The 56,793-nt window shown below is 70.4% G+C and carries 54 protein-coding genes (2 of these 54 only partly in view); 32 read left to right on the top strand and 22 right to left on the bottom strand.

Features of this window, described 5'->3' with window-relative positions; translation table 11 throughout:
• From lysA to thrC, 3 genes are all read left to right on the top strand, one after another.
• Positions 1-924: the 3' portion of a diaminopimelate decarboxylase gene (gene lysA, locus AFR_RS37680; protein WP_023562087.1), read on the top strand. 462 nt of this gene lie to the left of the window's left edge; 924 of the gene's 1,386 nt are visible here — the last part of the coding sequence; its start codon lies beyond the left edge, outside the window; it ends in the stop codon at positions 922-924.
• The gene (locus AFR_RS37675; RefSeq protein ID WP_023562086.1) at positions 921-2,228 is read left to right on the top strand and encodes a homoserine dehydrogenase; all 1,308 of its coding nucleotides are present in this window, start codon (positions 921-923) and stop codon (positions 2,226-2,228) included. Before lysA ends, AFR_RS37675 begins: the two co-directional genes overlap by 4 nt.
• A gap of 78 nt (positions 2,229-2,306) precedes the next feature.
• The gene (gene thrC, locus AFR_RS37670) at positions 2,307-3,356 is read left to right on the top strand and encodes a threonine synthase (RefSeq protein ID WP_023562085.1); all 1,050 of its coding nucleotides are present in this window, start codon (positions 2,307-2,309) and stop codon (positions 3,354-3,356) included.
• 430 nt (positions 3,357-3,786) lie between these two features.
• Here thrC and AFR_RS37665 read toward each other — a convergent pair whose 3' ends face one another.
• Entirely contained in the window at positions 3,787-4,269 is a 483-nt protein-coding gene (locus tag AFR_RS37665) for a MarR family winged helix-turn-helix transcriptional regulator (protein WP_023562084.1), read from the bottom strand.
• Positions 4,270-4,407: 138 nt separating this feature from the next.
• On the opposite strand from AFR_RS37665, the gene AFR_RS37660 reads away from it, so the two are divergent.
• Entirely contained in the window at positions 4,408-7,743 is a 3,336-nt protein-coding gene (locus AFR_RS37660) for an efflux RND transporter permease subunit (protein ID WP_023562083.1), read from the top strand.
• Between the two features lie 74 nt (positions 7,744-7,817).
• Positions 7,818-9,161, top strand: coding sequence for an MFS transporter (locus tag AFR_RS37655; protein WP_023562082.1), 1,344 nt, complete (start codon positions 7,818-7,820; stop codon positions 9,159-9,161).
• A 210-nt stretch (positions 9,162-9,371) separates the two neighbouring features.
• Here AFR_RS37655 and AFR_RS46500 read toward each other — a convergent pair whose 3' ends face one another.
• A complete protein-coding gene (locus AFR_RS46500; protein ID WP_148308187.1) occupies positions 9,372-10,427 on the bottom strand; it encodes a hypothetical protein in 1,056 nt (351 codons plus the stop codon).
• A 73-nt stretch (positions 10,428-10,500) separates the two neighbouring features.
• Between AFR_RS46500 and thrB the strand changes: the two genes are divergently transcribed.
• The 3 genes from thrB to AFR_RS37635 all read left to right on the top strand — a co-directional run bounded on the left by thrB (position 10,501) and on the right by AFR_RS37635 (position 15,247).
• Positions 10,501-11,436 carry a homoserine kinase gene (gene thrB, locus AFR_RS37645; protein WP_023562080.1) on the top strand — a complete coding sequence of 312 codons (936 nt, stop codon included), beginning with the start codon at positions 10,501-10,503 and terminating at the stop codon, positions 11,434-11,436.
• Positions 11,437-11,747: 311 nt separating this feature from the next.
• Positions 11,748-13,949 (top strand): transcription termination factor Rho, encoded by a 2,202-nt coding sequence (rho, locus tag AFR_RS37640; RefSeq protein WP_023562079.1) that lies wholly within the window; start codon positions 11,748-11,750, stop codon positions 13,947-13,949.
• A gap of 134 nt (positions 13,950-14,083) precedes the next feature.
• On the top strand, positions 14,084-15,247 hold the full coding sequence (locus AFR_RS37635) for a nitric oxide synthase oxygenase (RefSeq protein ID WP_023562078.1): 1,164 nt from the start codon (positions 14,084-14,086) through the stop codon (positions 15,245-15,247).
• Here AFR_RS37635 and AFR_RS37630 read toward each other — a convergent pair.
• The 3 genes from AFR_RS37630 to AFR_RS37620 are packed head-to-tail and all read right to left on the bottom strand — an operon-like array spanning position 15,244 to position 17,843.
• Positions 15,244-15,876 (bottom strand): RNA ligase family protein, encoded by a 633-nt coding sequence (locus AFR_RS37630; protein ID WP_023562077.1) that lies wholly within the window; start codon positions 15,874-15,876, stop codon positions 15,244-15,246. The genes AFR_RS37635 and AFR_RS37630 overlap by 4 nt on opposite strands.
• Positions 15,876-16,772, bottom strand: coding sequence for a phosphatase domain-containing protein (locus AFR_RS37625; protein WP_023562076.1), 897 nt, complete (start codon positions 16,770-16,772; stop codon positions 15,876-15,878). Before AFR_RS37625 ends, AFR_RS37630 begins: the two co-directional genes overlap by 1 nt.
• 3 nt (positions 16,773-16,775) lie before the next feature.
• Positions 16,776-17,843: an RNA ligase gene (locus AFR_RS37620; RefSeq protein ID WP_023562075.1), complete on the bottom strand. Its 1,068-nt coding sequence runs from the start codon at positions 17,841-17,843 to the stop codon at positions 16,776-16,778.
• 219 nt (positions 17,844-18,062) lie between these two features.
• Between AFR_RS37620 and rpmE the strand changes: the two genes are divergently transcribed.
• Both rpmE and prfA read left to right on the top strand, forming a co-directional pair.
• Positions 18,063-18,287, top strand: a complete 225-nt coding sequence (rpmE, locus tag AFR_RS37615) for a 50S ribosomal protein L31 (RefSeq protein ID WP_023562074.1) — start codon at positions 18,063-18,065, stop codon at positions 18,285-18,287.
• 85 nt (positions 18,288-18,372) lie between these two features.
• Positions 18,373-19,464 (top strand): peptide chain release factor 1, encoded by a 1,092-nt coding sequence (gene prfA, locus AFR_RS37610; RefSeq protein WP_023562073.1) that lies wholly within the window; start codon positions 18,373-18,375, stop codon positions 19,462-19,464.
• On the opposite strand, the gene AFR_RS37605 is transcribed toward prfA, so the two are convergent.
• Both AFR_RS37605 and AFR_RS37600 read right to left on the bottom strand, forming a co-directional pair.
• A complete protein-coding gene (locus AFR_RS37605; protein WP_023562072.1) occupies positions 19,448-20,797 on the bottom strand; it encodes an outer membrane protein assembly factor BamB family protein in 1,350 nt (449 codons plus the stop codon). The two genes, prfA and AFR_RS37605, sit on opposite strands and share 17 nt — an antisense overlap.
• Before the next feature lie 29 nt (positions 20,798-20,826).
• Positions 20,827-22,332 carry a GGDEF domain-containing protein gene (locus AFR_RS37600; RefSeq protein ID WP_023562071.1) on the bottom strand — a complete coding sequence of 502 codons (1,506 nt, stop codon included), beginning with the start codon at positions 22,330-22,332 and terminating at the stop codon, positions 20,827-20,829.
• A 98-nt stretch (positions 22,333-22,430) separates the two neighbouring features.
• Here AFR_RS37600 and prmC point away from each other — a divergent pair, with 98 nt between their 5' ends.
• From prmC to AFR_RS37580, 4 genes are read left to right on the top strand one after another with little or no spacing between them, the layout of a single operon-like run.
• On the top strand, positions 22,431-23,306 hold the full coding sequence (gene prmC / locus AFR_RS37595) for a peptide chain release factor N(5)-glutamine methyltransferase (RefSeq protein ID WP_063749561.1): 876 nt from the start codon (positions 22,431-22,433) through the stop codon (positions 23,304-23,306).
• A 37-nt stretch (positions 23,307-23,343) separates the two neighbouring features.
• A complete protein-coding gene (locus AFR_RS37590; RefSeq protein WP_041843242.1) occupies positions 23,344-23,988 on the top strand; it encodes an L-threonylcarbamoyladenylate synthase in 645 nt (214 codons plus the stop codon).
• Positions 23,989-23,990: 2 nt separating this feature from the next.
• Positions 23,991-24,614: an arsenate reductase/protein-tyrosine-phosphatase family protein gene (locus AFR_RS37585; protein ID WP_041841431.1), complete on the top strand. Its 624-nt coding sequence runs from the start codon at positions 23,991-23,993 to the stop codon at positions 24,612-24,614.
• Entirely contained in the window at positions 24,611-25,573 is a 963-nt protein-coding gene (locus AFR_RS37580; RefSeq protein WP_023562067.1) for an L-threonylcarbamoyladenylate synthase, read from the top strand. Before AFR_RS37585 ends, AFR_RS37580 begins: the two co-directional genes overlap by 4 nt.
• Here AFR_RS37580 and AFR_RS37575 read toward each other — a convergent pair.
• Positions 25,497-27,011, bottom strand: a complete 1,515-nt coding sequence (locus AFR_RS37575; protein WP_023562066.1) for an SDR family oxidoreductase — start codon at positions 27,009-27,011, stop codon at positions 25,497-25,499. The genes AFR_RS37580 and AFR_RS37575 overlap by 77 nt on opposite strands.
• Before the next feature lie 80 nt (positions 27,012-27,091).
• On the opposite strand from AFR_RS37575, the gene glyA reads away from it, so the two are divergent.
• The 13 genes from glyA to AFR_RS37510 all read left to right on the top strand — a co-directional run bounded on the left by glyA (position 27,092) and on the right by AFR_RS37510 (position 38,118).
• Positions 27,092-28,381: a serine hydroxymethyltransferase gene (glyA, locus tag AFR_RS37570; protein ID WP_041841430.1), complete on the top strand. Its 1,290-nt coding sequence runs from the start codon at positions 27,092-27,094 to the stop codon at positions 28,379-28,381.
• On the top strand, positions 28,378-28,863 hold the full coding sequence (locus AFR_RS37565; RefSeq protein ID WP_023562064.1) for a hypothetical protein: 486 nt from the start codon (positions 28,378-28,380) through the stop codon (positions 28,861-28,863). Before glyA ends, AFR_RS37565 begins: the two co-directional genes overlap by 4 nt.
• A gap of 209 nt (positions 28,864-29,072) precedes the next feature.
• Complete coding sequence (locus AFR_RS37560) at positions 29,073-29,306, top strand: AtpZ/AtpI family protein (protein WP_041841429.1); 234 nt, start codon at positions 29,073-29,075, stop codon at positions 29,304-29,306.
• A 15-nt stretch (positions 29,307-29,321) separates the two neighbouring features.
• Complete coding sequence (atpB, locus tag AFR_RS37555; RefSeq protein ID WP_023562062.1) at positions 29,322-30,113, top strand: F0F1 ATP synthase subunit A; 792 nt, start codon at positions 29,322-29,324, stop codon at positions 30,111-30,113.
• 67 nt (positions 30,114-30,180) lie between these two features.
• Positions 30,181-30,408, top strand: a complete 228-nt coding sequence (locus tag AFR_RS37550; RefSeq protein ID WP_023562061.1) for an ATP synthase F0 subunit C — start codon at positions 30,181-30,183, stop codon at positions 30,406-30,408.
• 30 nt (positions 30,409-30,438) lie between these two features.
• Positions 30,439-30,990: a F0F1 ATP synthase subunit B gene (locus tag AFR_RS37545; protein ID WP_023562060.1), complete on the top strand. Its 552-nt coding sequence runs from the start codon at positions 30,439-30,441 to the stop codon at positions 30,988-30,990.
• Positions 30,987-31,808: a F0F1 ATP synthase subunit delta gene (locus AFR_RS37540; protein ID WP_041841428.1), complete on the top strand. Its 822-nt coding sequence runs from the start codon at positions 30,987-30,989 to the stop codon at positions 31,806-31,808. Before AFR_RS37545 ends, AFR_RS37540 begins: the two co-directional genes overlap by 4 nt.
• A gap of 81 nt (positions 31,809-31,889) precedes the next feature.
• Positions 31,890-33,542, top strand: a complete 1,653-nt coding sequence (atpA, locus tag AFR_RS37535) for a F0F1 ATP synthase subunit alpha (RefSeq protein WP_023562058.1) — start codon at positions 31,890-31,892, stop codon at positions 33,540-33,542.
• 3 nt (positions 33,543-33,545) lie between these two features.
• Positions 33,546-34,475: a F0F1 ATP synthase subunit gamma gene (locus AFR_RS37530; RefSeq protein WP_023562057.1), complete on the top strand. Its 930-nt coding sequence runs from the start codon at positions 33,546-33,548 to the stop codon at positions 34,473-34,475.
• A complete protein-coding gene (gene atpD / locus AFR_RS37525; protein ID WP_023562056.1) occupies positions 34,475-35,917 on the top strand; it encodes a F0F1 ATP synthase subunit beta in 1,443 nt (480 codons plus the stop codon). Before AFR_RS37530 ends, atpD begins: the two co-directional genes overlap by 1 nt.
• A gap of 197 nt (positions 35,918-36,114) precedes the next feature.
• The gene (locus tag AFR_RS37520) at positions 36,115-37,263 is read left to right on the top strand and encodes an LCP family protein (RefSeq protein ID WP_052359560.1); all 1,149 of its coding nucleotides are present in this window, start codon (positions 36,115-36,117) and stop codon (positions 37,261-37,263) included.
• A gap of 97 nt (positions 37,264-37,360) precedes the next feature.
• Positions 37,361-37,642 carry a F0F1 ATP synthase subunit epsilon gene (locus AFR_RS37515; protein ID WP_023562054.1) on the top strand — a complete coding sequence of 94 codons (282 nt, stop codon included), beginning with the start codon at positions 37,361-37,363 and terminating at the stop codon, positions 37,640-37,642.
• Positions 37,643-37,650: 8 nt separating this feature from the next.
• Positions 37,651-38,118 carry a DUF2550 domain-containing protein gene (locus AFR_RS37510; protein WP_023562053.1) on the top strand — a complete coding sequence of 156 codons (468 nt, stop codon included), beginning with the start codon at positions 37,651-37,653 and terminating at the stop codon, positions 38,116-38,118.
• Here AFR_RS37510 and AFR_RS37505 read toward each other — a convergent pair.
• Complete coding sequence (locus tag AFR_RS37505; protein ID WP_023562052.1) at positions 38,112-38,687, bottom strand: cob(I)yrinic acid a,c-diamide adenosyltransferase; 576 nt, start codon at positions 38,685-38,687, stop codon at positions 38,112-38,114. The two genes, AFR_RS37510 and AFR_RS37505, sit on opposite strands and share 7 nt — an antisense overlap.
• 41 nt (positions 38,688-38,728) lie before the next feature.
• Here AFR_RS37505 and murA point away from each other — a divergent pair, with 41 nt between their 5' ends.
• Entirely contained in the window at positions 38,729-40,015 is a 1,287-nt protein-coding gene (murA, locus tag AFR_RS37500; RefSeq protein WP_023562051.1) for a UDP-N-acetylglucosamine 1-carboxyvinyltransferase, read from the top strand.
• Positions 40,016-40,021: 6 nt separating this feature from the next.
• Here murA and AFR_RS37495 read toward each other — a convergent pair whose 3' ends face one another.
• Positions 40,022-40,648, bottom strand: coding sequence for a DUF1349 domain-containing protein (locus AFR_RS37495; RefSeq protein ID WP_023562050.1), 627 nt, complete (start codon positions 40,646-40,648; stop codon positions 40,022-40,024).
• A 26-nt stretch (positions 40,649-40,674) separates the two neighbouring features.
• Positions 40,675-41,031, bottom strand: a complete 357-nt coding sequence (locus tag AFR_RS37490; RefSeq protein ID WP_041841427.1) for a hypothetical protein — start codon at positions 41,029-41,031, stop codon at positions 40,675-40,677.
• Between the two features lie 126 nt (positions 41,032-41,157).
• Here AFR_RS37490 and AFR_RS37485 point away from each other — a divergent pair, with 126 nt between their 5' ends.
• Positions 41,158-42,006 carry a 3-hydroxyacyl-CoA dehydrogenase family protein gene (locus AFR_RS37485; RefSeq protein ID WP_023562048.1) on the top strand — a complete coding sequence of 283 codons (849 nt, stop codon included), beginning with the start codon at positions 41,158-41,160 and terminating at the stop codon, positions 42,004-42,006.
• A gap of 8 nt (positions 42,007-42,014) precedes the next feature.
• Here the strand turns inward: AFR_RS37485 and AFR_RS37480 are convergent, their stop codons facing one another.
• From AFR_RS37480 to AFR_RS37455, 6 genes are all read right to left on the bottom strand, one after another.
• Positions 42,015-42,806 carry an ABC transporter permease gene (locus tag AFR_RS37480; RefSeq protein ID WP_023562047.1) on the bottom strand — a complete coding sequence of 264 codons (792 nt, stop codon included), beginning with the start codon at positions 42,804-42,806 and terminating at the stop codon, positions 42,015-42,017.
• Positions 42,803-43,678, bottom strand: a complete 876-nt coding sequence (locus tag AFR_RS37475) for an ABC transporter ATP-binding protein (RefSeq protein ID WP_023562046.1) — start codon at positions 43,676-43,678, stop codon at positions 42,803-42,805. The genes AFR_RS37480 and AFR_RS37475 overlap by 4 nt, the downstream gene beginning before the upstream one ends.
• Positions 43,679-43,697: 19 nt before the next feature.
• Positions 43,698-44,435, bottom strand: coding sequence for a hypothetical protein (locus AFR_RS37470; protein ID WP_023562045.1), 738 nt, complete (start codon positions 44,433-44,435; stop codon positions 43,698-43,700).
• Positions 44,422-47,055: an FtsK/SpoIIIE domain-containing protein gene (locus tag AFR_RS37465; protein WP_023562044.1), complete on the bottom strand. Its 2,634-nt coding sequence runs from the start codon at positions 47,053-47,055 to the stop codon at positions 44,422-44,424. The genes AFR_RS37470 and AFR_RS37465 overlap by 14 nt, the downstream gene beginning before the upstream one ends.
• Positions 47,056-47,140: 85 nt before the next feature.
• Complete coding sequence (locus AFR_RS37460; RefSeq protein ID WP_023562043.1) at positions 47,141-48,496, bottom strand: hypothetical protein; 1,356 nt, start codon at positions 48,494-48,496, stop codon at positions 47,141-47,143.
• Positions 48,497-48,504: 8 nt separating this feature from the next.
• A complete protein-coding gene (locus AFR_RS37455; protein WP_023562042.1) occupies positions 48,505-49,131 on the bottom strand; it encodes a DUF4126 domain-containing protein in 627 nt (208 codons plus the stop codon).
• 58 nt (positions 49,132-49,189) lie between these two features.
• On the opposite strand from AFR_RS37455, the gene nucS reads away from it, so the two are divergent.
• Positions 49,190-49,849, top strand: coding sequence for an endonuclease NucS (gene nucS / locus AFR_RS37450; protein WP_023562041.1), 660 nt, complete (start codon positions 49,190-49,192; stop codon positions 49,847-49,849).
• On the opposite strand, the gene AFR_RS37445 is transcribed toward nucS, so the two are convergent.
• The 3 genes from AFR_RS37445 to AFR_RS37435 are packed head-to-tail and all read right to left on the bottom strand — an operon-like array spanning position 49,846 to position 53,514.
• On the bottom strand, positions 49,846-51,354 hold the full coding sequence (locus AFR_RS37445; RefSeq protein ID WP_023562040.1) for a DUF6297 family protein: 1,509 nt from the start codon (positions 51,352-51,354) through the stop codon (positions 49,846-49,848). The genes nucS and AFR_RS37445 overlap by 4 nt on opposite strands.
• Positions 51,351-51,998 carry an ABC transporter ATP-binding protein gene (locus tag AFR_RS37440; RefSeq protein WP_023562039.1) on the bottom strand — a complete coding sequence of 216 codons (648 nt, stop codon included), beginning with the start codon at positions 51,996-51,998 and terminating at the stop codon, positions 51,351-51,353. The genes AFR_RS37445 and AFR_RS37440 overlap by 4 nt, the downstream gene beginning before the upstream one ends.
• Positions 51,999-52,020: 22 nt before the next feature.
• Positions 52,021-53,514, bottom strand: a complete 1,494-nt coding sequence (locus AFR_RS37435; protein WP_041841426.1) for an aldehyde dehydrogenase family protein — start codon at positions 53,512-53,514, stop codon at positions 52,021-52,023.
• 57 nt (positions 53,515-53,571) lie between these two features.
• Here AFR_RS37435 and AFR_RS37430 point away from each other — a divergent pair, with 57 nt between their 5' ends.
• Together AFR_RS37430 and AFR_RS37425 are read left to right on the top strand one after the other, a co-directional pair.
• Positions 53,572-53,907, top strand: coding sequence for an Rv1322 family protein (locus tag AFR_RS37430; RefSeq protein WP_202963966.1), 336 nt, complete (start codon positions 53,572-53,574; stop codon positions 53,905-53,907).
• Positions 53,908-53,912: 5 nt separating this feature from the next.
• Positions 53,913-54,713 carry an alpha/beta hydrolase gene (locus AFR_RS37425; RefSeq protein ID WP_023562036.1) on the top strand — a complete coding sequence of 267 codons (801 nt, stop codon included), beginning with the start codon at positions 53,913-53,915 and terminating at the stop codon, positions 54,711-54,713.
• Positions 54,714-54,716: 3 nt separating this feature from the next.
• Here AFR_RS37425 and AFR_RS37420 read toward each other — a convergent pair whose 3' ends face one another.
• Together AFR_RS37420 and AFR_RS37415 are read right to left on the bottom strand one after the other, a co-directional pair.
• Positions 54,717-55,829: an AI-2E family transporter gene (locus AFR_RS37420; protein ID WP_041843239.1), complete on the bottom strand. Its 1,113-nt coding sequence runs from the start codon at positions 55,827-55,829 to the stop codon at positions 54,717-54,719.
• A gap of 168 nt (positions 55,830-55,997) precedes the next feature.
• Positions 55,998-56,793, bottom strand: partial view of a coiled-coil domain-containing protein gene (locus AFR_RS37415; protein ID WP_023562034.1) — the 3' portion only. 755 nt of this gene lie beyond the right edge of the window; 796 of the gene's 1,551 nt are visible here — the last part of the coding sequence; its start codon lies off the right edge, out of view; it ends in the stop codon at positions 55,998-56,000.

The raw sequence follows: 56,793 nt of genomic DNA, 5'->3' as shown, positions 1-56,793 counted from the left end.
CGGATCATCCTGGACTCGTTCCAGGAGATCGACCGGCTGACCGCGCTGGCCACCGAGCGTGGGGTCCGGCCCAAGGTCCTGATCCGGGTCACCGTCGGTGTCGAGGCGCACACGCACGAGTTCATCGCGACGGCCCACGAGGACCAGAAGTTCGGCTTCTCGCTGGCCGGCGGGGCCGCGTTCGAGGCGGCGATCCGGGTGCTCGACGAGGGTGTGCTCGACCTGCACGGCCTGCACTCGCACATCGGCTCGCAGATCTTCGACACGTCCGGTTTTGAGGTTGCGACCCGGCGCGTGGTCGAGCTGCAGGCGCAGATCCGCGACGCCCGCGGGGTCGAGCTCGCCGAGCTGGACCTCGGTGGCGGCTTCGGCATCGCCTACACGACGCAGGACGACCCGTCGCCGGCCGCGGACCTGGCCAAGCGGATCAACAAGATCATCGCCAGCGAGTGCGACGCCTCGTCCCTGAAGATCCCCAAGCTCTCCATCGAGCCCGGCCGGGCCATCGTCGGTCCCTCTGTCTTCACTCTGTACGAGGTGGGCACGGTCAAGGACGTGGACGGCATCCGCACGTACGTGAGTGTCGACGGCGGCATGAGCGACAACATCCGTACCGCGCTCTACGACGCTTCGTACTCGGCGACATTGGCCGGTCGTAAGTCCGAGGCGCCCCCGCTGCTCGCCCGCGTCGTGGGAAAGCATTGTGAATCCGGGGACATTGTCGTGAAGGATGAATTCCTGCCCGCCGACGTGCAGCCCGGAGATCTTCTCGCCGTGCCCGGTACGGGTGCGTACTGCCGGAGCATGGCCAGCAATTACAACCACGTGCCCCGGCCGCCGGTGGTTGCCGTGCGTGACGGCGCGTCTCGCGTGATCGTCCGCCGGGAGACCGAAGATGATCTGCTCGCATTGGATGTGGGATGAGTTCTGAAAAGCCCGCGGTTCGGCTGGCTCTGCTCGGTTGCGGCACTGTCGGCAGTGAGGTCGTGCGGCTGCTGCACGAGCAGGCCGCTGACCTGACCGCCCGGATCGGCGCCCCTCTGGAGCTCGTCGGCATCGCCGTGCGCCGGCCCGGTCGCCAGCGGGGCACGATCGACCCCGCGCTCTTCACCACCGACGCGCTCGGCCTGGTCAAGCGGGACGACGTCGACGTGGTCATCGAGGTCGTCGGTGGCATCGAGCCGTCGCGCACCTGGCTGACCGAGGCGCTGCGGGCCGGCAAGAGTGTCGTCACGGCCAACAAGGCCCTGCTCGCCGAGGACGGCGCAACGCTGCACGACGCGGCCGCCGAGGGCGGTGCCGACCTCTACTACGAGGCCGCGGTCGCCGGGGCGATCCCGCTGCTCCGGCCGCTGCGCGAGTCGCTGCACGGTGACCGCGTCACCCGGGTCACCGGCATCGTGAACGGTACGACCAACTTCATCCTGTCGTCGATGGACGCGACCGGCGCCGGCTTCGGTGAGGCGCTCGACGAGGCCACCGAGCTCGGCTATGCGGAGGCCGACCCGACCGCCGACGTCGAGGGTTTCGACGCCGCCGCCAAGGCCGCCATCCTCGCCTCGCTGGCGTTCCACACCCGGGTCACCGCCGCGGACGTGTTCCGCGAGGGCATGACCGGTGTGACGGCGGCGGACATGGCCAGCGCCAAGGAGATGGGCTGCACGATCAAGCTCCTCTGCATCGCGCAGCGCGGCCCGGACTCGACCGGCAACGAGTCGGTCAGCGTCCGCGTCCACCCGGCGATGATCCCGCGCAGCCACCCGCTCGCCGGTGTCGGTGACGCGTTCAACGCGGTCTTCGTCGAGGCCGAGGCCGCGGGGCAGCTCATGTTCTACGGCCGGGGAGCCGGGGGTACGCCCACAGCGAGCGCAGTGCTCGGCGACATCGTGGCGGCCGCCCGCAACCGCATCTCGGGCACCCGCGCGCCCAGCGAGAGCTCGTACGCGCACCTGCCGATCCGGCCCATCGGTGAGTCGGTCACGCGCTATCACATCAGTCTCGACGTGGCGGATCGTCAGGGTGTGCTCGCCACCGTCGCCGGTGTCTTCGCCAAACACGAGGTGTCCATCGCAACCGTCCGGCAGTCCGGGCGGGAGGAGGACGCGACCCTCGTGATCGTGACCCACGGTGCGCCGGACGCCAACCTGGCGGCCACCGTGGAGGATTTGCGTTCGCTGGACATCGTGCGGTCGATCGCCAGCGTGTTGCGGGTCGAGGGCGGGGTGTAATCCCGCCAGGTGGACGTGCGTCCCGCTATTCGGTGGCGTGGGGCATCCTTGGACAGTCGTCGACGAAGGGGCAGGACCATGTGGCGGGGTTTGATCGAGGCATACCGGGACCGGCTGCCGGTCACCGAAGCCACCCCGGTGGTCACACTGCACGAGGGCAACACGCCCCTCGTGCCCGCTCCCGTGCTGTCGCAGCGGACGGGCGCCGACGTCTACCTGAAGGTCGAGGGCGCCAACCCCACCGGCTCCTTCAAGGACCGCGGCATGACGATGGCCGTGTCCAAGGCCGTCGAAGAGGGCTCGAAGGCGATCATCTGCGCGTCCACCGGTAACACGAGTGCCTCGGCTGCGGCGTACGCCGCCCGGGCCGGGATCACCTGCGCGGTGCTGGTCCCGCAAGGCAAGATCGCGCTGGGCAAGCTGGCGCAAGCGCTGGTCCACGGCGCAAAGTTGCTGCAGGTCAACGGCAACTTCGACGACTGTCTGGCGCTCGCCTCGAAACTGTCCCAGGACTTCCCGGTGTCCCTGGTCAACTCGGTCAACATCTTCCGCCTCCACGGCCAGAAAACCGCCGCGTTCGAGATCGTCGAGGCGCTGGGCACGGCACCCGACATCCACTGCCTCCCCGTCGGGAACGCCGGCAACATCTCCGCGTACTGGATGGGCTACCAGGAGGACCACGAAGCGGGCAACAGCAAGATCCTGCCCAAGATGTACGGCTTCCAGGCGTCCGGCGCCGCCCCGATCGTCAACGGCCAGGTGGTCCCGGAACCGTCGACCATCGCCACCGCGATCCGCATCGGCAACCCGGCCAGCTGGACCAAAGCGCTCGACGCCCGCGACAACTCCGGCGGCCTGATCTCCGCGGTGACCGACCGGGAGATCCTCTCCGCGTACAGGTTGCTGGCCCGTGAGGTCGGTGTTTTTGTCGAGCTCGGCAGCGCGGCGAGTGTCGCGGGTCTGCTCCAGCAGGCCGAGGCGGGAATGATCCCGGCGGGCAGCACGGTCGTCTGCACGGTGACCGGCCACGGCCTCAAGGACCCGGAGTGGGCGATCAGCACCGCGCCGTCGCCCACCACGATCCAGAACGACGTGCTGGCCGCGGCCCGCGCCCTCGACATGGCCTGAGTTCGGGCCTTCGACTGGCCTGGGTCCGGGAGGTTGGGCCTTGGCCGGTTTTTTGAAGGCCCAACTTCAATGATGTTGGGCTTGGGTCAGGCCGCTTGCCTTCGACATGGTCTGAGTCGGGGCCTTCGACTGGCCTGGGTCCGGGAGGTTGGGCCTTGGCCGGTTTTTTGAAGGCCCAACTTCAGTGATGTTGGGCCTTGGCTCAGGCTGCTTGTCCTGGACATGGCCTGGGTCGGGGCCTTCGACTGGCCTGGGTCCGGGAGGTTGGGCCTTGGCCGGCTTCTTGAAGGCCCAACCTCAGTGATGTTGGGCCTTGGCTCAGGCTGCTTGCCCTCGACATGGTCTGAGTCGCGGCTCTGGCGGCCTTGGTGGCTCGCGTGGCCTCGCGGCGCTTGCCGCCTTCGTGGCTCTTGCGGCATGAGCCCCGCGGTCAGGCCTGGGCTTTGTTCGCGGAGGCCTCGCAGCTTGTTGCTTCGGCGTCCTCGGCTGCCACGCGGACCATGGCCTGCAGGCCGTCGTGGACCGTGCGTAGTTCTTCGTCGGTGAGGCGGCCCAGTAGGCGGGCCTGCTTCTCGGCGCCCGCTGTGATGATCTTGCCGATCATGTCCTGGCCGTTGCCACTCAGGGTGATCCGGCGGACGCGGCGGTCGTGGGGATCCTCGGCCCGGGTCACCAGGTTGTTGGCGACCAGCCGGTCGACCATGCCGCTCATCGTGGCCAGGCTGACACCCAGCAGGCCGGCGAGCTCACGCCCCGACGTGTCACCCAGACGGTAGAGCACCAGCAGGATCTTGAGCTGGGGCATCGTCAGCTGTGACGAGAACAGCGGATCCGACCGGTCATGGGCAAACAGGTGCTGGAGACGTTCCTGCGCGCCCATAATGTCCGCGATGAGTCGTTCGTTGTCGGTCACCGGCACCTCCTGTGTTGCGTGCCGATGGCCGCTTGACGTCCGTCCTGTGACCGGACGGTATCAGCGACCCCCGGCGTAAAACCATTTGTTCGCGTCGGGCAAACTATATGCCTTGGCCGAACTTTCACGGGGGAGCAGATGTCGTTTCTGACCAGGCTCAGTCTCGCTAACCGGGGGCTCGTCGCCCTCATCGCGGTGGTGATCACCGGCTTCGGCATCTACACGGTGCCGTCCCTCAAGCAGCAGCTGCTGCCGTCGCTCGAGTTCCCCGGCGCGTTCATCGGGGTGGTCCTGCCGGGCGCGAGCCCGGAGATCATGGAAGAGCAGGTGACCAAGCCGATCGAGGACGCCGTCAAGGGCGCCGACGGCCTGGACACCATCACCTCGACGACCCGCGAGGGCTCGGCCACGATCCAGGTCCTCTTCGAGTTCGGCACCGACCTCGACAACGCCGTCAACCAGCTGACCACCTCGGTCAACCGGATCCAGCCGACGCTGCCCGACGACGTCGAGCCGACCATCTTCGCCGGCAGCACCGACGACATCCCGGCGATCATCCTCGCCGCGTCCGACGGCAAGAACGACCAGGCGGCGCTGGCCAACCGTCTCCAGCAGACGGTCGTCCCCGAGCTGAACGCGATCGAGGGCGTCCGCGAGGTCGCCGTCACCGGCACCCGTGACCAGCAGGTCGTGATCGTGCCCGACCGCGCCAAGCTGGGCGCCGCCGGTGTCGACCCCCGGTCGATCGCCACGCTCCTGCAGAACAACGGCATTTCCATCCCGGCCGGTGCGGTCACCGACGGGAGTCGTTCGCTCAGCGTCCAGGTCGGTACGCCGATCGCGACCGTCGACCAGCTCAAGGGGCTCTACCTCAACGGCAGCAAGGGCCCGGTGCGGCTCGACTCGGTCGCCTCGGTCACGCAGCAGCTCGCCGCGGCGACGTCGTTCACGCGTACCGATGGGGTCGAGAGCCTGGGCATCGCGGTCACCGCGTCGCCGGACGGCAACCCGGTCAACATCTCCCACGAGGTGCGCGACAAGCTCGCCGAGCTGGAGTCCGCTTCCGGTTCGACGCTCACCGTCATCACCGACCAGGCGCCGTTCGTCGAGCGTTCGATCGAGAGCCTGACGACCGAGGGTCTGCTCGGCCTGATCATGGCCGTGATCGTGATCCTGGTCTTCCTGCTGTCGGTCCGCTCGACCCTGGTCACCGCGGTGTCGATCCCGCTCTCCGTGGTCATCGCGCTGATCGCCCTCAAGCTCGGCGACTACTCGCTCAACCTGCTGACGCTCGGCGCACTGACGATCGCGGTCGGGCGGGTGGTCGATGACTCGATTGTCGTGCTCGAAAACATCAAACGGCATCTCGGGTACGGCGAAGCCAAGACCCACGCGATCACCGCCGGCGTCAAGGAGGTCGCCGGTGCGGTGACCGCCTCGACGCTGACGACCGTCGCCGTCTTCGCACCGATCGCCCTCGTCGGCGGTTTTGTCGGCCAGCTGTTCGCGCCGTTCGCCATCACGGTCACGGTCGCACTGATCGCGTCGCTGTTCGTGTCGCTGACCGTGGTGCCGGTGCTCGCGTACTGGTTCCTGAGCCCGGCCGCCGGTGGTTCCGAGTCCGAGGAGGTCCGCAAGGCCGCCGAGGAGAAGGAGCTCCGCAGCCCGCTGCAGCGTGCGTACCTGCCGATCATCCGCTGGGTCACCCGCAGCAAGGGCACCCGCTGGAGCACGGTCGCGATCGGCGTCGTGGTGCTGATCGGCACGCTCGGGCTGGCCAGCCGGCTCGAGACGAACTTCCTCGACGAGTCCGGCCAGGACACCATCACCGTCAGCCAGGACCTGCCCGTCGGCACCGACCTGGCCGCGACCAACGAGGCGGCCAAGAAGGTCGAGGCGATCCTCGCGACCCGCGGTGACGTCAAGAACTACCAGGTCACGGTGGGCAACGGGGACTTCAACCCGTTTGTCGGCTCGGGCGGTGCCAGCGGCGCCAGCTTCAACGTGGCGCTGAAGGACGACGTCGACGCGGCCGAGGTCTCCGACGAGCTGCGCGAGCAGTTCAAGGGCATGACCGACGTCGGTGAGGTCACCATCGGCAGCGACAGCGGCACCGGCTTCGACGGCAGCGCACTCGCCGTGGTCGTGCAGGCCGCCGACCAGACGGCGCTGGAGTCCGCGACCAAGCAGGTCCAGGACGCCATGGCCGGCACCAAGGACGTCACCGACGTGAGCAGCTCGCTCGCGGCGAGCGTTCCCCGCCTGGACGTCAAGGTGGACCGGGCCGCCGCCGCGGCCCGCGGCCTCACCGAGAGCGCGATCGGCCAGTCCGTCGCCGGGGCGTTCCGCGCGGCACCGGCCGGTCAGATCAGCATCGACGGCGTCAGCCAGAGTGTCGTCGTCACTCTGGGCGCACCGCCCAAGGACGCCGCTGCCCTGCGCAACCTTCCCCTGACGGCTCCGAACGGTCAGGTCGTCACGCTCGACTCGGTCGCCGACGTCAGTGAGGTCGACGGCCCCGAAGAGGTCACCCGGATCGACGGCAACCGCAGCGTCACGGTCAACGGCACCGCCACCGGCTCGAATCTGAGCAAGACGACCGCCGACCTGACGGCACGGCTCGACGACCTGCAGTTGCCGCCCGGCGCGTCGTACGAGATCGGCGGGGTGAGCCAGGATCAGGCGGACGCGTTCGCGGACCTCGGTCTGGCCGTGCTCGCGGCCATCGCGATCGTCTTCGTGATCATGGTGGCCACGTTCCGCAGCCTGCTCCAGCCGCTGCTGCTGCTCGTCTCCATCCCGTTCGCGGCCACCGGTGCGATCGCGCTGCTGCTCGCGACCGGAACCCCGCTCGGCGTACCGGCGTTGATCGGCGTACTGATGCTCGTCGGCATCGTGGTCACCAACGCGATCGTCCTCATGGACCTGATCAACCATTACCGCCAGGCGGGACTGGGCGTTCAGGAGGCGGTCATCGAGGGTGGCCGGCACCGGCTGCGCCCGATTCTCATGACGGCGATCGCGACCATCTTCGCGCTGCTGCCGATGGCCCTGGGCCTCACCGGCGAGGGCGGCTTCATCTCTCAGCCACTGGCCATTGTGGTCATCGGCGGTCTGGTGAGCTCGACGCTGCTGACGCTGGTCCTGGTGCCGACGCTCTACACGATGGCGGAGAACACCAAGCTCAAGGCCCGCACCCGCCGCGAACGCAAGCGGGCCCTGAAGGCGGTCGAATCCAGCGGAGCCGGTGGGGACGCGCCCAAGCACGCGGCCGACGAGCCGGAAGTGGTCGTCCCGGCCGACGACCCGACTCCGGCGTCCAGCGGCGGCGCGCACGAGGCGCCCGAGGGTGAGCCGGCCGGAAGCCCGGCCCGGTCCTCGGCCGATCCGCAGAGCGGTGCGCTGCGCGGATACACGGACCAGTTCGAGGTTCTGAAGATGCCGCGGCGCCCGGCAAACCCGCCGACCGCCTGACCCTGTTTGTTGCACAACCGCCGCGGCGGCCGGTCCGATCAGGGCCGGCCGCCGCTGCCGGTAGATTCCGGTACGTGGCGACTCCCTTCTCGGTCCTTACCCGCAACCGCGACTTCCGGCGCCTGTTCGCGGCCGAGCTAGTTGTCTTCGGCGCCGACTGGTTCGTGATGGTGCCGCTGCTGGTCCTGCTCCCGGAACTCACCGGCAGCGGCGTCTGGGGCGCGCTGGTGCTCGCCGCCGACACGGGGATCACCGCGCTGCTGCTCCCGTACACCGGAACCATCGCCGACCGCCTCGACCGCCGCACGATTTTGATCGTGTCGAACATCGCGGCGCTGCTCGCCACGCTGCTGCTCTTCACCGTCCGATCCGAGGCCACCGCACCGCTGGCCCTCGTGGCGATCGGCGCGGTCGCCGTGGCCAAGGCCTTTTACTCGCCGGCCGCATCCGCCGCCCTCCCGAACGTCGTCGACCCGGACGACCTCGCCGCGGCCAACTCGGTCGCCGGCTCCGCCTGGGGCACGATGACCATCGTCGGGGCGTCCCTCGGCGGCATCGTCAGCAGCGCCTTCGGCCCGTACGTGAGCTTCGCGGTCGCCGGCGTCAGCCTCTTCGCCGCCGCCGTCCTCACCACACTGATCCGCCGGCCACTGCAGGCACCCCGCGACCCGTCGGCCGTACCCGTCCGCGCCTGGTCCGCCCTGATCGAAGCCCTGCGCTACATCGGCGCGCGGCCCCGGATCCGCGCCCTGGTCACGGTGAAATCCGCAGTCGGCCTCGGCAACGGCGTCCTGACCGTGTTTCCCCTGCTGGCCGGCCTGTACGGCGTGGGCGCCCTGGGCGCCGGCCTGCTCTTCGCCGTCCGCGGCGCCGGCGCCCTGGTCGGCCCGCTCGTCATGCGCCCCGTCCTGAACCACCGCACCTGGCTCCTGCCCGGCCTCGCCCTGTCGATGAGCCTGTACGGCCTCGGCTACATCGGGGTCGCCTTCGCACCGTGGTTCCCGCTGGTGCTCGTGCTGGTCTTCGTGGCCCACTTCGCCGGCGGCACGAACTGGGTTTTGTCCAACTACGCCCTGCAGGGCGAAGTCCCGGACCGCCTGCGGGGCAGGGTCTTCGCCACCGACATGATGCTCGCCACCCTGGCCATCTCGGTGAGCCAGCTCGGCGCGGCCTTCTTCGTGGACCACGTCGACGAGCACGTGATCCTCGCGGCCTGCGGCCTGATCACTCTGCTGTACGCCATCGGCTGGCGCATCGCCACCCGCAACCTGTCGCTGGCCGACCCGGCATCACCGCCGGCACCGGAGGAACCGGCGCTGCCACCGGCCACACCCGCTCCGACCACCGACACCACCCGGGTCGACGACGCATCGGCCTCTGATGTGTCCGTCACGCAAGTAGAAAGCCCCAAGGACTGAGGCCACCAGGCCGGTGGTGGTCGGCGGTCGGCTGCCTGTGGCCGGAGGTGGGCGGCAGCGGCCGGCGATGGCCGAGGTAGCCGGCGGGCACCGGCCGGCGGTAAGCGGTGGCTGCTGGCCGTGGCGGTCTCGCGCGAAGCGTGGCCGAGGCGGCCCGCGGTGGGCGGCAGGGGGCGGCAGTAGGTAGTCGGCCGGGGTGGGGTCAAGGGGTCAGAGATTTCCGCCGGTCGAACGGGGGTCGTTGTTTTGGCCGGTGCCATCACCAGGGCCGGTGTTGCCTCCGGACGAAACTTCGGCGCCCGAACCGAATCCGCTGTCCGTGGCAACACCGTCGGGAGCTGCTCGGTCCGGAGCTGCCCATTCCGATGTGACTCCGGCTGGTGTGACTCCACCCGGAGCGACGCCTCCTGAAGGCATCCCGCTGCCAGGACCGGGACCGTCGTAGCCGCCAGGTGCTGAGTCGGAGTGGGCGTCCGCCGCTGCACCGGGATAACCACCCGGGGCGGCGCCGGAGAACGCGCCGGGTCCGGGTGCCGTGCCGCTGTAGCCGGCAGCTGCGGCGCCTGGATATCCGCCGACTCCCGGCGCAGCGCCGACTCCAGGTGCATCGCCGCCCGTAGGTGCAGCGCCGACAGGTGCATCGCCGCCAGCAAGTGCAGCGCCGGCAGGTGCGGCGCCGCCGGCAGGTGCAGCGCCGGGGTATGGGCCGGGCCCGGATGGGGTGCCGAAACCGGCAGGTGCGCCGCCGGGGTAACCGCCGAGTCCGGGATTCGAGCTGCCATAGCCGGCAGGTCCGGGGCCTGAGCCGCCGTAGCCGTCAGGCGCGGCGCCGGGGTAACCGCCAGGGCCCGAGCCGCCGTAGCCGTCAGGCGCAGCGCCGGGATAGCCGCCGGCACCCGAGCCGCCGCCGTAGCCGCCCGGAGCAGCCGCGCTGCCGGCGCCGGAGTTGCGGGTGGCGATCGCGGCGATGAGCAGGCCGACCCCGCCCGCCGAGACCACCGAGGTGATCAGCCCGATGATGCCGCTCACCACCCCGAAGCGGGTCGATGAGAAGTCGGCCGCGCGGATCATCCACGGGAAGGACACTGTCCAGAGCAGCTGGAAGATCGAGCCGAGCGCGAGCGCACCCAGCCCGAGCCGGGCCAGCAGGACGCTGCGGGGGTTGAGGCGATTTTTTCGGGTGGCGAGCACGACGAAGCCCGCGATCAGCACCGCCAGCAGCGGCAGGTGCCCGAGGGCGATGGAGAAGACGTACCCGATCGTCATGGTCGGCACCGTAACCGGTGGGTGCGACATTCCGGTGACGCGCGGTTGATGATCAACCCCTAGCATGGGCCGAATGGGCCTGACCTTCGTCTCCGAGCCGGTACGGGTGAGTACGCCGGCCACCAGCGCCAACCTCGGGCCGGGGTTCGACTCGCTGGGCCTCGCGCTCACGCTCTACGACGACCTGTCGGCGCGGGTGACCGGTGATTCGTTCACCGTGTCCGTGAGTGGTGAGGGTGCGGGGGAGCTGCCGGCCGACGAGTCGCATCTGGTTGTGCGGGCCATGCTCGCCACCTTCGATGAGCTGGGTGAACGTCCGAAGGGTGTGGCTGTCGAGTGCGTCAATCGCATCCCTCAGGCGCGCGGGCTGGGGTCGTCGTCGGCGGCCATCGTCGGCGGGGTTCAGCTGGCGCGGGCGCTGGTGCGGGAGCAGCTGAGTGACGAGGATGCCCTGCGGATCGCCGCGCGGCTCGAGGGGCATCCGGACAATGTCGCGCCGTGCCTGCTCGGGGGCTTCACCATTGCGTGGACGGAGGGCGCCGGGTCCCGGGCCGTACGCCTGGACGTTGCTGACGGCGTACAGGCGACGGTTTTTGTTCCGGAGGAACGGGGGCTGACCTCGACGGCGCGGGCGGCGCTGCCCAGTGCCGTGCCGCACGCAGACGCCGCGTTCAATGCGGGGCGGACGGCTCTGCTCGTGCACGCGCTGACCAGGGAGCCTGCGCTTCTGCTGGCGGCCACCGAGGACCGTTTGCACCAGGGTTACCGGGCCGAGGCGATGCCGGGGACGGCGTCGCTGGTGGCCTCGTTGCGTTCTGTCGGGGTTGCGGCAGTTGTCAGCGGTGCGGGTCCCACGGTGCTGGCTCTGACGCCTGTGCCAGGGGATTTCCATCCGGGTTCGGCCTGGCGCGCGGAGTCGTTGGGCGTGGATAGCACCGGTGCTCTTGTCAAAGGGAGTATGGTGGAACACGCCGAGCGGGGCCCTGTTGCCGCAGGTCGTCAGAGTTGACTACGCTCAAGACCTAGCAGCTTGAAGATCTGGCACAGCCGCGAAGCAAGCGATCTCTAGCGGTTCGGCGCGCACCCCCGAGATTCATGGCATTCTGCCGGTCTCAATCTTCTCCAGGCACACGCCGAGCAGCGGATCCTCAGATCGCTGCACTCGCCGAGACCTATCCGTCAATGTCCGACGGGTCGGGAAACCGTCGAGCTGCCGTGCTGCAAAACTCCCGCGCCGCAGGTGCGAAGCGGGTTCCGAGGGCACCCGGCCACCAGGCTGCAGACCCGGGTGGACTTGGCTTTTTCGACGGAAGGAATCCATTGAGCGACACCACCGACGTGACGTCGGGTGTTTCTGACGTCGCTGACGACGGCGCCACCACCGCGGCTGTCACCAAGCGTCGTCGTGGCGGCACCGGGCTGTCGGCGATGCTGCTGCCCGAGTTGCAGAGTCTCGCCGCGTCCCTCGGCATCTCCGGCACCGCGCGGATGCGCAAGGGCGAGCTCATCACCGCCATCTCGGAGCGTCAGAACGGCGGGGCTCCGGCCGCGCCCGCCAAGAGCACCCCCCGTACGCGCAGCACGAACGGCTCCGCCGCTGCTGCGGCAGTTGTCGAGCCCGTGACGGCTCCGCCGGTCGCCGCCCCCGTGGCGAAGGCCCCGCCGGCGCAGGCCGCTGCAGTGCAGGCCCCGGCTGTTCAGGCTTCCGCTGCCCAGCCCGAGGCTGCTCAGGCCCCGGCCGTCCAGGCTCAGGCTCCGGCTGCTCAGGCCCCTGTGGCCGAGGCCGCCCCGAGCGTCGCTGACCGGTCCGCGGCTCCCGCGACGACCGAGCAGCCCGCGACCGAGGGTGAGTCCGGCCGCCGCAGCCGCCGCGATCAGAACCGTGACAACGCTCCGGCCGACGGCCAGGGCGACGGCGAGCGCACCGAGCGGACCGATCGCGGTGACCGGCCCGAGCGTGGCGAGCGCAACCGGGACCGTCAGCGCAACCCGCGGTCCGAGGGCGGCGAGCGCAACGACCGGAACGATCGCGGGGATCGCCCCGATCGTGGCGAGCGCAACGACCGCGGCCCGCGCACCGAGAACGGCCCGCGGAACGACAACGGGCCCCGGAACGACAACGGTCCGCGGAACGACAACGCGCCCCGCAATGACAACGCGCCGCGCAACGACAACGGTCCGCGCAACGACAGCAACGACGACGAGGACGGCGACAACGGCGAGGGCGGTCGGCGCAGCCGGCGCAGCCGGTTCCGTGACCGCCGCCGTGGCCGCGACCGTGACGGCGAGGCCGGTGGCGGTGGTGGCCGCGACGGCGGCCGTGAGGGCGGGCGCGACAGTGGCCGCGACGGTGGCCGCGAGCCCCACGTCAACGACGACGACGTCCTCGTGCCGGTGGCAGGCATCCTCGACGTGCTGGACAACTACGCGTTCGTCCGCACGACGGGTTACCTCTCCGGCCCCAACGACGTCTACGTCTCGATGTCGCAGGTCAAGAAGCACGGGCTGCGCCGCGGTGACGCGGTCACCGGCGCCGTGCGGGCGGCCCCGCGCAACGAGGGCAGTGGCGACCAGCGCCGCGACAAGTACAACCCGCTGGTCCGGCTGGACACCATCAACGGCATGGAGCCCGAGGAGGCCCGCCGGCGTCCCGAGTTCTACAAGCTGACCCCGCTGTACCCGCAGGAGAGGCTGCGTCTCGAGACCGAGGCGCACATCCTCACCACGCGGGTCATCGACCTGGTCATGCCGCTCGGCAAGGGCCAGCGCGCCCTGATCGTCTCGCCGCCGAAGGCCGGTAAGACGATGGTGCTGCAGGCGATCGCCAACGCGATCACCCACAACAACCCCGAGTGCCACCTGATGGTCGTGCTTGTCGACGAGCGCCCCGAAGAGGTCACCGACATGCAGCGCTCGGTCAAGGGCGAGGTCATCGCGGCCACGTTCGACCGGCCGCCGCAGGACCACACCACGGTCGCCGAGCTGGCGATCGAGCGGGCCAAGCGCCTGGTCGAGCTGGGCCACGACGTGGTCGTGCTGCTCGACTCGGTGACGCGGCTCGGCCGGTCGTACAACCTGGCGGCTCCGGCCTCCGGCCGCATCATGTCCGGTGGTATCGATTCGACGGCGCTCTACCCGCCGAAGCGGTTCCTCGGTGCGGCGCGCAACATCGAGAACGGTGGTTCGCTCACCATTCTCGCGACGGCGCTGGTGGAGACCGGCTCGATGATGGACACGGTCATCTTCGAGGAGTTCAAGGGCACCGGCAACGCGGAGCTCAAGCTCGACCGGAAGATCGCGGACCGGCGTACGTTCCCGGCCATCGACATCCACCCGTCGGGTACGCGTAAGGAAGAGATCCTGCTCGGCAAGGAAGAGCTGGCGATCGTCCACAAGCTGCGCAAGGTGCTGAGCTCGCTGGAGTCCTCGGCCGCTCTGGACCTCCTGCTCGACCGGCTCAAGCAGTCCCGGACGAACATCGAGTTCCTGATGCAGATCGCCAAGTCCACGCCTGGCGAGTAAACGCCCGAAAACGGCATAAAGGGGCAGTCACCGCGAGGTGGCTGCCCCTTCGTCGCACAACATGTGCGTTTGTGCCCATATAGGGTCGTGCGAACCTCCCCTGGCACCTCAGCTCAACGTGGGGAGGACACCCGATGATCGTTCCTGGGTACCGGGACCATCCGACCGAGCGATGGGATCCGATCGCTCCGGTCGATCCGGGTGAGGCCGAGGACTTCCTCCGGCAGTGTTACGTCGAGAACCCGCGCCTCGGCCCCGTCGAACCCCGCCTGGCCATCGTGCGCGCGCAGATCGCGGCGACCGGCGGTTACGTGCACACCACGGAGGAGCTCTCGTACGGCGCGAAGATGGCGTGGCGCAACTCGAGCCGGTGCATCGGGCGGCTGTACTGGCGCAGCCTGATGGTGCTGGACCGCCGCCGCGCCCGCACCGCCGACGAGATCTTCTCGCTGCTCGTCCATCACCTGAACACCGCCGGTGGGACCGGTGCGATCCGCCCGGTGATCAGCATCTTCGCGCCGGCGCTGCCGGGTCAGCCGTACGCCAGGGTCTGGAACGAGCAACTCATCCGGTACGCGGGTTACCGCACCGAGGACGGCAGTTCCGTGGGCGACCCGCGCAACAAGGAGTTCACCGAGGCGCTGCAGGGTTTCGGCTGGCGGGGCAAGGGTGAGGCGTTCGACGTGCTGCCCCTGGCCATCGAGACACCCGCCGAGGGCGTACGCCTCTACGAGCTCCCCGAACGCGCCATCCACGAGGTCCCGCTGACACACCCGGAGTTCGGCTGGTTCGCCGAGCTGGGGCTGCGCTGGCACGCCGTACCGGCGATCTCGAACATGCGGCTGACCATCGGCGGTGTGCAGTACCCGCTGGCGCCGTTCAACGGCTGGTACATGGGTACGGAGATCGGCGCCCGTAATCTCGCCGACGAGGACCGGTACAACATGGTGCCGATCGTGGCGGCGCGGATGGGTCTGGACACCAGCCGCGAGTCGACGTTGTGGCGGGACCGGGCGCTGATCGAGCTGAACCGCGCGGTGCTGCACTCGTTCGAGCAGGCCGGCATGAAGATCACGGACCATCACACGGAGTCGCAGCGTTTCATCACGCATCTGCGCAACGAGGAGAAGGCGGGCCGCCGGGTGCCGGCGGACTGGACGTGGATCGTGCCGCCGGTGTCGGGCGGGATCACGCCGGTCTTCCACCGGTACTACGACGAACTGGACCTGCGCCCGAACTTCTACCTGGACCCGGAAGCCCAGTCACTGTCCAGATCCGGCTGCTCCTACACCGGCTAGGCGAACTCGTTCAGCGGGAAGTCGTCGCGGTGGCGCCAGGCCGCGTCGGTGCGGACGTGGCCGGCGCGTACCCACTTGAGGAGCCGGTGGGAGAACTCCTTGGCCGGGATGCGGCCGGCACTGCGGACCACAAAACCCTCGGAGGTCTCGAGGTCTCGTTGGCCGGCCCAGGCCGCCCGCGCCTCGGTGAGGCTGCCGCCGCGGTAGAGCACGGGGACCACCGGCAGCTCCAGCCGCTGAGCCCAGTCCACGGTGTCGTCCCAGCCCAGAAGGGTGTCGGTCTCGTCCCAGATCCCGAAGACGATGAAAACCCCGGGCAGATCGGTGTACGCGATGCTGCGGCGCGCCCACATCGACTCGCCGCACACCCGCCAGTCGTCCGGGATGCGGTAGGCCGTCATCGCCCACAGCGCCTTCGCCGGGCGGTCCCACGGCTGGGTGCCCGAGTCGAGGGACCGGGCGTACATCGCGTCACGGGTGAAGGTGAGGTTGCCGCCGTCGAGTTTTTCGGTGACGACCAGCTCACCGTCCAGCCAGGACAGATCCTGCTGGATGCGGTCGTCGCTGGTCGCGCCGGGCGAGTCGGGCAGGTGGAAAGTCCGCGGGTACTTTCCGCCCTGCCCGTCCATCAGAAGTCTCCCTCTGCCACCTGGAACACCGTCAGTCCCAGCGCGCGCCACATCTGCACGACCTGCATGCGGTCGTCGAAGACACCGATGACCCGCCAGCGGTCACGGATCTCCCGGTCGAAGATCTCCCGCTTCACGATCGCATCCTTGCGGGAGTCGCCCTCGGGCCGCATGAAGAGTCCTTCGTACGGCACATCGACGTAAAGGTCCAGCCAGGCCTCGGTCTCGGCCCGGCACACGGCGTCGCGCCCCGAGCAGAAGACGATCGCGTGCCCGGCCGCGTGCATCGCCCGGACCGCCGCGATCACCGCCGGGTTCGGCGCGTCCTCACCGACACGACCCCAGTCGTACGGGCTTCGGCCGTTCATCAGCGCGACCGTGCCGTCGATGTCCACGAGGACCACCGGCGGCAACTCCGGATCGGGGTCGTAGACGACACCAGGACCGCCCGTCTCCACGTACGGGATGGGCAGTGGGGTGTTCTTGCCCGCGAGGTAACGCTCGTGCATCCGCCGGATGCCCTCCTCGCCGACCCGCTCGTCACCGTCGCGCCCGGCATCGCGGCGCAGGCACTCCTCCAGCGGCACGTCGGTGAAGTCGTGCACCTCGAACGACGCCCGGAACCGCGCCGCCATCTCGGCCCACTCACGGACGGTCTTGGCCCGCAGGTTGGTATCGTCGACGATGACGTCGGCGTGCGCCCGCAGCAACGCCTCCACCGCGGCCCGCTGGGCGCGCGTCACCTGCCCCTCCGCCCACTGCGTGAAGAGCCGCTGCCCGTGCAGCATCAGCCGCAGGTCGTCACGGTTGACCCGGACGACACCCGGCTGGAGCTTGCGCGCGAACGTGGTCTTGCCGGAGGCGGGCAGGCCTCGCGTGATCAGCAGTCTGGTCATTCCTCACTCACCTCCGGTGCCCTGGGGCGTCAGATCGCCGGCCGGCCGCACGAGCTGCCACAGGCCGGGACGGTAGTCCTTGCCGTCGAGCCGCAGGAAGAGCGCCCCGCGGTGCTCGCTCCGCACGGCCTGACCCGCGAACTCGCGCCGGCCCCAGCCGTCCGGCAGCCCGGCCACGATCGTCGTGAACTCCGCCTCGACGGCCTTCGCCAGCGCTTCCACCTCGTCGGTCAGCTCGGTGGCGACACCGGTGACCCACGCGTGGAACTCGTCCGGCAGGGGTTCCGTCAGCGCGTCCAGGTCGCCGCCCGCGACGAGCACTTCCCAGACGGTACGGGCGGAGAGCCCCGTCACCAGCCGGTGCAGCCGCACGTACTCGGCGTACTTGATCTTCACGCGCTCGTCGGTGCCCGTGAAGTGAACGACGAGCCCCTCACGACCGTCGCGGGGCGGGGCGGCGAGCGCCTCGGCCAGCGTCGCGTAGGCGAACGAGTCGACGACCGGTCCCGGCCACTGCGGCACCGCCGCCGGTCCGAGCGTGCGGCCGGAGGCGATCTCGACCGCGCCGAGCAGGATCAGGTCGTCCAGGCCGCCGTAGTCGAGCACGATGCGGTTCTCCGGGTACACGATCTCGACCAGCACGGTCAGCCCGGCCGGCGGCTCGAAGTCCGCGTACCGGGTGCGCAGGATCTCGGTCGCGTGCCGGGCCTGGTCCGACGCGAACGAGCCGCGGGTGGCGACGGCCAGGTCGGCGCCGTCGCGGTAGATGATCCCGAGCGAACCGTCGGCCTTGTCGGTCACCGTGACCGCCGCGTCCGCGATCAGCTCCGGCGCGTGGCTCTCCGTGTGGTTGAAGAACTTCGGGAAGGGCCGCGCGAGCACGGTGTCACCGTCGGCGATCAGGCCGCGGCAGGCCAGGGTGACCGGCGTCCACGCCGCGGCGTACTGGCAGGCCTCGGTGTAGTTGTAGATCACGTAGGGCCGGCTGGGGTGACGCTGGATCCGGACGTGACCGATTTCGACCGCCGTGGCCAGTTCGACCGGGTCGAGGACGTCCGCGAGCAGCGTCATGACACCTTTCCTTCCGTACGGGAATGCGCTGAGGGCTGCTCACGTTATCGACCAAGGACACAGGAACGCCTCCTGATTTCTGATCAGGGCATGTGACATGGCAGACTGGTCCATCGGCCAGCAAAGGTTCCGGTTCACGCTCGAGTCGTCCGCCCTAGCGGGGCGGTTCGGTGCTGACGGCGACCCGGCGACCACATCATCGAGAGGGACCGAGAAACCATGAAGAGCGGTATCCACCCGGAGTACACCTCGACCGAGGTCATCTGCTCCTGCGGTAGCACGTTCACGACCCGTTCGACCGCCAAGGGCGGCGAGATCCGCGTCGAGACCTGCGCAGCCTGCCACCCGTTCTACACGGGCAAGCAGCGTGTGCTGGACACCGCGGGCCGGGTCGCCAAGTTCCAGGCCAAGTACGCCAAGGTCAACGCGGCCAAGAAGAAGTAGCTGCCTCGACGGCGCCCACCCCGGGATTCCGGGGTCGGGCGCCGTTCGTGTGTCTCGGCGCAACGACCAGCAAAGGCGGCAATTCATGAGCACCGACCGGTTGAGCATGCTGCTCGCGGAGTACGCGGACCTCGAGAAGCAGATGGAGGATCCCTCCATCCACTCCGACCAGGCCCTGGTTCGCCGTGTCGGCCGCCGTTTTGCGGAACTGGCGCCGCTCTACACCGCCAACGTCGAGCTCGAGGCGGCCCGCGCCGACCTGGCCGCGGCCAAGGAACTCGCCGCGGAGGACCCGTCCTTCGCCGGCGAGGTCGAGGCGGTCGCCGCCGCCCTCCAGCCCCTGGAGGAAAAGCTCGGCGAGATGCTGATCCCGCGGGACCCGCACGACGCCAAGGACGTGATCGTCGAGATCAAGGCCGGCGAGGGCGGCCAGGAGTCGGCGCTGTTCGCGGGCGACCTGCTGCGGATGTACACCCGGTACGCCGAGAAGCACGGCTGGATCGTCGAGATCATCGACTCCCAGGACTCCGACCTCGGCGGCGTCAAGGACGTGTCCGTGGCCGTGAAGACCAAGGGCGTACCCGAGGGTGGTCACGGGGTGTGGTCCCGCCTGAAGTGGGAGGGCGGTGTGCACCGGGTCCAGCGGGTGCCGGTCACCGAGTCCCAGGGCCGGATCCACACCAGCGCCGCCGGTGTCCTGGTGCTGCCCGAGGCCGAGGACGTCGACGTGCACATCGAGCCGGGCGACATCCGGGTCGACGTCTTCCGCTCGTCGGGCCCCGGCGGTCAGTCCGTCAACACCACGGACTCGGCCGTCCGCATCACCCACCTGCCCACCGGTACGGTCGTGAGCTGCCAGAACGAGAAGAGCCAGCTCCAGAACCGGGAGTCGGCCATGCGCATCCTGCGGTCGCGGCTGCTCGCCCTGGCGCAGGAGCAGGCCGACGCGGCCGCCTCCGACGCCCGCAAGCTCCAGGTGCGCACGGTGGACCGCTCCGAGCGCATCCGCACCTACAACTTCCCGCAGAACCGCATCAGCGACCACCGGATCGGCTACACCGCGTACAACCTGGACCTGGTGCTCGGCGGCGAGCTCGACGCGGTGCTGGACGCGCTCGGGGAGGCCGACCGGGCGGCCCGCCTGGCCGGTGGGACCGAGATCAGCCGACGTCCGTGACGACCAGGCGGCTGTCCGGGGTCGCGCACACGAGCAGGTCGTCCTCGCTCTGACAGCCGTAATCGAGGACCTGCGGGAGCGTGCCGCGCAGCAGTTCCTCACCGGTGTTCTCGTCGATCCGGCTGATCGACATCAGCCCGGGTGGCTCCTTGGTGCGACGCAGCAGGTAGGGCAGGTCGGTCGCGGTGGCGTTCCACACGGGGACGGCCGCGCCGAGGTCGGCCAGCCGCTTGCCCGTCGCACCGTCGACGAGGTGGTGGCGTGCCCCGGTCTCGTCGTCGTCGAGCAGCACCCGCCCGCCGGGCATCGGGAAGCCGTTGGCCGCCCCGGCGAGCCGCCACCGCACCTCCCCGGTGTCGCGGTCGTACCCGGCGGTGTCGTCCGGGCCGTTGACGCAGAGCACCGGCCCGCAGCCGTAGACACCACCGGACGACGGGCGTTCGACCTCCCACAGCCTGCCCAGCGTCTCGGTGTCGTACGCCGTGACCGCGGTCCGCTCCCGCATGCTGCGATCGATGTAGAGGCGATGGCCGTCGATGCTCAGCGACGTGAACTCGTTGTCGGCGGTGGACTGCCGGACCCACGGGACGGTGCCGCCGGCGACCAGCCGGCCGTCGGACAGGTCGAACACCTCGATGCGGCCGTCGGGCGCCGCCGCGACCAGCCGGTCGGAGCTGTCGTGGTTCATCCAGTCGGTCGCCCAGGTCTCCAGGCCCGCCGCCGGGCGTGACCAGACGGTGGCGCCGTCGCTGACCCGGACCACCTGGAACGTGCGGGCCTTGCTGCCCTCCGCGTTCCACTCGGTCAGCAGGGCACGGCCGCTCACCGCCACCGAGAACTCGCCGGTGCGGCGCCAGAGGACCCGCCCGGTGGCGGTGTCCAGGGCCACGGTCTCCCGGCTGAACTCGCGCGACACCTCGGAGCCGTCCACGTCCTGGTACCGCGTGGTCGTGAACCCGGCCGGCATCAGCAGCACCCCGGATCGGGCCCAGCCCATCCACGTCGTGTCCGTGACACCCTGCGTCGACCACCGCCGGGCGCCGGTCCGGGAGTCGTACGCCGTGATGCGGCTCCCGTCCGGCTGCGACAGCACGTAGACGTTGCCGGCGTCCAGCATGAACGTGTCGGCGCCCTCGGTGTACGGGATGCTCCAGAGCTGCGGGAGTCCTTTCGGATCGGGCCGCGCCGAGCCGGTGACCGTCAGGACGCTGAAGAGGGCGACGACCGCGACGAGGGCCCGCCGGACGTCACGCCGGCCGAGCGGGCGCCGCTCGTGATCGGACAGCGGCTGATCCCCGCCATCCGTCACGAGCCCCAGCTCGATGACGGTCATACCGCGAGCCTAGGGGTTTCCAACGCTGGTCAGGCGGGGGTGCGGTTGGAGGCTGCGGCGGCCAGGGCGGCGCTGAGACTGCGGCCGTTGGTGCCGACCTCGGACCAGCCCGCGGCCAGGCCGATCGGGGTGCCGGGGACGAGCACCTGCCAGTTCTCACCGGCGGCCGCCGCGCTGATCCGCCGGGAGACCTCGGCCGCCTGGGTCGGGCCCGCGCCCGGCAGCACCACCACGAACTCGTCACCGGCAAAACGGGCCACGAAGTCGCCGCGGCGCATGACCCTGTTGAGCACACCGGCGATGCGCTGGAGCACCAGGTCACCGCAGTGCCGGCCGTGCCGTGCGTTGACCGCGGTGAAGCCGATCAGGTCGCAGACGCCGATCGCCGCACGTTCGCCGCGGGCCAGCATCGCCGCGACGTACCGCTCGAGCTGCCGGCGGTTGGGCAGGCCGGTGAGCGGGTCGGTGAGGGTCTCGTCGCCGTAGCGGCCGACGTCGCGCTGCGTCTCCTGGGCGTCCAGCCGGGCGGCGACACCGTCGAGGTAACCGTCGCGGAGCCGGTCGATGCGCTGGGCGGCCAGCCGGAACGCGTGCCGGTCGGCGGTGTGCGCCGCCTCGTGGTTGCCCGCCGAGGCGTAACAGATGCTGCGCAGGCGGGCCGGCTCGGCGGGCCCGAGGATCTCGGGGGAGACCGGGACGGCGTCGAGCCGGCGCAGGGCGTCGGCGGGGCGGTCGGCGGCGATGTCCAGGCAGACCGTGCCGAGGTGCCGCAGATCGCGGGAGCGGACGCTGTCACCACCACCGGTCAGCAGCCCGGCCACGTCGGCCTCCGTCGACTCGCCCAGGGCGGCCCGGCGGGCCAGGGCATAGCCGTAGACGGGCCGGCTGCTCGGCCGCAGCCGCACGTCGGCGCCGCTGGCGACATAGCGGGTCAGCTCGGCGTCGATGTCGCGCAGCACCCGCAGACAGCCGTCGGTGTCACCCTGGTGGTCCAGCGACACGGCGTTGCGCAGGCGGATGCCCGGTGCGGCGAAGACCTCGCTCGCCATGCCCGCGGCCGCACCGACCTGCCGGGCCTGCTCGATCGCCGTCAGCGCATGGCCGTGAAAACCGAGATAGCTGTACGCCATGGCGAGGTCGTGCCAGCCCCAGGCGGTCTCGGAGTCACCGTCCGGCACCGCCGCCAGCGCACGGGACGCCTGCACGAGGTGCGTGACACCGCGGTCGAGGGCACTCTGCAGATGGGCGCCGAGGGCGGCGAACGCGTGCATCTGACCGCGCAGGTACGGGTCGGAGGTCTCCCGGACGGCGTTGCTGGCCAGCGTCATCGCGGTCGCGAACTCGGCGGCCCGGCCCAGGTTGATGAGCGCACCGAACCGCTGGACCAGTGCGTACGCCCGGGTCAGCGGGTCGGCGGTGGTGGCGAGCACCTTGTCGAGGATCGCGAGCGCCTCGGCGGACCGGCCGACCTGCTGGAAATTGCCGGCGTCACGCAGCTCGTCGACGGAGTCCGGGAGCTGATCCAGCCACGTCATGGTGCCGCCACGGCCATCCAGGCCCCTCCTGCCGACGCCGTTCATCGATGGGTGACCCGGCCGGTCACCGTCGAGAGACGACGTTCCATGATTATGCCGTGACGCCGACGCACGAACACCCCTCGGAGGGGACGGAACGGACGCGGTTGGCGCCTGTGCTGGCCCGGGCCACCGCACGGCTGGCCGAGGCGGGTGTCGCATCACCGCGTGTCGATGCCGAGTTGCTCGCCGCGCACGCTCTCGGCGTCGGTCGCGGGCGCCTGCTGCTCATCGACACTCTGCGCGGCACTGAGCTGCGTCGATTCGACGAACTCGTCGCCGAACGGGCCCGGCGGATCCCGTTGCAGCACCTGCTGGGCACGGCCGCGTTCCGGCATCTGGAGCTCGCGGTCGGCGACGGTGTTTTTGTGCCGCGGCCCGAGACCGAGCTGCTGGCCGGCTGGGGGATCGAGCACACCGTGCCCGGCGCGACCGTGGTCGACCTGTGCAGCGGTACGGGTGCGATCGCGCTCTCGGTGGCTGACGAGGCCGAGCCGGCGCGGGTCCTCGCCGTCGAGCGTTCGGCCGCGGCCCTGGCCTACCTGCGCCGGAACGCGGCGGATTTCCCGGCGGTGCAGGTCGTCCAGGGGGACGTCACCGACCTCGGGCTGCTCGCGGAGTGCCGGGGTGAGGTCGACGTGCTGCTCTGCAACCCGCCGTACGTGCCGGACGGGACCGTCGTGCCCGCGGAGGTCGCCGAGCACGACCCGGCGGAGGCCGTCTTCGGCGGCGCCGACGGCCTGGTCGTGATCCGGCCGGTCATCGCCCTGGCGGCGGCCCTGTTGCGGCCGGGCGGCGTGGTCGGGATCGAGCACGACGACGTGCACGCGTCGGCGGTGCCGGACCTGCTGCGCTCGGACGGCCGCTTCATCGACGTGACGGCCCATCGGGACTTCTCGGACCGTCCACGTTTTGCGACGGCCCGCCGCGTGTAGGGCAGGTCACCCGGGCCATGGCAGACTGCATCTCGTGATGCTCTATGACTGCCGCGCCGTGGCCGAACGCGATCGCGGCATCGCCGCGGCCGTCGAGGCGGTCAAGAGCGGTGAGCTCGTCGTCCTGCCCACCGACACCGTCTACGGCGTCGGCGCGGACGCGTTCACCCCGCACGCCGTCAACTCCCTGCAGAACGCTCGCGGCGCGGACCGCCGGGTGCCGCCACCGGTGCTGGTCGGCTCGCGCCACACCCTGGACGGCCTGGTCTACTCGCTGCCCAAGGCCGCCCGGGAGCTGGCCGACGCGTTCTGGCCGGGTGCCCTGACGATCCTGGTCGAGCACTCACCCAGCCTGCAGTGGGACCTGGGCGACACCGGCGGGGTCGTCGCGGTGCGGATGCCGCTGCACCCGGTGGCGCTGGAGGTGCTGCGGGAGGTCGGCCCGATGGCGGTGACCACGGCCAACAAGATCGGTCAGCCCTCGCCCGGCACCGCCGAGGAGGCCCGCGACCAGCTCGAGTACGCCGTCCGGATCTACCTCGAGGCGGGACAGGCCGCCGACCCGGCGCCGTCCACGATCATCGATGTCACCGGGGACGTCCCGCGGGTGCTGCGTGACGGGGCGATCCCGTTCGAGAAGCTGCGTGACGTCGTGCCCGACATCCTGGCCGCGGGAGCGTGACGATGCCGTTCACCGTGCTCCACGTGTGCATGGGCAACATCTGCCGGTCCCCGATGGCCGAGCGGCTGCTCGTGCTCGCCGCCGCGCAGCGCCTGGGCAAGATCGACCCCGAGGCGAAGCTCGACGAGCTGCTCGCCAGCGCCAGCGCCGGTACGGGCGGCTGGCACGAGGGCGAGGAGATGAACCCGCCCGCGGCCCGGCAGATCACCGTGCGCGGCGGCAGCACCGACGGCTTCGCGGCCCGCAAGCTGACGATCGCGCAGCTCGAGGGGGCCGATCTCATCCTCACCGCGACCGCCGACCAGAGCGATTACGTCCACGCGCTGGTGCCCGGCTCGGACGCCCGCACGTTTGTGCTCGGTCACCTCGGCCGGCTGCTGCGGGAGCTGGACCTCTCGGCCCTGCCGCCGGTCGGCGCCGGTCCGGAGTCCTTCGCCGCGCGGGCCACCGCCCTGGTGGCGGCCGCTCACGCGCACCGCGGCGACGACGAGCCGCTGCCCGGTGACGACCTCGACGACCCGTGGGGTCGCGGCGACCAGACGTTCCAGCGCATCGCCGACGACATCGACGAGTCCGTGTACGCGCTGGTCGACGCCCTGTGGCCGGGAGCTCCGAGGCCCGCGTGAGCATCGTCGCGCCGGACGCCGACGGCCTGCGCCGGGCGGTGGACCTCCTGCACCAGGACTGCGTGGTCGCCTTCCCGACCGAGACCGTGTACGGCCTCGGTGCACACGCCTTCTCGCCGAAGGCCGTCGCCGAGGTCTACCGCCTGAAGAACCGCCCGTCGTGGAACCCGTTGATCGTGCACGTCTCCGGTGTGGTGGCCGCCCGGGCGCTGGCCGAGGAGTGGCCCGATCTGGCCAACGACCTGGCGGCGCAGTTCTGGCCGGGTCCGCTGACCCTGGTCGTGAAGCGCGCGGGCCACCTGGCCGGCGTCGGGGCCGAGACCGGCACGATCGCGATCCGGGTCCCCGCGCACGACGTCGCGCTGAAGCTGCTGGACGCCTCCGGGCTGCCGCTGGCCGCGCCGAGCGCCAACCGGTCCGAGGGCATCTCGCCGACGACGGCCGAGCACGTGCTGCGGAGCCTGCCCGACGTCCCGCTCGTGCTCGACGGCGGTCCGGCGTCGTGGGGCATCGAGTCCACGGTGGTCGACCTGACGGGGGAGACACCCAAACTGCTGCGCCCCGGCGCGCTCGGCCTGCGGGCACTGCGCGAGATCACGGGGACGATCGCCCTGCCGGACGAGGTCACGGACGGCGCGGCGCGGTCCTCACCGGGCATGAGCCGGCGGCACTACGCACCGAAGGCGACCGTCATCCTGGCCAAGGACGTGAGCGAGGTCGAGCACCAGGGCCTGGCCGGTCCGGTGGCCGTGCTCAGTTACGAGAGCGTCGAGGACTTCGCCGACGGCCTCGTCGCCGAGGTGCTCAGCGTGGATCCGCGGGAGTATGCGGCCGACCTCTACGCCGCGCTGCACCGCCTCGACGACGCCGGCGTGGCCACGATCATCGTGCAGGCCCCGCCGGAGTCGGAGGAGTGGCTGGCTGTGCGGGACCGGCTGCGCCGGGCGGCAGCGTCGTAGCGCCCTTGGCGATGTTCCGGGCCATGCCGCTGAAGATGATCCCGTGGAACGGCACGACGCTCGCCCAGTACGCGTGCCCGGCGAGTCCGCGCGGCACGAAGATGGCCCGCTGGCGGTAGACGCTCGTCCCGTCCGGGCCCGGTTCGGCGGACATCTCCAGCCAGGCGCGGCCCGGCACCTTCATCTCGGCGCGCAGCCGCAGCAGCTCGCCGGGCTTGATCTCCTCGACGCGCCACCAGTCCAGCGCCTCGCCGACGAAGAGGTGGTTGCGGTCGCGCCGGCCACGCCGCAGGCCGACACCACCGACCAGGCGGTCCAGCCAGCCGCGGACGGACCACGCGAGCGGGAACGAGTACCAGCCGTTCTCCCCGCCGACACCCTCGATGACCCGCCAGAGGGCCCGGGGCGGCGCGTCGACCACACGGCGGCGTTCGTCGACGTAGATGCTGCCGCCGGACCAGTCCGGGTCGCTGGGCAGGGGTTCCGCCGCGGCGTCCCGGCCGACGGCGGTGGACCACCGGGTCTCCACGTTCGCGTCCCGCACCTTGCCGAGGGCGAGGCGGACGGACTCGTCGAAGCCGAGCAGGCCTTCGTCGGGGATGTACCGGGCGATGTCGTGCTCGTGCGCGAAGGCCTCGTGGATCAGGCTGCCGACCAGGGGACGGGCGATGGCGTTCGGCACCGGGGTGACAGCGCCGACCCAGTGCGCGGAGAGCCAGGGACTCAGCGGGCGCAGCGGCATGATGACCCGGCGGCGCAGGCCCGCGACACGGGCGTACCGGCGCATCATTTCCAGGTAGGTCAGGACGTCCGTGCCACCGATGTCAAAACCGCGGTTGACGTCCGCGGGCAGCTCGGCGCTCCTGATCAGGTACCGCAGCACGTCGCGGACGGCGATGGGCTGGATCCGGTTGCGGACCCAGCGCGGGGTGATCATGACGGGCAGGCGCTCGGTCAGGTAGCGGAGCATCTCGAACGATGCCGAACCCGAGCCGATGATCACCGGTGCCCGCAGCACCGCCGTGGGTACGCCGCTGTCCAGCAGGATCTTCGCGACCTCGGCCCGGGACCGCAGGTGGGCCGAGGGGTGTTCGTCGGCGGGCGGTTCGGGGCCGCCGAGGTAGATGATCCGTTTGACCCCGGCCGCCTTGGCCGCGGTCGCGAAGTTGCGGGCCGCCTCCCGGTCGATGCGCTCGAAGTCGCGGTGACCGAGCGAGTGCATGAGGAAGTACGCCACGTCGACGCCCTCGAAGGCGGCCGGGAGCGTGCTCGGATCGGACAAATCGCCCTCGACCACCTCGACCTGCCCGGCCCACGGCACGTCGCGCAGGCGTGCGGCACTGCGGGAGAGGCAGCGGACGGCGTGGCCGGCCTCGAGCAGCCGCGGTGCCAGACGGCCGCCGATGTAGCCGGTGGCGCCGGTGACGAGTGAACGCATAACACCACTGTGCCCGCAGGCAGAGCCTCACAAGCCATATGCTCGAATCCGGCAGCGTCGCCGACGTGAGGGAGCGCGCCATGGAGACTTTCTGGGGTCCCGACTTCGGCGCGCTCGAACGCGAGGATCCGGAGATCGCGGAAGTGGTCCTCGGCGAGCTGGACCGCCAGCGCGGCGGCCTGCAGCTCATCGCCAGCGAAAACTTCACCTCACCCGCGGTGCTGGCCGCGCTCGGCTCCACGCTGACCAACAAGTACGCCGAGGGTTACCCCGGCCGGCGCTACTACGGGGGCTGCGCCGAAGTCGACCGGGCCGAGGAGCTGGCGATCGACCGCGCCAAGGAGCTGTTCGGCGCCGACCACGCGAACGTCCAGCCGCACTCCGGCTCGGCGGCCAACATGGCGGCGTACGCGGCGCTGATCCAGCCCGGCGACACCGTGCTGGCCATGGACCTGCCGCACGGCGGTCACCTCACGCACGGCAGCCGGGTCAACTTCTCCGGCAAGTGGTTCCACCCGGTCGGTTACACCGTGCGCCGCGACACCGAGCTCATCGATTACGACGAGGTCCGCGACCTGGCCCTCGCCCACCGCCCCAAGCTGATCGTCTGCGGCGCGACCGCGTACCCCCGGCTCATCGACTTCAAGGTGTTCCGGGACATCGCCGACGAGGTCGGTGCGTATCTGATGGTCGACGCCGCGCACTTCATCGGGCTGGTCGCCGGCCGCGCTGCCCCGTCGCCCGTAGCGCATGCCGATGTCGTGTGCTGCACCACCCACAAGGTGCTGCGCGGCCCGCGGGGCGGCATGATCCTGTGCCGTGAGGAGCTTGCCGCACGCATCGACAAGGCCGTCTTCCCGTTCACGCAGGGCGGCCCGATGATGCACACCATCGCCGCGAAGGCCGTCGCCCTGCGCGAGGCGGCACTGCCCGACTTCCAGTCCTACGCCCACCAGGTCGTCAAGAACAGTCAGGCGCTGGCTGCCGGGCTGGCCTCGGAGGGCATGCGTCCCGTCTCCGGCGGCACCGACACCCACCTGGCCCTGCTCGACCTGCGCGACACCGGGGTCAGCGGCCGTGACGCCGAGGCCCGCTGCGAGCGTGCGCACATCAACCTCAACAAGAACGCCATCCCGTACGACCCGGAGAAGCCGATGACGGCCTCGGGCATCCGGGTGGGCTCGCCCGCGGTGACGACCCAGGGCATGCGCGAGGGCGAGATGCGCCAGATCGCCGGTCTGATCGCCGCCGCGACGCGCGCCGACCCGGCCTCGGTCACGGGCGCAGCCGCCCTGCGCGACGTCGCCGACGAGGTCTCGGCGCTCGCTCGGCGCTTTCCCGCGTACGCGCAGGTGGGAGTGCCCGCGTGAAGAAGAACGCCGCTGATCAGGTCATCCCCGCCCAGCCGCTGCCCGAGGACAAGCTGGAGGACGACACGCCGCTGCCCGATCTGCCGCCGCTGCCGGCGGATCCGCGCTGGCGTATCGAGCATCTGCCGTTCCTGACCGCGTTCTCGATCGCTCTGATGATCTGCGCGGCGTCCGTGGGCTTTTTTGCCGACGGCGGGCCGGCGGCGGTGGGTGCCGCGGCCGGCGTCGCGATCGTCACGGTCAGCTTCACCATGTCGACGCTCGTGCTGGCGTGGGCGGACACCGTCCGGCCGGCACTCCTGATGCCCCTGGGGCTCATGACGTACGTGGTGAAGTACTCATTGCTCGGCGTGATCCTGGCGTTTGTGATCTCCTCGGAGTGGCCGGGCCGGCTCGCGATGGGCTGGGGTGTTGTCGCGGGTGTGCTCGGCTGGACGGCTGTGCAGATCTGGTGGGTTGCTCGCACGAGCCTCTCAAAGTGATCTTCAGCACCCGAGTTTCGACTGGTCAGTGCCCCTTTGAAAGGCCTCTGTCCACGATCCGGTGACTGTCGCACGCCGAAGTTGTCCGGTTCTGGCGGAGGGGGAGTAGCGTGAGGCCGAGTTGCGAGACCCCTGACGCCTGGACAACTGCGGTTGTGCGGGGGGTCCCGCTTAGCTTCGTGTTTCCTGCTGATATCGTTCGGGCCGTCATGACCGGTCAAAAACCTCCCAGCAACCCCCACGGCGACGACGGTCAGAATCCGCCCGACACGGGCATGGGAATGACGGCGGTCAGCTATCTCCTCGGGGGCATGTTGGTCTGGGGTGGGATCGGCTGGTTGGTCGACCACTACGTCGGGACCAAGGGCATTTTCGCCGGCATCGGCGCTGTCGTTGGCATCGCCGGCGGTGTCTACCTCATCGTGCGCCGTCTCGGCGCCTGACAGGAAAGGGCTACGGTGATCGGTCAGTCGACGGTCCTCGCAGCGGAGTTCCCGCCCAGTGTCGAGGACTTCTACCTGCCCAGCATCCTGCCGTGGGGCGCTCACGACTCGTACTGGTTCACCAAGATCACGTTGTTGGTCTGGGTGGCAGTCGCCCTGATCATCATCTATTTCCTGGTGTCCTACCGGAAGCCGCAGCTGGTTCCGACGAAGAAGCAGTGGCTCGCCGAGAGCCTCTACGGATTCGTGCGGAACAACATCTCGGTCGAGATGATCGGGCCGCGAGGCGTTGCTTTCGCGCCCTACCTCACGACGCTCTTCTGCTTCATCCTCGTGATGAACTTCTTCAGCATCGTGCCGCTGATCCAGATCTCGCCGAACTCGCACATCGCGTTCCCGGCGATTCTCGCGGTCATCAGCTATGTGATGTTCATCTATGTCGGCATCCGGCACCACGGCAGCTTCTTCAAGTACATGAAGTCGGCGCTCATCCCGCCGGCGCCGTGGTTCATCCTGCCGCTGCTGATCCCGATCGAGTTCTTCTCGAACTTCCTGGTCCGCCCGTTCTCCCTGGCGGTCCGGCTTTTCGCCAACATGTTCGCCGGGCACATGCTGCTGCTGGTCTTCACTCTCGGCGGCTTTGCAATGATCAGTGCGAACGTCTGGTTCGCGCCGTTCTCCATCGTCTCGTGGATCATGACGATCGCGCTGACGTTCCTGGAGTTCCTGGTCATCTGCCTCCAGGCCTACGTGTTCACGGTGCTGACCGCCAGCTACGTCCAGGGCGCGCTCGCCGACGAGCACTGAGCTACTTGCGTAACACCCCGTTGTCGTCCCGCGTGATAGTCACGCGAGATTCCAGGAGGAAAAGGTAATGGAGCTTTTTGCCGCCGTTGAGGGCAGCACCGCCGCGATCGGCTACGGCCTCGCCGCGATCGGCCCCGGTATCGGTGTCGGTCTGGTCTTCTCGGCTTACATCCAGTCGACCGCCCGCCAGCCGGAGTCGTCGCGTCTGACCCTCCCGTACGTCTGGATCGGCTTCGCCGTCATCGAGGCGCTGGCCCTGCTGGGCATCGCTTTCGGCTTCATCTGGGCCGGCTAGTAAGCCCTTCAGCCTCGATGGGAGGTCGTCATGCTCAGGTATCTGGCCGCTGAGGCCGGTGAGTCAGCCCACAATCCGATCATTCCTGTCTGGCAGGAGATCGTCGTCGGCACCGTTGCTTTTGCGGTGCTCTGCTTCGTGCTGATGAAGTTCGTCTTCCCCATGATGGAGAAGACGTTCGCGGCGCGGGTCGACGCGATCGAGGGTGGGATCAAGCGTGCCGAGGCCGCTCAGGCCGAGGCCAACGAGCTGCTCGAGCAGTACCGCGCGCAGCTGTCGGAGGCTCGCACGGAGGCCGCGCGCATCCGTGACGAGGCGCGTGCCGACGCGGAGGGCATCCGTCAGGACGTCCTCGCCAAGGCCCGCGAGGAGTCCGACCGCATCATCGCGGCCGGTCGCGACCAGCTCGCCACTCAGCGCGAGAGCATCGTCCGTGAACTGCGTGCCGATCTCGGCACGCTGGCCGTGGACCTTGCCTCCAAGATCGTCGGCGAGTCTCTCGCCGACGAGGCGCGCAGCCGGGGCACCGTCGACCGGTTCATCACCGAGCTCGGCGCCGGCACGGGTAACGGGCGGCGCTGATGGCGTCCGTCAACCGGGAGTCGTACGCGGCCGCCGCGGAGAAGCTGACCGCGGCCACGCAGCAGGCAACCGCCGCGCAGCTCGCCACGACCGCCGACGAGTTCCTGTCGGTGGCGCGGCTGCTGCGCGGCGAGCCGCGCCTGCGGCGTGCGCTGACCGACCCGTCGCGCAGCGGTGGCGACCGGGCCGAGCTGGTCCGCTCGATCCTGGCCGGCAAGCTCGGCGACACCACCGTGGACACGCTCGCGACCCTGGTGTCCGGGCGTTTCTCCCGGCCGTCCGAGCTGCTGGACGCGTCGGAGCGGCTCGGGGTCGACACGGTCCTGTCGTCGGCCGACAAGGCCGGGACGCTCGCCGAGGTCGAGGACGAGCTGTTCCGCTTCGGTCAGATCGTCTCGGGCAACGCCGAGCTCGCCGTCACGCTCAGTGACCCGAGCGCACCGGCCGAGCAGCGGGTTAAGCTTGCTCAGGACCTGCTGAAAGGCAAGGCCCAGGCGGCGACGATCCAGCTCATCGCGGTGGCGCTCGAGGGTTTCGGCGGGCGCAGCTTCGAGTCCTCGCTGAGCCGGCTGGTCGAGCTGACCGCCGCGAAGCGGGACCGCGAGGTCGCCTACGTAACGGTCGCCAAGCTGCTCGGTGAGGCCGAGGAGCAGGCGCTCGCCGCCAAGTTGTCCGACATCTACGGTCGGCAGGTCTCGCTGAAGGTCGATGTGGATCCGAGCATCGTCGGTGGCGTCAGCGTCCGTGTCGGCTCCGACCTCTACGACGGCACGATCCTGCGGCGACTCAACGAAGCCCGGCAGGCGTTCGCTAAATAGTTTCTTCCCCTCGGTGACGGCGACGTCCCGAGCACGCCCTCGGCGGCGGCGACGCCCCGAGCCGACTAGAGAAGGCAGAGGATGGCCGAGCTGACCATCTCCTCGGACGAGATCCGGGGGGCGCTAGAGCGCTACGTCTCGTCCTACACGCCCGAGGTCTCCCGCGAGGAGGTCGGCATCGTCTCCGATGCGGGCGACGGGATCGCGCACGTCGAGGGCCTGCCCTCGGCGATGGCGAACGAACTTCTGGAATTCGAGGACGGCACGCTGGGTGTCGCCCTGAACCTCGACGTCCGCGAGATCGGCGCCGTGGTCCTGGGCGACTACACCGGCATCGAGGAAGGCCAGCGCGTCAAGCGCACCGGTCGTGTCCTCTCGGTCCCGGTCGGCGACGCCTACCTGGGTCGTGTCGTGGACGCCCTGGGCAACCCGATCGACGACCGTGGCCCGATCGAGAGCGAGGGCTTCCGCGAGCTCGAGCTCCAGGCCCCGAACGTCATGTCGCGCCAGCCCGTGAAGCAGCCGCTGCAGACCGGCATCAAGGCGATCGACGCCATGACGCCGATCGGCCGCGGCCAGCGCCAGCTGATCATCGGCGACCGCAAGACCGGTAAGACCACGGTCGCGCTCGACACGATCATCAACCAGCGCGCCAACTGGGAGTCGGGCGACCCGGAGAAGCAGGTCCGCTGCATCTACGTCGCCATCGGCCAGAAGGCGACGACGATCGCCAGCATCCGGGGCACGCTCGAGGAGCAGGGCGCCCTGGAGTACACGACGATCGTGGCCTCGCCGGCGTCCGACCCGGCCGGCTTCAAGTACATCGCCCCGTACACCGGCTCGTCCATCGGGCAGCACTGGATGTACAACGGCAAGCACGTCCTGATCGTCTTCGACGACCTGACCAAGCAGGCCGAGGCGTACCGCGCCGTGTCGCTGCTGCTGCGCCGCCCGCCGGGCCGTGAGGCCTACCCGGGTGACGTCTTCTACCTGCACTCCCGCCTGCTCGAGCGCTGCGCGAAGCTCTCGAACGAGCTGGGCGCGGGTTCGATGACCGGTCTGCCGATCATCGAGACGAAGGCCAACGACATCTCGGCCTACATCCCGACGAACGTCATCTCGATCACCGACGGCCAGATCTTCCTCGAGGCCGACCTGTTCGCCTCGGGTGTGCGCCCGGCCATCAACGTCGGCACCTCGGTGTCGCGGGTCGGCGGCTCGGCGCAGGTCAAGGCCATGCGGCGGGTCTCCGGCCGGCTCCGCCTCGACCTCGCCCAGTTCCGTGAGCTGGAGGCCTTCTCGGCCTTCGCCTCCGACCTGGACCGGGCGTCGCGGGCGCAGCTGGACAAGGGCGTCCGCCTGGTCGAGCTGCTCAAGCAGCCGCAGTACTCCCCGTACTCGGTGGCCGAGCAGACGATCATCATCTGGGCCGGCACCACGGGCCAGCTCGACGACATCCCGGTCGGCGACGTCCGCCGCTTCGAGGGTGAGCTGCTCGACTGGGTCAAGCGCAACCGCAACGACACCTTCACCGCGATCGAGTCGACGGGGCAGCTGACCGACGAGCAGGTCGAGACTCTCCAGACCGGCGTGAACGAGTTCAAGGAGCTCTTCAAGCAGGGCGAGACCGGTAGCGGTGCCGGCAACGAGGCCCAGGCCGAGCCCATGGCCGACGGCAGCGAGGGCCGGGAGACGGTGACCCGCGAGGTCCGTCCCGCCGCGGACGAGAGCTAAGCCATGGCCGGTCAGGTACAGGCACTTCGGCGGCGCATCCGCACCGTCAAGTCCACCAAGAAGATCGCCAAGGCGCAGGAGCTCGTCGCGACGAGCCGCATCGCCAAGGCTCAGGAGCGGGTCACCGCCTCCAAGCCGTACGCGGAGGCGATCACGCAGGTCCTGACGGCGCTCGCGTCCAACGCGTCGATCGACAACCCCCTGCTGCAGCCGCGCGAGCGGGTGCGGCGGGCGGGTGTCCTGCTGATCACCAGCGACCGGGGCCTGGCCGGCGCCTACAACGCCAACGCGATCCGCACCGCCGAGCAGCTGATGGCACGGCTGCGGGCGGACGGCAAGGACGTGGCGCTGTACATCGTCGGCCGCAAGGGCGTCGGGTACTACCGGTTCCGTAACCGGCCGATCGAGACCAGCTGGACCGGGTTCTCGGAGCGGCCGTCGTTCGACGACGCTCGCAAGATCGGTGACGCGCTGCTCGAGGCGTTCGTCGCCGGTGCGGACGACACCGACGAGCACTACGGCCCGGACGGCATCCAGGGCGTCGACGAGCTCCACATCGTCAGCACCCAGTTCAAGTCGCTGATGACCCAGTCGGCGGAGGCGCGCTTCCTGGCGCCGATGCAGGTCGAGGAGCGCGAGCGCGAGCCCGGGCTGCGTCCGGCCTACGAGTTCGAGCCCGAGGCCGAGGAGCTGCTCGAGGCGCTGCTGCCGAAATATCTCAACACGCGGATCTACGCGGCGTTGCTGAGCTCGGCGGCCAGCGAGTCGGCGTCCCGGCGCCGGGCGATGAAGAGTGCGTCGGACAACGCGGACGACCTGCTCAAGCGGTACACGCGCGAGATGAACTCCGCGCGGCAGGCTGCGATCACCCAGGAAATCAGTGAGATCGTCGGCGGCGCCAACGCGCTGGCCGCGGCGGGAAGTGATGAGTGATGACTGCTGTTGCTGAGCCCACCAAGACGCAGGCCGGCGTCGGCCGCGTAGTCCGGGTCATCGGCCCGGTCGTCGACGCCGAGTTCCCGCGTGACGCCATGCCGGAGATCTACAACGCGCTGCACGTCGACGTGACCCTCTCCGGGGGTACGAAGACGCTGACCCTGGAGATCGCCCAGCACCTGGGTGACAACGTGGTCCGCGCCATCTCGATGCAGCCGACCGACGGCCTGATCCGGGGCGCCGAGGTCACCGACACCGGCGCGCCGATCTCGGTGCCCGTCGGCGACGTGACCAAGGGCCACGTGTTCAACGCCCTCGGCGAGGTGCTCAACGTGGACCCGTCCACGCTGAACATCACCGAGCGCTGGCCGATCCACCGCAAGCCCCCGAAGTTCGCCGACCTCGAGCCGAAGACCGAGATGCTGGAGACCGGCATCAAGGTGCTCGACCTGCTCGCGCCGTACGTGCGCGGTGGCAAGATCGGCCTGTTCGGCGGTGCCGGCGTCGGCAAGACGGTGCTCATCCAGGAGATGATCATCCGTGTCGCCCGGAACTTCGGTGGTACGTCGGTGTTCGCCGGCGTGGGTGAGCGCACCCGTGAGGGCAACGACCTCATCCTCGAGATGGACGAGGGTGGCGTGCTCGACAAGACCGCGCTCGTCTTCGGCCAGATGGACGAGCCGCCGGGCACCCGGCTCCGCGTCGCCCTCTCCGCGCTGACCATGGCGGAGTACTTCCGTGACGTGCAGAACCAGGAGGTGCTGCTCTTCATCGACAACATCTTCCGGTTCACGCAGGCCGGTTCCGAGGTCTCGACGCTGCTCGGCCGCATGCCGTCCGCCGTGGGTTACCAGCCCACGCTGGCGGACGAGATGGGCGAGCTCCAGGAGCGGATCACGTCGGTCAAGGGCAAGGCGATCACCTCGCTGCAGGCGATCTACGTGCCCGCCGACGACTACACCGACCCGGCGCCGGCGACCACGTTCGCCCACCTGGACGCGACCACGAACCTCGAGCGGTCGATCTCCGACAAGGGCATCTACCCGGCCGTGGACCCGCTGGCCTCCAGCTCGCGGATCCTGGCGCCCGAGTTCGTCGGTGCCGAGCACTACGCGGTCGCCCGTGAGGTGCAGCGGATCCTGCAGAAGTACAAGGACCTGCAGGACATCATCGCCATCCTCGGTATGGACGAGCTCTCCGAGGAGGACAAAGTCACGGTGCAGCGGGCCCGCCGCATCGAGCGTTTCCTCTCGCAGAACACGTACGCCGCGGAGCAGTTCACCGGCGTCCCCGGCTCGACGGTCCCGCTGAAGGAGACCATCGAGGCGTTCAAGAAGATCAGCGAGGGGGAGTACGACAACTACCCCGAGCAGGCCTTCTTCATGTGCGGTGGCCTCGAGGACCTCGAGAAGAACGCACACGAGCTGATGAAGGGCTGATCTCAGCGATCACCCTGTGAGCCGCGCCGACTTTTGTCGGCGCGGCTCATGCGTTTCTCTAGCCCGTTATGTCCGTTTAGCTGCGTAGTGCGGGTGATATCGGACGCGAAAGTTTCTTCTGTTGTTCGGATACGCTTGTCACTGCTGGTGCGCAGCCCTGCGATCATGCCCGTTGATCGCGAGACGGGACCGACGGCATGGTTGGGGATCGAGTGGCGAAGAGCAGTGAACCGAAGACCAAGCGGCGCGCGCCTCTGTGGGCGCGGCTTTGCGCGATCTTCGGGTGCGTCCTGATGGTCGTCAGCGGTGGTGCGCTGGTCACGAGCCAGGTGCTGGTGTCGCGATATGCCGGCGCGGTCGAGACCAAGGACCTCTTCGGCAACGCCGCCAACGGCGCGACCAAGGCGCCGGTGAGCGACATCAAGGGCCCGCTCAACATCCTGCTGGTGGGCATCGACCCCCGCAACGACACGACGGCGCCCCTGTCCGACTCGATCATCGTGGTGCACATCCCCAAGGGACTGAACCAGGCGTACCTCTTCTCGATCCCGCGGGACCTGAGGGTCGAGATCCCGCCCTTCCAGAAGACCGGCTTCCGGGGCGGCACGTCGAAGATCAACGCCGCGATGTCGTACGGCAGCTCGGTCGGCAACGGCAAGCACGACGTGGCCCAGGGCTTCGACCTGCTCGCCAAGACGGTCAGCAAGCTCACGGGCATCAAGAAGTTCGACGCCGGCGCGATCATCAACTTCAACGGCTTCAAGGACATCGTCGACGCGATGGGCGGCGTCACGATGACGATCGACCAGAACGTGAAGTCGGAGCACCTGCAGCCGAACGGCAAGCCCCGGCCGCGGCGTCCGGAGTGTGCGTCCAACAACTGCGAGCACCCGTACGTCGGGCCGCAGGCGACGTACAAGAAGGGCACCTACCACCTGGAGGGCTGGCAGGCGCTCGACTACGTGCGGCAGCGGTACGGCCTGCCCCGCAGCGACTACGACCGCCAGCGGCACCAGCAGCAGTTCATCAAGGCCATGGCCTCGCAGGCGCTCAGCAAGAACGTCATCACCAACCCCATCAAGCTCGACAGCGTGCTGCGCGCTGCTGGTGACGCGCTGATCTTCGACGGCAACGGTCACACCGTCGTCGACTGGGGTCTGGCGCTCAAGGGGCTCAGGGCCGACGACATGACGCTGGTCAAGCTGCCCGGTCGCAGCGACATCCAGAACGGCAGGTACCTCGGCGAGTCGCTCGAGTCCTCGGCCGACGACTTCTTCAAGTCCGTCGACAACGACTCGATCGCCACGTTCCTGATCGAACACCCGGAGTTCTTCCAGAAACTCTGAGGCCCGGCGAGTGGCGGTCACCACCCCCGGCACCGCCATGTCACCCAGCCGTTTAGACTTCACCGCAAGAGCGTCCGCAGGCTTACAAGGAGACAGCGTGGCCAATCAGCTGCACGTTCAGGTCGTCGCCGTCGAGGAGAAGGTCTGGTCCGGTGACGCCGAGATGCTCGTCGCCCGCACCACCGAGGGCGAGCTCGGCGTGCTTCCCGGCCACTCGCCGCTTCTCGGCCTGCTCAAGGAGCCATCCCAGGTCCGGGTCAAGCTCGCCGGTGGCGAGCAGCTGACCTACGACGTGACCGGCGGCTTCCTCTCCGTCGACGCCAACGGCGTCACGGTCCTGGCCGAGAGCGCCACCGCCGCCACCCCCGACGCGCACTGACGCCGACGATGCGGGTTCTGGGAATCTTCGGAATCTGCGTCGCTGCGCTGCTCGTCGTCCTTCTCGCGATCTTCCTCCGCCGCCGGCTGCTCATGGCCGGCGGCGGAACCATTCGCCTGCAGGTCCGGGTCAGCACGATGGTGCCGGGCCGCGGCTGGTCCTCCGGCATCGGTCAGTTCGTCGGTGACGAGCTGCGCTTCCACCGGATGTTCAGCTTCGGCATCCGGCCCAAACGTGTGCTGAACCGCCGCACGCTCGAGGTCGGCCGCCGGCGGCTGCCCGAGGGTCCCGAGCGCCTCACGATGCCGGGCCACTGGGTCATCCTGCTCTGCACCACCGGGCGCGCCCAGCTCGAGATCGCGATGGCCGAGTCCACCGTGACCGGCTTCCTGTCCTGGCTCGAGGCCGGGCCTCCGGGACAGCCGGGCTCGGTCGCACCGCGCCCGACCATCACGCCCCGGCCTGCGGACTACTGAGACACCCCTCCGGGGACCCACTTCACGTCGCCGCTCGGGTTTGCCGTGCGCGCCAAAATGAAGAGCAGGTCCGAGAGCCGGTTCAGGTACTTCGCCGGCAGCAGCGACGTGCGGGCCTCGTCCAGTTCGTAGAGCGCCCACGCCGACCGCTCAGCGCGGCGGGCGACCGTCCGGGCCACGTGCAGCAGCGCCGCGCCCGGGGTGCCACCCGGCAGCACAAAAGAATCGAGTGCCGGCAGCTGGTCGTTGTATTCGTCGCACCAGCCCTCGAGACGCGTCACGTAGGCCTCGTTGATGCGCAGCGGCGGGTACGGCGGGTCGTCGGCCAGCGGGTTGCACAGGTCGGCGCCCACATCGAACAGGTCGTTCTGCACGGCCGTGAGCACGCTCTTCACGTCCGGGGCGAGCGCGCCCAGGGCCAGCGCGACACCGATCGCCGCGTTGCACTCGTCGGCGTCCGCGTACGCCGCGACCCGCGGATCGGTCTTCGCGGCGACCTCGTTGTTGCCCAGCCGGGTCGCACCGGCGTCGCCGGTGCGGGTGTAGATGCGGGTGAGATGCACAGCCATGCCCCCCACCCTACGGAGGTCGCCGTTCGCCGCCCCATACGATGGCCCGCGTGGATGTGATCAGGGTCAAGGGCGGCGCGCGTCTCTCCGGCGATGTCTCGGTGGGTGGTGCGAAGAATTCCGCACTCAAGCTGATGGCGGTCGCCCTGCTGGCCGAGGGCCGCAGCGTGGTGTCGAATGTCCCGCGCATCACCGACGTCGCCATCATGGCCGAGGTGCTGCGCCGGCTGGGCTGCGAGGTGTCGCTGGAGAACGGCGAGGCGACCATCGACGTGCCCGCCGAGCCGGGCAGCGAGACGGATTACGACCTCGTCCGCCGGCTGCGTGCGTCCATCTGCGTGCTGGGCCCGCTGCTGGCCCGCCGCGGCTACGTCCGGGTGGCGCACCCGGGCGGTGACGCGATCGGCTCGCGCGGTCTCGACATGCACGTGGCCGGTCTGGCCCGGATGGGCGCCGAGATCTCCGGCGAGCACGGTTTTGTCATCGCCTCGGCCCCCGGCGGTCTGCACGGCGGCAAGATCTGGCTGGACTTCCCGAGCGTCGGCGCCACCGAGAACCTCCTGATGGCCGCCGTTCTGGCCAAGGGCGTCACCGAGATCGACAACGCGGCCCGCGAGCCGGAGATCGTCGACATCTGCGACATGCTCACCGCCATGGGCGCCCAGATCACGGGCGCCGGCACTTCCACGCTGACCATCGAGGGCGTCGACGGCCTCAAGCCGGTCCAGCACACCACGGTCGGCGACCGCATCGTCGGCGGGACCTGGGCCTTCGGCGCGGCGATGACCCGCGGCGACGTCACGATCCACGGTGTCCGGCCCGAATACCTGGCGATCGCCCTGGACAAGCTCGTCTCCGCCGGCGCGGTGGTCGAGCCGGGTGACAACCAGTTCCGCGTACGCATGGACGACCGCCCGAAGGCCGTCGACATCGTGACCCTGCCCTATCCGGGGTTTGCGACCGACCTGCTGCCGATGGCCATCGGTCTGGCCGCGGTGAGCTCCGGCTCGTCGCTGATCACCGAGAACATCTTCGACGGCCGCTTCATGTTCGTGAACGAGATGGTCCGCCTGGGCGCCGACATCCGCACCGACGGCCACCACGCCGTGGTCAACGGCCGCGAGCGGCTCTCCGGCGCGCCGGTGCGGGCGACCGACATCCGCGCGGGTGCGGGCCTGGTCATCGCCGGTCTGTGCGCGGACGGCGTCACCGAGGTCGGCGAGGTGCACCACATCGACCGCGGGTACCCCGACTTCGTCTCCGACCTGGCCAACCTCGGCGTCGACGTCGAACGTGGTGTGGTCACCGAGCCCACGTTCGATTTCTGAGGCCTCTCAGGAGCCGTCGCGCAGCTCAGCCAGCCGCTGCGGGGTGAAGGTGATGCGGTCGAAGGTGACCGTGCAGCCTTCGCCCGTGGGTGACTGGCCTTCGAAGCCGATCTGATGGGTGCCCGTGTCGTCGCCCAGGTGGAAGAAGCGGATCAGCTGCCAGGTCGTGCCGTCGGTCGAGGCGTGGAAGGCGTACGCCCGGTCGATGCGGGACAGCCGCAGCCAGACCGTGTTGCTGTCGACGGTGAAGGCGTTGGCGTCGTCGGAGACCTCCCGGGTCACCACCGAGACGACCATGGGCGACGAGGCTGGTGAGAACTCGAAGCAGAACTTCGCCCAGTGCTTATCGTCGGCCCACAGCAGCAGGACGCCGGCGTCGTACTGGGAACGGAAGTCGACGCTGACCCGGGCCGTGAGCTGGAAGTCGCCGCTGGGCGGGGAACCGAGCAGGCTCGGGGCGTTGAGGATCGTCTCGGCATCGGCCGAGTCCGGACCACCGGGGTTGATGTAGAAGTCGGTGTGGGCGGGCGCATCGGCGACAACCGCGTCCGCGGTGTCGTCCCGGCGCCACACCTCGGGAGGCGACGCGGTGACGGCAAAGGGGAGCGCGGGCAGCTTGAAGGCGTCGGTCATGCATCGACGGTAATGGTTGGACCGCCTCAGAGGGCCGGGGAGCCGCCGACCAATCGCCGGGCTTCGTCGACCTCCTCGGGAAAGACGAGGACGAGCAGGCGGCCGTCGGGGCGTTCGGCCGAGGTGGAGCGGATGCCGGCCGCCGACAGCAGGCTACGGATCTCCTCGGCGATGCCGGGGTCGTCCGTGGCGGCGGCGGGGCAGAGCAGGCCGTAGTCCTCGGCGTCGCCGAAGATGGCCAGGCCCTCGTAGAGCTCGCGCAGGGGGTCCTCGCGGGCCTGCGTCCACTGCAGGCCCATGCGCCAGAAGATCGCGCCGAGGAACCCCACCAGCGCGACGGCTATGAAGGGGCCGAGCAGGTACCAGCCGTCGCTAGGTGGCATGGGCATAGTCTGGCACCGGCGACGAGTCATTTCCGGGGATTTGCCCCGATCGAGGCCCTGAGTCAGCGTTAAGCAGGGCCGCTAGGCTGTCCGGGGAATCTCAACGTGGAGAGAAGGAGAGCACACATGGCGGGTCGACTCGCGGTCATCGGCTCCGGTCTGATGGGTTCGGGCATCGCCCAGGTGGCCGCCCAGGCGGGGTGGCAGGTCACCATGCGGGACCTGGACGAGGCCTCGCTGAGCCGGGGTGTGGCGGCGATCCGGGACTCCCTCGGGCGCTTCGCGAACAAGGGCAAGATCTCGGCCGAGGACGCCGAGGCGGCGGTCGGGCGGATCACCACGACCACCGAGCTGGACGCGATGGCCGACGCCGACGTGGTGGTCGAGGCGATCTACGAGAAGCTCGAGGCGAAACACGAGGTCTTCCGGGCCCTCGACAAGATCTGCAAGCCCGGCGCGGTGCTCGGCACCAACACCTCCGCCATCCCGATCACCCAGATCGCGGCGGTCACCTCGCGTCCCGAGTCGGTCGTCGGCATCCACTTCTTCTCACCGGTGCCGATGATGAAGCTCGTCGAGCTGGTCCGGGGCTACCAGACCTCCGACGAGACGCTGGCGAGCGCGCGGAACTTCGCCGAGGAGGTCGGCAAGACCTGCGTCGAGGTCAAGCGTGACGTCGCCGGCTTCGTCTCCAACCGGCTCTTCTCCGCGCTGCTGGTCGAGGCGATCAAGCTGGTCGAGAACGGTGTGGTGTCGGCCGCCGACCTCGACACCGTGATGAAGCTGGGCTTCGGGCACGCCATGGGCCCGCTGGCCACCGTCGACCTCACCGGCCTCGACGTGATGCTCAACGCCGCCGGCAACATCCACCGCGACACCGGCGACGAGAAGTTCTTCCCGCCGGAGCTGCTCCAGCGGATGGTCACCGCGGGCGACCTGGGCCGCAAGACCGGCAAGGGCTTCTACACCTACTGAGACGCGGGTCAGCCGTCGCGCTTGGTGGTCCATCGGAACGTGGTCAGGCACAGGACGAGGGCCACCAGGCACCACACCCCCAGCACCAGCGCGACCATCGGCAGGTCGTAGGAGCCGCCGGGCTCGCGCGCGCCGAACGACTCCGGCAGGAAGACCGACCGCAGCCCCTGGCACATCCACTTCAGCGGGAAGAGCGACGCCAGATTTTGCATCCAGGCCGGCAGGTCGGTGAAGACGAAGAACACCCCGGAGGTGAACTGCAGGATCAGCGCCACCGGGGTCACCACGGCCGGCGCACTGCGTCCCGTCCGCGCCAGCGACGAGAAGGCGACCCCGCAGAGCGTGCAAGCGGTGATGCCCAGCGCTGACACCCAGAGGAACGTCAGCCACTTGGCGCCGGTGTCCGGCAGGTCGAGGCCGAAGAGCAGCGTCGCCACGGCGAGCAGGATGGCCGTCTCCAGCACCGCGATGAAGGCCACCATCAGCACCTTGCCGGCGAAGTAGACCCACTTCGGCATGGGCGTGCCGAGCAGCCGCTTGAGCACACCGCGGTCGCGTTCCATCGGGATCTGGATGGCCAGCGCCTGGAAGCCGGCGGTCATCAGCCCGGTCGCGATCATGCCGGTGACGAAGTACTGCGTGAACTTCACGCCCTGCCCGATGTCGCCCTTGAAGATCGAGCCGAAGACCAGCAGGAGGATCGCCGGGAAGGCCAGCGTGAACATCACCTGCTCCCGGCTCCGCAGGAACTGCTTGACCTCCAGGCCGCCCTGGCCGAGCCCCAGCTTCGCAGCGCTCATGCGGCTCCGATCATCGTGAGATAGATGTCCTCGAGCGTCGGCCGGGTGACGGTCAGCCCCGGCACCTCACCGCCGAACCGCTCCGCGAGCTCGGCGACCAGCACGGTCGGGGTCGCGCTCTGCTCGTGCTCCCAGACCCCTTCCCCGGTACGCCAGGAGACGGTCGCCAGCGCCGAGTCACGATTGCCGAGCTGCCGGGGGCTGTCGACGGCGATCAGGCGACCCGCGGCGATGACACCGACCCGGTCCGCCAGCGTCTCCGCCTCCTCCAGGTAGTGCGTGGTCAGCACGATCGTCGTACCGCCCCCGGCCAGGTCCCGGATCAGCGCCCAGAACTCCCGCCGCGCCTCGGGGTCGAAGCCGGTCGTCGGCTCGTCCAGGAAGAGCAGCTCGGGACGCCCGATGATGCCCAGGGCGACGTCGAGGCGGCGCTTCTGGCCGCCGGAGAGCGTGTGGGTGCGGGCCTTCGCCTTGGCGCCCAGACCCACGCGGTCGATGACCGACGCCGGGTCGTCCGGGTCCGGGTAGAAGCGCGCGAAGTGGTTGACGACCTCGCCCACCGTGAGCTCGTCGAACTCGCCGGTGCCCTGCAGGACGATGCCGACCCGCTCGCGCCAGCGCCGCGCGGACACGTCGGTGCGGGCTCCGCGGCTGTGGACCACGGCCGGGTCGACGCCCAGCACAGTGACGTCACCACCGTCTCGGCGGCGGTAGCCCTCCAGGATCTCGACCGTCGTCGTCTTGCCGGCGCCGTTGGGCCCGAGCAGCGCGAAGATCTCACCGCGGGCCACGGTCAGGTCCAGGCCGTCCACCGCGACGGTGTCGCCGTAGACCTTCCGCAAGCCATTGACCTCGATGGCGGGCTCCCTCATGGAGAGGAACCCTACGGCCTCACCGCGAGGACGCGAAGGTCACGGAGAGGACCGTGGCCGCCAGCATGCCGCCGAGCAGGGTCAGCCCGATGCCGCCGATGTCGAGCCGGGAGCGCAGCCTGCGGTGAGCCAGGGCCGCAGCCACCGGTACGCCCGCAGAAGGCGCCACCACGAACGCCAGCCAGCCCAGCCCTCGCAGCACGGCCCCACCGGGGATGCCCGTACCCCCGAAGGTAACCAGCCCGGCCGCGATCAGCCCGCACAGCCCCGCGACAAAGGCACCCAGCAGTGGGAGCAGGGGCAGCGCCCAGCGTGGCAGGGAACGGCGCTGGGACGGGCGTACGGTCACGTCGATGCGGTCGGCCGCCCGGGAGAGCAGCGTGCGGGCCGACTGCCGCGGTGCCGGGGCCGCTGCGCCGGAGTCCGGGGAGCTTTCGAGGGCGACGCGGGGCAGCGCCTCGACCGCGGCGGGTTCGGGCAGCTCGCCCAGCGCCTTCACCCGCATTCCCCGGGCCCGGCGCAGCTCGTCCCAGAGCCGGGCTGCCTCCCGGTCCACATCGAGCACCTGTGCCGCCGCCGCGCCGGCCCAGCGGTCGGCCGAGATGGCGTCGTTCTCCGCCCGGGAGAGTTCACCGGCCGCCTGCGCCGAGCTGGTCTGGTAGGCCTGCTCGGCGTTCTCCAGTGCCTCGTCCCGCCGCCGGGCGACGTCGGCGAGCGCGTTCATCATCAGCTGGTAGTCGCGGTCACGTGTGGTCACTGTTCACCTCGTACGGGATGATCACTTCCGGATGGCGGTGTACCGAGCGGTCGAAGAAGAGGGCCCGGCGCGGTCGGGGGTACCAGACCGGGCCGCCGGGCTGCGGTGAGAGCGGGCTGAGCTCGGGGCCCTGCACGTCGAGGGCGACCCAGGCGCCGATGGTGTCCAGCCGGGCGCCGACACCACCGAGGTCGTCGCGCAGCCGGGGGACCGAGCGCCACCAGCCGAGCACGTGGGTGCGGTCCTCGGGCCCGTCGGTCAGCAGCGACCGCAGCCGGTCCCGGTAGGACGGCCCGGCGGCGTCCAGCGCGTAGCCGAGGACGTAGTGCGGGATGCCGTCCGGTGTGAGGGATCCGAAGAACTGGTCCAGGTCGGCCGGTCCGTACCAGTCCGCCTGGGGTAGTTCGGCGACCAGCCGGGCGGCGGACCGCTCGGCCCCGGGCTCGAGACAGACGACGCTGAACCGCGCCGGCCCCTGCGCGGCCAGCGACAGCGCGGCGGAGGCCAGCACGTCGCAGGCCTCGTCGGTGCGGGTGCCCAGCACGGCGAGGTTGCGCCCGGGCATCCGTCCCAGCCGCAGCCGCGCGGGCCGGGCGGAGACGTCGATCCGCTCACCGAGCACCGCGCCGGGGGACGAGCCGATGTCGGACGTCACGTTCGGCACCCGCCCGGCCGGCCGGTACGCCTCGGGCAGCCGGGGAACGGCGTCACCGTCGAAGAGCCGCGGCGCCACACAGGTGTCCGGGCGGCTGTGCCAGAGCTTGCGCTGGAGGGTGCGCCAGGCGGTCCGGTCGCCGGCGTCGGGCAGCCGGACGATGTGGTTCGCCCCGGCCGCGCCCGAGTCGGCGTTCACGACCGCGTGGAAGCGCGGGATGACCGCGGCAGCCAGGTTGGTGTCGGCGAGGATGCGCCGCGCCTTGGGCAGCGCGATGCGCAGGGTGAACTGCCCGATGAGGCCGGAGCGGCCCCACAGCGCCTCGATGCCGGAGACGTCCTGGCTGGCCAGCACCAGGTGGATGCCCTGGGAGCGACCACGCCGGGCGAGGTCCTCCAGCAGCGACACGGCCTCGTCGGCGAGGGCGTCACGACCGGCCAGCAGCACCTGGAACTCGTCGATGACGGCGACGATCCGCGGCCAGTGCCCGCGGGGGTCCTCGGCGCGTAGTTCGGCCAGCTTCGACGCCTCGTACCGTTTGGCGGCCTGGGCCCGGGCCCGCAGCTCCTCGCCGAGGTGGCGCAGCATCGCCAGGCCGAACTCGCGGTCGCCGTTGACGTTGATGCCCGCCAGCCGCACCTGCGGCAGCCAGCTCGGGTCGCGCGGGCCGGGCGTGAACCGCGCGAACGACACGCCCTCCTTGAAGTCCAGCAGGTAGAACGCCAGCTCGTCGGGGCTGTACCGGGCGGCCAGCGAGCCGATCCAGGCGTAGATCAGGTTGGTCTTGCCGGAGCCGGACGGGCCGCCGATGAGGGCGTGCGGCGGGTCGTCGCCCAGCGGCACCGAGATGAGCGGCCCGTCGGTGCTGTCGCCGATCGGGGCCACCAGGCCGTGCGCCGACGACTCCGTCCACAGCTTCTCCGGCTCCAGGTCGGCGAAGCTGGCCGGTGGTGGGCCCTGGCGCAGGCGCTCGGCGGTCGTGCGGGCAAAACCGGCGATGCGGTCCGCGGGCGGGGCCGCGTCCAGGTCGACGGTCAGCTCGCCGGTGGTGTCGCAGGTCGCGGTGCCCTCGTGCACGGTGATGTGCTCGACCGTCGGATGCGGCTGGAGCTCCAGCCCCCGGACGACCAGGTGGACGCCGCAGGCCACGCCGGTGCGGGCGATGCGGTCGAGCTGCGCCCGCTGGGCCGGGGTGAGCTCGGCGTCGGCGAGGAGCACGACGATGCGCCACGGTTCGGGGCGTGGGCCGGTGGTGGCGGCGGTCAGGTCGGCGAGGGAGGCGTACTCGCCGGCCAGCACGGTCTCGTTGACACGGCAGATCTGCTCGACCAGGTCGTCGAGCACCGCGCTGAGCCCGCCCGGCCCGACGAACGAGAGCAGGCCCGCGTTCCCGAGCGGCGCGAACGCCGCGAGGGTGCCGCCGAGCTGCTCGGGGTCGTAGACGGTGAGCCGGACCTCACCCGGACGGGTGGTGCCCAGGGCGCGCAGCAGCAGCCCGGAGATGACCCCGTCGGCGGTCCGCTGGTCGCCCACGATGTTCACGTGGGCGTGGTCCAGCAGCGGCACGAGCGCGGGCAGCCGCCGGTCGCCGTCGCCCATGTCGTAGCTGACGGAACCGATCCGCAGCAGCCCGGGCCGGGTGACCCGGTCGGGCTCGGTGGGTGTCCAGTAGCGCCAGGAACTGGTCGCGGCGCCGGAGGCACAGCTCGCGGCCAGCGACTCCACGTTGCGGGTCAGCCGGGCGGCCTCGGTCTTGGTGCGGCGCAGGATGTCCTGCCGGGCCGCCTCGCGCGCCTCGGCCAGCTGAGCCAGACAGGTCGAGTAGGCGTCCCTGATCAGCTGTTTGCGGCGCAGTGCCTCACTGCGGGCCGTCTCGGCCGCGGCCAGCACGGCTCGGGCGGTGCCCCGCGCCTCGGCCAGTTCCTGCCGGACGACGGCGACCAGCGCGTTGCGGTGGCTACCCACAGCACCCCCCGGAAGTCACGATGGGGGATTTTAACCAGTTTGAGGGCCTTACCGACCTTATGTGGCGCGTGTCGCAGTCGAAGCGTCACCGCACGGGTTCACGGCGGGCCGTCCCACCGGCCCCGGTCAGCCAGCGCGGATCACTGCTGACGAGGTCGCGCCACAGGTGCGCGGCGACCATGGTGGCGCCCTCGGACTGCCAGCGGCGCAGCGAACGACGCGGCACGTAACGGCGGAACCAGTCGACCGCCCGGCGGGCGTCCCGGTCCAGCCCTTCCGGTTGCGGCTGACGCTGGTACGGCCGCAGTCCGAGCACGCAGCAGTAGTGCAGCGCGTTGTAGAACCGCCACTCCTCGGTGGTCCCGAACGCACCGGACGGCTTGAGCCGCGTCACGTGCTCGCTCAGCACGGCCCGCAGCTCCACGGCCCGGACCAGTGGCTGCTCGGCGACCCCGGGCCCGCGCGCGGCCAGCCTCCGGTCCACCGTGGGCAGGTCGATCAGGGGGTTGCGCAGCAGCCGGCCCACGTCGCCGAAGTCCTCCAGCGCGCGCCGGGTCAGCCGCTGGAACTCGTCGGCGTCCAGCGCGATCATCCGGTGCCGCTCGCGCCGCCGGGGCAATGCGTCGGCGGCCAGCATCAGCGCACCGCGGTCCAGCCGCAGCCGGTCGTCCTGCAGGAACGCCAGGCGATCCAGGCCCGCCCGCAGCTGTCCGGCCAGGCCGACCGCGCTCAGCGCCAGCGCGACCAGCACGAACTGCAGCACCGTGACCGCGCGCAGGCCGGGTGCGGCGAGCATGGTCAGCGCCGCCGGACCACCCAGCAGCAGCACGGCCACGACGGCGGAGATCAGCGAGCGGCGGAGGTCGGGCAGGAGGCGCTCGCCCGCGTCGACCGTGTCGGCCACCGCGACCAGGAAGCCCATCAGCAGCAGGTCGAGGCCGATCGCGGCGAGCACGAGCATCGGCGCGCCCAGGTCGATCGGGGCGAGGACCACAACAAGCCCGAGGGCGTAGAGGGCGGCCGCGCCGGCGAGGGCGGCCGGGAGGGTGCCGGGGCGTACCCGGTCGCGGTAACGCACCAGCAGGACCATCCCGCCCGCCAGCGGGGCAAGCGCGACCAGCTTGCCGACCCCGGGCAGAACGACGGCAAGACCCAGGAACACCGCCGACAGGATCAGCCAGCCGCGGTCGACCTGCCGGTGCTCAGGAATGTTGCGGGGGAGCAGCGCCACCGCCACACCGGCCCAGAACAGCGCCGGCAGGCAGAGCAGCAGCTGAGCCGCGGCGGAGGCCGGACTGAGCATCCAGGCGACCACCGCCACGGCGTACGCGATCAGCGCTCCCGCCGCCCGCCACAGCAGCGCGCGGGTGGGATCACGGCCCACCAGGTAACAACCCAGCCACCAGGTCAGGGCAAAAGCGGGTACGGCGAGCGCGGGCACCGCAGCAGTCAACCAAACAAGCGCTGGGTCTCGACACCCTCGAGCGGCTGCCGTTCCCGCTTGCGCCGCTTTCGCCGCCTGATCACCCACCACGTGGCGAGCACCATCAGCACGAGACCGACGAGGACCAGCACCGGCAGGACGATCGCGAGCAGGGACAACACGACGCTGCCGAAGTCTTCGGCCGTGCTGGCGACCGGCGCGCCCACACCGCCGGTAGTGGCGTTCACCACTGGTCTCGAGGCGGCCTTCACCGTGTGCACCCCGAAGGCGAGCACCATGCCGATGACGATCGGCACCCACTGGTGCGAGCTGAAGAACGAGCCCGGGTCGGTCACCGTCACCGTCTCCGAGGACGAGCCCGCCCCGAACGCGAGCCCGCCGGCGGTCGGGCGGACCACCGTCTGCACGATGTCGTTGACGTGGTCGACCACCGGCACCTTGTCGGCGACGACCTCGACGGCGAGCAGCAGGGCGAGGATGCCGATCACCCACCCGTTCGAGAGCCACTGCCAGCCGCTGGGGAGATCGATCAGGTCGGAGTAACGGGCCAGCAGACCCATCGTGAGCAGCGGGATGTAGGCATTGAGCCCGGCGGATGCCGCCAGGCCGGTTCCGGTGAGCGCTTCGAGCACGTCCTCAGCATGGCACCGCCACGCGAGCCCGGCATCCGGCAGCGGCTACCCTCGTCGGGTGCGCCTGGTCATTGCGAAATGCTCCGTGGACTACGTCGGCCGCCTCTCCGCCCACCTACCGCCGGCGACCCGGCTGCTGATGGTCAAGGCCGACGGCTCGGTGTCGATCCACGCCGACGACCGCGCCTACAAACCCCTCAACTGGATGAGCCCGCCCTGCAAACTGCAGGAGGCCCCGGGGGTGTGGAAGGTCGTCAACAAGGCCGGCGAAGAGCTCCGGATCACCCTGGAGGAGATCTTCCAGGACACCTCGTACGAGCTGGGTGTCGATCCCGGCCTGGTCAAGGACGGCGTCGAGGCGCACCTGCAGGAGCTGCTGGCCGCCCACCCGTCGACCTTCGGTGAGGGCTGGACCCTGGTCCGCCGCGAGTACATGACCGCCATCGGCCCGGTCGACCTGCTCTGCCGCGACGCCGCCGGCGGTGCGGTGGCGGTCGAGATCAAGCGGCGCGGCGACATCGACGGTGTCGAGCAGCTCACCCGTTATCTCGAGCTGATGAACCGCGACCCGCTGCTCTCCCCGGTGCAGGGTGTCTTCGCGGCGCAGGAGATCAAGCCGCAGGCGCGGGTGCTGGCGACCGACCGCGGCATCCGCTGTGTGGTCGTCGATTACGACAAGCTGCGCGGCATGGAACGCAACGAGCTGACGCTCTTCTAGCGTCCGCTCAGCTCGACGCGGTCCTTCTCGGTGGTCGCGTGCAGATAGGCCCGGGCGCCGAGCACTCCCAGGGCGATCTGGACGAGGACGCCGGTCCAGGTCAGCGGTTCGCCCACGGCGATCAGCACGATCACCGGCAGCCCGAGCAGCAGCACGTCGAGCCCGGCGACGGCGTTGAGCACCGGGCCGGTCGACATCGAGCCCATCGGGGTGTCCAGCGGCATCAGCCCGTTGTCGACAAAACCGACCCGGGAGCGGCGCATCGTCGCCGCCGCGCCCACCGGGCCCAGCGCCAGACCCAGCGCCCACCACGGTCCGGCCGGCAGGTCACCGAGCGCCTGGAGGAGACCCAGCGCAACGGCGTACCAGAGGCCGGAGAGCACACCGGGCACCCAGAGTCGCTGCTTGATGGCCTCGTACGAGCTGAGGCCGAGGAGCCGCAGCATGAACGGGTTGCCGGCGTCGGTCCGGATCGTCCCGGCCGTCACACCACCGGGCAGCAGACCGCCGGCCAGCACGGCGAGGCCGACGACCCAGCCGGGAGCGTTGCCCAGCAGGACCGGCAGGGTGGCCGCGGCGGCGACCCACAGCACCCGGCCCGGGCGGCGGCGCAGCATCAGCAGGTCCTGCGCCACGAGCACGGGAACGCGGTGCCACAGCCGGCGGGACCTGAGCTTGCGATGGGCCCAGTAGCGGCGCTCGACCATCTCGGTGATGAAGGACGGCTCCACGCCGTACGCCGAGTCGAACAGGGTGCCGGCGGTCTTGGACGCCTCCAGGATCCGCTCGTTCGGGGTGCCGGCGAGCCGGCGGACGGCCGCCAGGAGGAGCCCCACGACGAGCACCAGGAGTGCGACCGCCAGCGTGGTGACGACCGGCTCGGCGGGCCATCCGGGCTCCGCGCGCGGCGCACCCAGCGCCGAGTCGGCGAGCAACCCGGCCAGCCCGGCCGCCACCAGCACGGACGCCGCACGGTCCGACCAGGACGACCACCGGCGTTCGGCCTGAGCGCCCAGCGCGACCAGCAGCAACGCACCCCCGAGCAGGGAACCGACCAGCGGGAGCAGCCCGTCCGCACCCGGCACCGGCCGGGCGGCGACGTGGCCGAGGACGGTCAGCCCACCGGCCGCACCCGCGACGGCGGCACCGATCAGGGCCACCCAGAGGGAGGGGAGCAACAGCCGCCGTCGGCTCACCGGTGCCGTGAGCAGCCAGGAGGCGGCCGGCCGGCTCAGCGCGAGCGGGCCGAGCCGGCGCAGGGTCAGGTAGAGCCCGCCGGTCAGGACCAGCATCAGGGAGTACCCGGCCAGTTCGGACGCGTTCGCCTCGGCGGGCCAGACGACGGCGAGGATCTGCTTGTGCACGATGCCGCCGACGATCAGCACGAACAGCACGGCGAAGTAGACGTTGCCGAGGGTCTCGCCGCGCTCGCGGTGCGCGGACTGGGTGCGGCGTAACCAGCGCCGCAGCTCCGCGACGCTGACCGGGTGGGCGGTGGCGGTCACGGGAGGCCGGCGGCGTGCAGGTCGGCCATGCTCACCAGGCCGGTGCCGGCCGCCGCCGCGAACGTGTCGTCGTGGCTGGCCATCAGCACGGTGCCACCGCCGGCCAGGTAGTCGCTCAGCAGGCCGGCCACCATCGCGCGGCCGTCGGGGTCGAGGCGCTGCTCGGGCTCGTCGAGGATCAGCAGCTTGCTCGGCCGCAGCAGCGCCAGGGCGAGTGTCAGCCGCTGCTTCTGGCCCGACGAGAGCGACGGCGGGATGGCGTCGGCGTGCGAGGCGATCCCGAAGCGTTCCAGCGACTCGTCGAGGCCGGCGTCCTCCGGGCTCAGGCCGTGCGCGCGACAGACCAGTTCGGCGTGCTCGCGGGCGGTCAGGCCCGGGTACCAGGTCGGAGGCTCGACGGTGGTGACCACGGCACGCCAGAACTCCGGTGTGGACCCGGGCGGGCCGCCGAAGACCTCGATCTCACCGGCGTCGGCCTTCTGCAGGCTGGAGATGCAGCGCAGCAGTGTCGACTTGCCGATGCCGTTCTCCCCGGTCACGCACACGCCCGCACCGACCGGCACGGTCAGCTGGACGTCCACCAGCACGGGCGTGGAGCCGTAGCTCACGGACAGGTCGCGGACCTCGATCGCGGAATGATCCACCGGGTGACGCTAGCAAACGCGGTCAGGGGCGGCGGCCGTACAGCAGCTTGACCGCCTTGACGATGCGCTGCACCTGCGCGGGTGTCCGCTCGAAGGTCATCGCGGGCAGCAGCGACGGCGCCCGGCGCACGGTGATGGACTTCGCCCGGCCGAACTCGCGCAGCCCGTCCTCGCCGTGGATGCGGCCGAAACCGGAGTCGCCGACACCACCGAAGGGCAGCGTGGCCATGCCGACGAAGCTCAGTGTCGAGTTCACCGCGACCATGCCGGTGTGCAGCCGCCGGGCGATCCGGATGCCGTTGGCCTTGCCGAAGACGGCGCCACCCAGGCCGTACGGGAGGGCATTGGCCTTGGTGATCGCCTCGTCGGCGTCGGCGACCCGGGTGATGGTCAGGGTCGGGCCGAAGGTCTCCTCGCGGATGGCGGCGGAGTCCTCGGGAACGTCCACGAGCACGGTCGGCGCGACGTTCGGCGGCTGGACCGCGTCGGCGCCACCGAGCACCGCCCGGCCACCGCTCGCGAGGGCGTCGTCGATGTGGCGGCGGATGATGTCGACCTGCCCGGGCATGGTGATCGGGCCGATCTCCTCGCCGAGCCGCAGCTTGCCGGCCTTCTCCACGACGGCGGCCACGAACGCGTCATAGACCGGTGCGACGGCGTACGCCCGCTCGATGCCGATGCAGGTCTGCCCGGCGTTGGTCATCGCGCCCCAGACGGCGGCCTCGGCGGCGGCGGTGACATCCGCGTCGGCGTCGACGATGAGCGCGTCCTTGCCGCCCGCCTCGATGACCACCGGTGTCAGGGTCTCCGCGCAGGCGGCCATGACCTTCTTCGCGGTGGCGGTCGAGCCGGTGAAGGCGACCTTGCCGACACCGGAACGGCACAGCGCGGCGCCGACGTCACCCAGCCCGTGCACCGTCTGGAACACCGGCTGCTCGGTCACGACCTCGGCGAAGCTGTCGGCCAGCCACTGACCGACCGCCGGGGTGTACTCGCTGGGCTTCAGCACCACCGCGTTGCCCGCGGCCAGCGCGCCGCTGATCGGTCCGAGCGGCGTCAGGATCGGGTAGTTCCACGGGCCGATCACGCCGATCACGCCGTACGGCTGGTATTCCAGGTGGCCGGAGTGCTCCGCGACCAGCAGCCGGGTCTTCGTGCGGCGAGGGCCGAGCACCCGCTTGGCGTTCCGGGCGGCCCAGTCGATGTGCTCGATCGCCGCGGTCGCCTCGACGATGGCATCGGCGAGCGGCTTGCCCGTCTCGGCCCGGGTGAGCTCGGCCAGTTCCTCGATGCGCTCGGCGAGCAGTGCCCGCCAGCGCAGCAGCCGCACCTTGCGCTCGTCGAAGCCGAGTGAGGCCCACCAGGCGCCCGCTGTCCGCGCGCGGTCGACGGTCGCACCGACCGCCTCGGCGTCCGAGACCGGGAGGCGGCCCGCCTCGGCACCGGTCGCAGGGCTGGTCGAGACGAGGAAGCCGTCCTCGACCACGGGCATGCCGGGTGTACGGGTAGCCGTCATGAACGTGAGTCTAGGTCGCATTCACCGTGCCGTACCTCACACGTACGCTTGATTGTCGTGAGTCCTCGCCGTAATCGCCCCCGTCGCGACGCAGAAGCACCTGCGCTGCGCGAGGAGGGCAGCCGTCGTGGCATCGAGGGTGTCCAGCAGTATCAGGACGGCGAGTGGATGGTCCGGTCGATCTTCGGCGGCGCGGCGACCAAGACGTACAAATGTCCTGGTTGCATGCAGGAGATCCGCCCGGGTGTCGCGCACATCGTGGCCTGGCCGGCCGACGACCGGGGCGACGAGAGCGACCGCCGCCACTGGCACACGGGCTGCTGGCGGGCCCGCGACCGCCGCGGCCCGACGGTGGAACGCTCCCGCAACGCACCACGCTATGGGCGAGGATGACGACCGTGACCAATCAGATCCGTGCCAACTCCGTCCTGCCGGCGCACCGTGAGGACATCGAACTCCACACCGCCGACGGACTGACCCTGGTCGGCGAGCTGGCCCGCCCGGAGTCCGGTGAGCCGGTCGCCACCCTGGTCTGCCTGCACCCGCTGCCCACCCACGGCGGGATGATGGACAGCCACGTCTTTCGCAAGGCCGCCTGGCGTCTCCCGGCGCTGGCGGGGCTGGCGGTGCTCCGCTTCAACACCCGCGGCACGTCGAGTGTGCGCGGCACCAGCGAGGGCGAGTTCTCGTCGGCCGTCGAGGAGAAGTACGACGTCGCGGCGGCCATCGAGTACGCCGAGTTCCAGGACCTGCCGAACATCTGGTTGCTCGGCTGGTCGTTCGGCACCGACCTCACGCTGATGCACGGCCTGGACCCGGCCGTCACGGGCGCGATCCTGCTGTCGCCGCCGCTGCGCTTCTTGTCGGAGTCGCACCTGACCGCCTGGGGCGGCAGCGGCAAGCCGGTCACCGCGCTGGTGCCGGAGTTCGACGACTACCTGCGCCCGCCGGAGGCCCGCGAACGATTCGCCGCGATCCCGCAGGCCGAGGTTGTCGGGGTGCCGGGCGCCAAGCACCTGTGGGTGGGTGACGCCGAGACCGTGCTGGACGAGGTCGTGCGCCGGGTCGCGCCCGATGTCGAGGTGCCGCTGCCCCGCACCTGGGACGGTCCGATGGAGTCCGGTGACATGAACGCCTACGCGAACCGCACGGTCGCGGCGTTCTCGGACGTCCCGGTGCCCAAGCCTCTCCGGGACTGACCGCTACTTCTCCTCCATGCTGGGGTTCACGACCTCGCGCACGATCAGCTGGATCGCCGCCACCATCGGGATGGCGATCAGGGCGCCGATGACGCCGAAGAGGCCCACTCCCAGCAGCGCCGCTGTCACGGCGGCCACGTCGCTGACCTTGACCGAGCGCCGCATCACGTTGGGGTAGATCAGGTAGTTCTCCACCTGCTGATAGATCAGGAAGAACACGAGGCAGACGATCCCGGTGGTCAGCGACGAGGCGAAGCCGACCAGGCTGACGATCACCGCACCCAGGGTGGCACCGATCTGCGGGATCAGGTCGCAGACGGCCACCACCACGGCCAGCGCGAACGGGTAGGCCAGGCCGACGATCATCGCGAAGACCCAGGTGCTGAGACCTGCCAGCACCGCGATGGCGATGGCGCCGACCATGTACGCGCCGACCTTGCTGAGGATCTCGTCGGTGAGCAGGCGTACCCGGTCGCGGCGGCTGCGCGGGACCAGGGCGTACCCGCCTTCCTTGATCCGGTCGAAGGCCGCCATGAAGTAGATGACCAGCACGATCACGGTCAGGACGTTGAAGATCGTGCCGAAGAGCAGCCTCGCGCCGCCGACCACACCGCCCAGGGCGTTCGTGACCGTGCCCGCGTTCAGCGCGCTCTGGACCTTGCTCAGGACGTCGTACCGCTGGACCAGGTCGTTGACGGTCTCGTTGCGCTGGAGACTCTCGATGAAACTCGGGACGTTCTGGATCAGCTGCCCGGTCTGGGTCACCAGCGGCGGCACCAGCGCGAACACCCCGCCGCAGAGCAGTAGCACGATGCCCAGGGCCAGCACGGCCACGGCCGGCCCGCGCGGCAGCCCCCACGCGCGCAGCCGGGTCACCGCCGGGTTGAGCCCGATCGCCAGGAACAGCGCGATGAAGATCAGGACCAGGATCGAGGCCGCGTTGCGCAGACCGAGGAAGATCCCGTACGCGGTGATGAGCCCGAGCCCACCCAGGAGGCCGATCAGGAACGGGTTACGCCGGCTGAGCGGCGGACCGGGACGCCCGAACTGACCGGGGCCCTTCGGCTCCTCAGGGGCGTCCGCGGACGGCTCGGGGTCGTCGGCCGGCGGGTGCACGGCTTCCGCCTCCGCCGGGCTGTCGTCGGCCGTCACCGGAACCTCCACAGGGGACCATCGGGAGGTCCGTGCGGCGGTCGGCGACCGGGACGGTGAACGAACTTCCCGGCGGGCAATTTAGCGGTACGGACCCCGTGCCGCCACCCGCCGGGAGTGAAGTGCTCCTGCTCAGTCGGCGTCGACGCCGACGCGGCTGTCGGTCGGCCGGGCCGTCACCTTCGCCGAGGCGGTCACCTTGGCCGGTGCGGCCGCTGCAGCCGGAGTGGCCGGGCCCGATGCAGGCGTCGCGGCCTTGTCCGTGGTCGTGGAGGCCTTCTCGGGAGCCGCGTGCTGGCCGCCGCCCGAGGTGGTGGTCTGCGGTGCGGACGACGGCGGAACAACAGCGGCGTGACCGGTGGCCACCGGCGCGACCGAGGCGGCTGCCGCGGCCACACTGGGCGACGACAGATCCTCGTCGTCGTAATCGTCCTCGCCGTCGGGCGAGGCAGCCGCAGCCAGGACCGCGGCGGCGGCGAGCTCGGCGACCCGCTTGGCCTCCTTTTGCACCTGGCGGCGGACGTCGGTGGCGCGGCGCTCCGCGGCCTCACCCGCCCGCTTCGCCTCGGCGACGTGCACGAGCTCGGCCTCGAGCTCCTTCTTCACGTCGGCCAGGCGCTGCTGCATGCGTTCCGCCTCGGTCTCGGCGGCCTTCGCGCGGGCGTTCGCCTCGGCGACCTTCTTCTCGGCCTCGGCGGTCTTGGCCTGCGCCGCCGCGAGATCCCGGCCGGCGCCGGCGATCTTGTCCTGCTGAGCGGCGATCTCCTTGCGGATGGCGGTGGCCTGCTCGTCGGAGCGGCGCAGCACCTCCTCCGCATATTTGTCGGCCTCGCTGCGCAGGTCGGCGCACTGCTTCTCGACGGCGGACCGCATCTGGGTCAGCTCCTGCGTCAGCTCCTGGCGGCGCTGGGCGACCTCGCGGTCGACG

Origin of the sequence: Amorphoplanes friuliensis DSM 7358 (genome assembly GCF_000494755.1) — a bacterium.
Taxonomy (GTDB): Bacteria; Actinomycetota; Actinomycetes; order Mycobacteriales; family Micromonosporaceae; genus Actinoplanes; species Actinoplanes friuliensis.
This window is presented reverse-complemented; position numbering and strand designations above follow the sequence as displayed.

Excerpts from the sequence above, each read along its gene's own strand:
- AFR_RS37675 (WP_023562086.1), top strand. The coding sequence starts at position 921 with ATGAGTTCTGAAAAGCCCGCGGTTCGGCTGGCTCTGCTCGGTTGCGGC.
- thrC (WP_023562085.1), top strand. The coding sequence starts at position 2,307 with ATGTGGCGGGGTTTGATCGAGGCATACCGGGACCGGCTGCCGGTCACC.
- AFR_RS37660 (WP_023562083.1), top strand. The coding sequence starts at position 4,408 with ATGTCGTTTCTGACCAGGCTCAGTCTCGCTAACCGGGGGCTCGTCGCC.
- AFR_RS46500 (WP_148308187.1), bottom strand. The coding sequence starts at position 10,427 with ATGACGATCGGGTACGTCTTCTCCATCGCCCTCGGGCACCTGCCGCTG.
- thrB (WP_023562080.1), top strand. The coding sequence starts at position 10,501 with ATGGGCCTGACCTTCGTCTCCGAGCCGGTACGGGTGAGTACGCCGGCC.
- AFR_RS37635 (WP_023562078.1), top strand. The coding sequence starts at position 14,084 with ATGATCGTTCCTGGGTACCGGGACCATCCGACCGAGCGATGGGATCCG.
- AFR_RS37630 (WP_023562077.1), bottom strand. The coding sequence starts at position 15,876 with ATGGACGGGCAGGGCGGAAAGTACCCGCGGACTTTCCACCTGCCCGAC.
- AFR_RS37625 (WP_023562076.1), bottom strand. The coding sequence starts at position 16,772 with ATGACCAGACTGCTGATCACGCGAGGCCTGCCCGCCTCCGGCAAGACC.
- AFR_RS37620 (WP_023562075.1), bottom strand. The coding sequence starts at position 17,843 with ATGACGCTGCTCGCGGACGTCCTCGACCCGGTCGAACTGGCCACGGCG.
- rpmE (WP_023562074.1), top strand. The coding sequence starts at position 18,063 with ATGAAGAGCGGTATCCACCCGGAGTACACCTCGACCGAGGTCATCTGC.
- prfA (WP_023562073.1), top strand. The coding sequence starts at position 18,373 with ATGAGCACCGACCGGTTGAGCATGCTGCTCGCGGAGTACGCGGACCTC.
- AFR_RS37605 (WP_023562072.1), bottom strand. The coding sequence starts at position 20,797 with ATGACCGTCATCGAGCTGGGGCTCGTGACGGATGGCGGGGATCAGCCG.
- AFR_RS37600 (WP_023562071.1), bottom strand. The coding sequence starts at position 22,332 with ATGACGTGGCTGGATCAGCTCCCGGACTCCGTCGACGAGCTGCGTGAC.
- AFR_RS37590 (WP_041843242.1), top strand. The coding sequence starts at position 23,344 with ATGCTCTATGACTGCCGCGCCGTGGCCGAACGCGATCGCGGCATCGCC.
- AFR_RS37585 (WP_041841431.1), top strand. The coding sequence starts at position 23,991 with ATGCCGTTCACCGTGCTCCACGTGTGCATGGGCAACATCTGCCGGTCC.
- AFR_RS37575 (WP_023562066.1), bottom strand. The coding sequence starts at position 27,011 with ATGCGTTCACTCGTCACCGGCGCCACCGGCTACATCGGCGGCCGTCTG.
- glyA (WP_041841430.1), top strand. The coding sequence starts at position 27,092 with ATGGAGACTTTCTGGGGTCCCGACTTCGGCGCGCTCGAACGCGAGGAT.
- AFR_RS37560 (WP_041841429.1), top strand. The coding sequence starts at position 29,073 with ATGACCGGTCAAAAACCTCCCAGCAACCCCCACGGCGACGACGGTCAG.
- AFR_RS37550 (WP_023562061.1), top strand. The coding sequence starts at position 30,181 with ATGGAGCTTTTTGCCGCCGTTGAGGGCAGCACCGCCGCGATCGGCTAC.
- AFR_RS37545 (WP_023562060.1), top strand. The coding sequence starts at position 30,439 with ATGCTCAGGTATCTGGCCGCTGAGGCCGGTGAGTCAGCCCACAATCCG.
- atpA (WP_023562058.1), top strand. The coding sequence starts at position 31,890 with ATGGCCGAGCTGACCATCTCCTCGGACGAGATCCGGGGGGCGCTAGAG.
- AFR_RS37530 (WP_023562057.1), top strand. The coding sequence starts at position 33,546 with ATGGCCGGTCAGGTACAGGCACTTCGGCGGCGCATCCGCACCGTCAAG.
- atpD (WP_023562056.1), top strand. The coding sequence starts at position 34,475 with ATGACTGCTGTTGCTGAGCCCACCAAGACGCAGGCCGGCGTCGGCCGC.
- AFR_RS37520 (WP_052359560.1), top strand. The coding sequence starts at position 36,115 with ATGGTTGGGGATCGAGTGGCGAAGAGCAGTGAACCGAAGACCAAGCGG.
- AFR_RS37510 (WP_023562053.1), top strand. The coding sequence starts at position 37,651 with ATGCGGGTTCTGGGAATCTTCGGAATCTGCGTCGCTGCGCTGCTCGTC.
- AFR_RS37505 (WP_023562052.1), bottom strand. The coding sequence starts at position 38,687 with ATGGCTGTGCATCTCACCCGCATCTACACCCGCACCGGCGACGCCGGT.
- murA (WP_023562051.1), top strand. The coding sequence starts at position 38,729 with ATGGCCCGCGTGGATGTGATCAGGGTCAAGGGCGGCGCGCGTCTCTCC.
- AFR_RS37495 (WP_023562050.1), bottom strand. The coding sequence starts at position 40,648 with ATGACCGACGCCTTCAAGCTGCCCGCGCTCCCCTTTGCCGTCACCGCG.
- AFR_RS37490 (WP_041841427.1), bottom strand. The coding sequence starts at position 41,031 with ATGCCACCTAGCGACGGCTGGTACCTGCTCGGCCCCTTCATAGCCGTC.
- AFR_RS37485 (WP_023562048.1), top strand. The coding sequence starts at position 41,158 with ATGGCGGGTCGACTCGCGGTCATCGGCTCCGGTCTGATGGGTTCGGGC.
- AFR_RS37480 (WP_023562047.1), bottom strand. The coding sequence starts at position 42,806 with ATGAGCGCTGCGAAGCTGGGGCTCGGCCAGGGCGGCCTGGAGGTCAAG.
- AFR_RS37475 (WP_023562046.1), bottom strand. The coding sequence starts at position 43,678 with ATGAGGGAGCCCGCCATCGAGGTCAATGGCTTGCGGAAGGTCTACGGC.
- AFR_RS37435 (WP_041841426.1), bottom strand. The coding sequence starts at position 53,514 with ATGACGGCTACCCGTACACCCGGCATGCCCGTGGTCGAGGACGGCTTC.